The 54,492-nt window shown below is 66.3% G+C and carries 59 protein-coding genes and 3 pseudogenes; 34 read left to right on the forward strand and 28 right to left on the reverse strand.

All coding sequences use genetic code 11. The annotated features are described in order from the left end of the window. Window positions 1-93 (forward strand): annotated as a pseudogene (locus ACP694_RS18690) (IS5/IS1182 family transposase); the annotation flags it as partial. An 85-nt stretch (window positions 94-178) separates the two neighbouring features. On the opposite strand, the gene ACP694_RS18695 reads toward ACP694_RS18690, so the two are convergent. Further along, entirely contained in the window at window positions 179-352 is a 174-nt protein-coding gene (locus tag ACP694_RS18695; RefSeq protein WP_426014967.1) for a hypothetical protein, read from the reverse strand. A gap of 53 nt (window positions 353-405) precedes the next feature. Between ACP694_RS18695 and ACP694_RS18700 the strand changes: the two genes are divergently transcribed. The 8 genes from ACP694_RS18700 (at window position 406) to ACP694_RS18735 (ending at window position 8,074) form a co-directional block, all read left to right on the forward strand. Further along, window positions 406-591 carry a helix-turn-helix transcriptional regulator gene (locus tag ACP694_RS18700; protein WP_426014968.1) on the forward strand — a complete coding sequence of 62 codons (186 nt, stop codon included), beginning with the start codon at window positions 406-408 and terminating at the stop codon, window positions 589-591. 195 nt (window positions 592-786) lie between these two features. Further along, the gene (locus ACP694_RS18705) at window positions 787-2,619 is read left to right on the forward strand and encodes a copper resistance system multicopper oxidase (protein WP_426014970.1); all 1,833 of its coding nucleotides are present in this window, start codon (window positions 787-789) and stop codon (window positions 2,617-2,619) included. Further along, complete coding sequence (locus ACP694_RS18710; RefSeq protein ID WP_426014972.1) at window positions 2,616-3,812, forward strand: copper resistance protein B; 1,197 nt, start codon at window positions 2,616-2,618, stop codon at window positions 3,810-3,812. The genes ACP694_RS18705 and ACP694_RS18710 overlap by 4 nt, the downstream gene beginning before the upstream one ends. Before the next feature lie 341 nt (window positions 3,813-4,153). Next, entirely contained in the window at window positions 4,154-4,765 is a 612-nt protein-coding gene (locus ACP694_RS18715) for a c-type cytochrome (RefSeq protein WP_426014974.1), read from the forward strand. A gap of 140 nt (window positions 4,766-4,905) precedes the next feature. Further along, window positions 4,906-5,274 (forward strand): copper homeostasis periplasmic binding protein CopC, encoded by a 369-nt coding sequence (copC, locus tag ACP694_RS18720; RefSeq protein ID WP_426014976.1) that lies wholly within the window; start codon window positions 4,906-4,908, stop codon window positions 5,272-5,274. Between the two features lie 4 nt (window positions 5,275-5,278). Further along, window positions 5,279-6,196: a copper homeostasis membrane protein CopD gene (gene copD, locus ACP694_RS18725; RefSeq protein ID WP_426014978.1), complete on the forward strand. Its 918-nt coding sequence runs from the start codon at window positions 5,279-5,281 to the stop codon at window positions 6,194-6,196. Between the two features lie 119 nt (window positions 6,197-6,315). Continuing rightward, window positions 6,316-7,416, forward strand: a complete 1,101-nt coding sequence (locus tag ACP694_RS18730; protein ID WP_426014979.1) for an acyltransferase family protein — start codon at window positions 6,316-6,318, stop codon at window positions 7,414-7,416. Window positions 7,417-7,603: 187 nt separating this feature from the next. After that, entirely contained in the window at window positions 7,604-8,074 is a 471-nt protein-coding gene (locus ACP694_RS18735) for a hypothetical protein (RefSeq protein WP_426014980.1), read from the forward strand. Between the two features lie 39 nt (window positions 8,075-8,113). Here the strand turns inward: ACP694_RS18735 and ACP694_RS18740 are convergent, their stop codons facing one another. Then, a complete protein-coding gene (locus ACP694_RS18740; protein ID WP_426014982.1) occupies window positions 8,114-8,311 on the reverse strand; it encodes a heavy-metal-associated domain-containing protein in 198 nt (65 codons plus the stop codon). Between the two features lie 172 nt (window positions 8,312-8,483). Between ACP694_RS18740 and ACP694_RS18745 the strand changes: the two genes are divergently transcribed. After that, window positions 8,484-8,825, forward strand: a complete 342-nt coding sequence (locus ACP694_RS18745; protein WP_426014984.1) for a copper-binding protein — start codon at window positions 8,484-8,486, stop codon at window positions 8,823-8,825. A gap of 90 nt (window positions 8,826-8,915) precedes the next feature. Here ACP694_RS18745 and ACP694_RS18750 read toward each other — a convergent pair whose 3' ends face one another. From ACP694_RS18750 to ACP694_RS18760, 3 genes are read right to left on the reverse strand one after another with little or no spacing between them, the layout of a single operon-like run. Then, complete coding sequence (locus tag ACP694_RS18750) at window positions 8,916-9,281, reverse strand: hypothetical protein (RefSeq protein ID WP_426014986.1); 366 nt, start codon at window positions 9,279-9,281, stop codon at window positions 8,916-8,918. Next, window positions 9,278-9,709: a Cu(I)-responsive transcriptional regulator gene (gene cueR / locus ACP694_RS18755; protein WP_426014987.1), complete on the reverse strand. Its 432-nt coding sequence runs from the start codon at window positions 9,707-9,709 to the stop codon at window positions 9,278-9,280. The genes ACP694_RS18750 and cueR overlap by 4 nt, the downstream gene beginning before the upstream one ends. Beyond that, window positions 9,706-12,195, reverse strand: coding sequence for a heavy metal translocating P-type ATPase (locus tag ACP694_RS18760; protein ID WP_426014989.1), 2,490 nt, complete (start codon window positions 12,193-12,195; stop codon window positions 9,706-9,708). The genes cueR and ACP694_RS18760 overlap by 4 nt, the downstream gene beginning before the upstream one ends. A gap of 323 nt (window positions 12,196-12,518) precedes the next feature. On the opposite strand from ACP694_RS18760, the gene ACP694_RS18765 reads away from it, so the two are divergent. The 4 genes from ACP694_RS18765 to ACP694_RS18780 all read left to right on the forward strand — a co-directional run bounded on the left by ACP694_RS18765 (window position 12,519) and on the right by ACP694_RS18780 (window position 14,452). Next, window positions 12,519-12,911, forward strand: coding sequence for a DUF305 domain-containing protein (locus tag ACP694_RS18765; RefSeq protein ID WP_426014990.1), 393 nt, complete (start codon window positions 12,519-12,521; stop codon window positions 12,909-12,911). Between the two features lie 238 nt (window positions 12,912-13,149). After that, window positions 13,150-13,443: a hypothetical protein gene (locus ACP694_RS18770; protein ID WP_426014991.1), complete on the forward strand. Its 294-nt coding sequence runs from the start codon at window positions 13,150-13,152 to the stop codon at window positions 13,441-13,443. After that, window positions 13,440-13,880: a Spy/CpxP family protein refolding chaperone gene (locus tag ACP694_RS18775; protein WP_426014993.1), complete on the forward strand. Its 441-nt coding sequence runs from the start codon at window positions 13,440-13,442 to the stop codon at window positions 13,878-13,880. The genes ACP694_RS18770 and ACP694_RS18775 overlap by 4 nt, the downstream gene beginning before the upstream one ends. Continuing rightward, on the forward strand, window positions 13,877-14,452 hold the full coding sequence (locus ACP694_RS18780) for an RNA polymerase sigma factor (RefSeq protein WP_426014995.1): 576 nt from the start codon (window positions 13,877-13,879) through the stop codon (window positions 14,450-14,452). Before ACP694_RS18775 ends, ACP694_RS18780 begins: the two co-directional genes overlap by 4 nt. Window positions 14,453-14,856: 404 nt before the next feature. Here ACP694_RS18780 and ACP694_RS18785 read toward each other — a convergent pair whose 3' ends face one another. Next, a complete protein-coding gene (locus ACP694_RS18785) occupies window positions 14,857-15,798 on the reverse strand; it encodes a class I SAM-dependent methyltransferase (protein WP_426014997.1) in 942 nt (313 codons plus the stop codon). Between the two features lie 191 nt (window positions 15,799-15,989). On the opposite strand from ACP694_RS18785, the gene ACP694_RS18790 reads away from it, so the two are divergent. From ACP694_RS18790 to ACP694_RS18805, 4 genes and pseudogenes are all read left to right on the forward strand, one after another. Next, window positions 15,990-16,553, forward strand: coding sequence for a TetR/AcrR family transcriptional regulator (locus ACP694_RS18790; protein WP_426014998.1), 564 nt, complete (start codon window positions 15,990-15,992; stop codon window positions 16,551-16,553). Window positions 16,554-16,628: 75 nt separating this feature from the next. Further along, complete coding sequence (locus ACP694_RS18795) at window positions 16,629-16,904, forward strand: metal-sensing transcriptional repressor (RefSeq protein ID WP_426015000.1); 276 nt, start codon at window positions 16,629-16,631, stop codon at window positions 16,902-16,904. A 7-nt stretch (window positions 16,905-16,911) separates the two neighbouring features. Next, window positions 16,912-18,063, forward strand: coding sequence for a nickel/cobalt efflux transporter (locus ACP694_RS18800; RefSeq protein WP_426015002.1), 1,152 nt, complete (start codon window positions 16,912-16,914; stop codon window positions 18,061-18,063). 363 nt (window positions 18,064-18,426) lie between these two features. After that, window positions 18,427-18,897, forward strand: a pseudogene (locus tag ACP694_RS18805) (histidinol dehydrogenase); the annotation flags it as partial. Window positions 18,898-19,789: 892 nt separating this feature from the next. On the opposite strand, the gene ACP694_RS18810 reads toward ACP694_RS18805, so the two are convergent. Continuing rightward, a complete protein-coding gene (locus tag ACP694_RS18810; protein ID WP_426015003.1) occupies window positions 19,790-19,930 on the reverse strand; it encodes a hypothetical protein in 141 nt (46 codons plus the stop codon). Between the two features lie 185 nt (window positions 19,931-20,115). On the opposite strand from ACP694_RS18810, the gene ACP694_RS18815 reads away from it, so the two are divergent. The 3 genes and pseudogenes from ACP694_RS18815 to ACP694_RS18825 all read left to right on the forward strand — a co-directional run. Next, window positions 20,116-20,550: a hypothetical protein gene (locus tag ACP694_RS18815; RefSeq protein WP_426015005.1), complete on the forward strand. Its 435-nt coding sequence runs from the start codon at window positions 20,116-20,118 to the stop codon at window positions 20,548-20,550. Next, window positions 20,547-20,906 (forward strand): efflux RND transporter permease subunit, encoded by a 360-nt coding sequence (locus ACP694_RS18820; RefSeq protein ID WP_426015007.1) that lies wholly within the window; start codon window positions 20,547-20,549, stop codon window positions 20,904-20,906. Before ACP694_RS18815 ends, ACP694_RS18820 begins: the two co-directional genes overlap by 4 nt. Window positions 20,907-21,205: 299 nt before the next feature. Continuing rightward, window positions 21,206-22,573 (forward strand): annotated as a pseudogene (locus tag ACP694_RS18825) (efflux RND transporter permease subunit); the annotation flags it as partial. 52 nt (window positions 22,574-22,625) lie between these two features. Here the strand turns inward: ACP694_RS18825 and ACP694_RS18830 are convergent. From ACP694_RS18830 to ACP694_RS18855, 6 genes are all read right to left on the reverse strand, one after another. Continuing rightward, window positions 22,626-23,738: a sensor histidine kinase gene (locus tag ACP694_RS18830; RefSeq protein ID WP_426015009.1), complete on the reverse strand. Its 1,113-nt coding sequence runs from the start codon at window positions 23,736-23,738 to the stop codon at window positions 22,626-22,628. Window positions 23,739-24,219: 481 nt separating this feature from the next. Further along, window positions 24,220-24,879, reverse strand: coding sequence for a tetratricopeptide repeat protein (locus ACP694_RS18835; RefSeq protein WP_426015011.1), 660 nt, complete (start codon window positions 24,877-24,879; stop codon window positions 24,220-24,222). A gap of 18 nt (window positions 24,880-24,897) precedes the next feature. After that, window positions 24,898-25,650: an SDR family NAD(P)-dependent oxidoreductase gene (locus ACP694_RS18840; protein ID WP_426015014.1), complete on the reverse strand. Its 753-nt coding sequence runs from the start codon at window positions 25,648-25,650 to the stop codon at window positions 24,898-24,900. Beyond that, window positions 25,643-26,305, reverse strand: a complete 663-nt coding sequence (locus ACP694_RS18845) for a TenA family transcriptional regulator (RefSeq protein WP_426015015.1) — start codon at window positions 26,303-26,305, stop codon at window positions 25,643-25,645. Before ACP694_RS18845 ends, ACP694_RS18840 begins: the two co-directional genes overlap by 8 nt. A gap of 15 nt (window positions 26,306-26,320) precedes the next feature. After that, window positions 26,321-27,769 carry an AMP-binding protein gene (locus ACP694_RS18850; protein WP_426015016.1) on the reverse strand — a complete coding sequence of 483 codons (1,449 nt, stop codon included), beginning with the start codon at window positions 27,767-27,769 and terminating at the stop codon, window positions 26,321-26,323. Further along, the gene (locus ACP694_RS18855; protein ID WP_426015103.1) at window positions 27,766-28,479 is read right to left on the reverse strand and encodes a thermostable hemolysin; all 714 of its coding nucleotides are present in this window, start codon (window positions 28,477-28,479) and stop codon (window positions 27,766-27,768) included. The genes ACP694_RS18850 and ACP694_RS18855 overlap by 4 nt, the downstream gene beginning before the upstream one ends. 187 nt (window positions 28,480-28,666) lie before the next feature. On the opposite strand from ACP694_RS18855, the gene ACP694_RS18860 reads away from it, so the two are divergent. From ACP694_RS18860 to ACP694_RS18875, 4 genes are all read left to right on the forward strand, one after another. Further along, window positions 28,667-29,188 (forward strand): RNA polymerase sigma factor, encoded by a 522-nt coding sequence (locus tag ACP694_RS18860; protein ID WP_426015018.1) that lies wholly within the window; start codon window positions 28,667-28,669, stop codon window positions 29,186-29,188. 100 nt (window positions 29,189-29,288) lie between these two features. Further along, entirely contained in the window at window positions 29,289-30,263 is a 975-nt protein-coding gene (locus tag ACP694_RS18865) for a FecR family protein (protein ID WP_426015020.1), read from the forward strand. Window positions 30,264-30,292: 29 nt separating this feature from the next. Beyond that, window positions 30,293-32,707, forward strand: a complete 2,415-nt coding sequence (locus tag ACP694_RS18870) for a TonB-dependent receptor (RefSeq protein WP_426015022.1) — start codon at window positions 30,293-30,295, stop codon at window positions 32,705-32,707. A gap of 37 nt (window positions 32,708-32,744) precedes the next feature. Beyond that, window positions 32,745-33,446: a VIT1/CCC1 transporter family protein gene (locus tag ACP694_RS18875; RefSeq protein ID WP_426015024.1), complete on the forward strand. Its 702-nt coding sequence runs from the start codon at window positions 32,745-32,747 to the stop codon at window positions 33,444-33,446. A gap of 623 nt (window positions 33,447-34,069) precedes the next feature. On the opposite strand, the gene ACP694_RS18880 is transcribed toward ACP694_RS18875, so the two are convergent. Genes ACP694_RS18880 through ACP694_RS18905 form a run of 6 tightly spaced genes read right to left on the reverse strand, consistent with a single transcriptional unit; the run spans window position 34,070 to window position 38,173 of the window. Further along, the gene (locus tag ACP694_RS18880) at window positions 34,070-34,693 is read right to left on the reverse strand and encodes a class I SAM-dependent methyltransferase (RefSeq protein ID WP_426015026.1); all 624 of its coding nucleotides are present in this window, start codon (window positions 34,691-34,693) and stop codon (window positions 34,070-34,072) included. Then, complete coding sequence (locus ACP694_RS18885) at window positions 34,690-34,956, reverse strand: ArsR/SmtB family transcription factor (RefSeq protein WP_426015028.1); 267 nt, start codon at window positions 34,954-34,956, stop codon at window positions 34,690-34,692. Before ACP694_RS18885 ends, ACP694_RS18880 begins: the two co-directional genes overlap by 4 nt. After that, window positions 34,946-36,202, reverse strand: a complete 1,257-nt coding sequence (locus tag ACP694_RS18890; RefSeq protein ID WP_426015030.1) for a TolC family outer membrane protein — start codon at window positions 36,200-36,202, stop codon at window positions 34,946-34,948. Before ACP694_RS18890 ends, ACP694_RS18885 begins: the two co-directional genes overlap by 11 nt. A gap of 5 nt (window positions 36,203-36,207) precedes the next feature. After that, window positions 36,208-36,411 carry a YgaP family membrane protein gene (locus tag ACP694_RS18895; protein ID WP_426015031.1) on the reverse strand — a complete coding sequence of 68 codons (204 nt, stop codon included), beginning with the start codon at window positions 36,409-36,411 and terminating at the stop codon, window positions 36,208-36,210. A gap of 2 nt (window positions 36,412-36,413) precedes the next feature. Continuing rightward, the gene (locus tag ACP694_RS18900) at window positions 36,414-36,875 is read right to left on the reverse strand and encodes a thioredoxin domain-containing protein (protein WP_426015034.1); all 462 of its coding nucleotides are present in this window, start codon (window positions 36,873-36,875) and stop codon (window positions 36,414-36,416) included. After that, entirely contained in the window at window positions 36,875-38,173 is a 1,299-nt protein-coding gene (locus tag ACP694_RS18905; RefSeq protein ID WP_426015036.1) for an NAD(P)/FAD-dependent oxidoreductase, read from the reverse strand. The genes ACP694_RS18900 and ACP694_RS18905 overlap by 1 nt, the downstream gene beginning before the upstream one ends. Window positions 38,174-38,330: 157 nt before the next feature. Here ACP694_RS18905 and ACP694_RS18910 point away from each other — a divergent pair, with 157 nt between their 5' ends. From ACP694_RS18910 to ACP694_RS18935, 6 genes are all read left to right on the forward strand, one after another. Next, window positions 38,331-38,675, forward strand: coding sequence for an ArsR/SmtB family transcription factor (locus ACP694_RS18910; protein WP_426015038.1), 345 nt, complete (start codon window positions 38,331-38,333; stop codon window positions 38,673-38,675). Continuing rightward, window positions 38,675-39,001, forward strand: a complete 327-nt coding sequence (locus ACP694_RS18915; RefSeq protein ID WP_426015040.1) for a rhodanese-like domain-containing protein — start codon at window positions 38,675-38,677, stop codon at window positions 38,999-39,001. The genes ACP694_RS18910 and ACP694_RS18915 overlap by 1 nt, the downstream gene beginning before the upstream one ends. A 140-nt stretch (window positions 39,002-39,141) precedes the next feature. Then, window positions 39,142-40,176 (forward strand): efflux RND transporter periplasmic adaptor subunit, encoded by a 1,035-nt coding sequence (locus ACP694_RS18920; RefSeq protein WP_426015043.1) that lies wholly within the window; start codon window positions 39,142-39,144, stop codon window positions 40,174-40,176. Further along, window positions 40,173-43,394, forward strand: a complete 3,222-nt coding sequence (locus ACP694_RS18925; RefSeq protein WP_426015046.1) for an efflux RND transporter permease subunit — start codon at window positions 40,173-40,175, stop codon at window positions 43,392-43,394. Before ACP694_RS18920 ends, ACP694_RS18925 begins: the two co-directional genes overlap by 4 nt. Next, window positions 43,391-43,954 carry a Dps family protein gene (locus ACP694_RS18930; RefSeq protein ID WP_426015048.1) on the forward strand — a complete coding sequence of 188 codons (564 nt, stop codon included), beginning with the start codon at window positions 43,391-43,393 and terminating at the stop codon, window positions 43,952-43,954. The genes ACP694_RS18925 and ACP694_RS18930 overlap by 4 nt, the downstream gene beginning before the upstream one ends. After that, window positions 43,951-44,286 carry an ArsR/SmtB family transcription factor gene (locus ACP694_RS18935; RefSeq protein ID WP_426015050.1) on the forward strand — a complete coding sequence of 112 codons (336 nt, stop codon included), beginning with the start codon at window positions 43,951-43,953 and terminating at the stop codon, window positions 44,284-44,286. The genes ACP694_RS18930 and ACP694_RS18935 overlap by 4 nt, the downstream gene beginning before the upstream one ends. A 15-nt stretch (window positions 44,287-44,301) precedes the next feature. Here the strand turns inward: ACP694_RS18935 and ACP694_RS18940 are convergent, their stop codons facing one another. Next, window positions 44,302-45,075, reverse strand: a complete 774-nt coding sequence (locus ACP694_RS18940) for a sulfite exporter TauE/SafE family protein (RefSeq protein WP_426015052.1) — start codon at window positions 45,073-45,075, stop codon at window positions 44,302-44,304. A gap of 78 nt (window positions 45,076-45,153) precedes the next feature. On the opposite strand from ACP694_RS18940, the gene ACP694_RS18945 reads away from it, so the two are divergent. From ACP694_RS18945 to ACP694_RS18955, 3 genes are all read left to right on the forward strand, one after another. Next, window positions 45,154-46,098: an MBL fold metallo-hydrolase gene (locus tag ACP694_RS18945; RefSeq protein ID WP_426015054.1), complete on the forward strand. Its 945-nt coding sequence runs from the start codon at window positions 45,154-45,156 to the stop codon at window positions 46,096-46,098. Between the two features lie 82 nt (window positions 46,099-46,180). After that, entirely contained in the window at window positions 46,181-46,684 is a 504-nt protein-coding gene (locus ACP694_RS18950; RefSeq protein ID WP_426015056.1) for a hypothetical protein, read from the forward strand. Continuing rightward, window positions 46,681-46,947 carry a hypothetical protein gene (locus ACP694_RS18955; RefSeq protein WP_426015058.1) on the forward strand — a complete coding sequence of 89 codons (267 nt, stop codon included), beginning with the start codon at window positions 46,681-46,683 and terminating at the stop codon, window positions 46,945-46,947. Before ACP694_RS18950 ends, ACP694_RS18955 begins: the two co-directional genes overlap by 4 nt. A gap of 174 nt (window positions 46,948-47,121) precedes the next feature. On the opposite strand, the gene guaA is transcribed toward ACP694_RS18955, so the two are convergent. From guaA to ACP694_RS18995, 8 genes are all read right to left on the reverse strand, one after another. Then, window positions 47,122-48,681: a glutamine-hydrolyzing GMP synthase gene (guaA, locus tag ACP694_RS18960; protein WP_426015060.1), complete on the reverse strand. Its 1,560-nt coding sequence runs from the start codon at window positions 48,679-48,681 to the stop codon at window positions 47,122-47,124. Window positions 48,682-48,741: 60 nt separating this feature from the next. Beyond that, window positions 48,742-50,013 carry an RsmB/NOP family class I SAM-dependent RNA methyltransferase gene (locus tag ACP694_RS18965; protein WP_426015062.1) on the reverse strand — a complete coding sequence of 424 codons (1,272 nt, stop codon included), beginning with the start codon at window positions 50,011-50,013 and terminating at the stop codon, window positions 48,742-48,744. Between the two features lie 7 nt (window positions 50,014-50,020). Continuing rightward, window positions 50,021-50,416, reverse strand: coding sequence for an MAPEG family protein (locus tag ACP694_RS18970; protein ID WP_426015063.1), 396 nt, complete (start codon window positions 50,414-50,416; stop codon window positions 50,021-50,023). Between the two features lie 4 nt (window positions 50,417-50,420). Then, complete coding sequence (gene guaB, locus ACP694_RS18975; protein ID WP_426015065.1) at window positions 50,421-51,884, reverse strand: IMP dehydrogenase; 1,464 nt, start codon at window positions 51,882-51,884, stop codon at window positions 50,421-50,423. An 83-nt stretch (window positions 51,885-51,967) separates the two neighbouring features. Beyond that, window positions 51,968-52,339 carry a type II toxin-antitoxin system VapC family toxin gene (locus tag ACP694_RS18980; protein ID WP_426015067.1) on the reverse strand — a complete coding sequence of 124 codons (372 nt, stop codon included), beginning with the start codon at window positions 52,337-52,339 and terminating at the stop codon, window positions 51,968-51,970. After that, complete coding sequence (locus tag ACP694_RS18985; protein ID WP_426015105.1) at window positions 52,336-52,533, reverse strand: type II toxin-antitoxin system VapB family antitoxin; 198 nt, start codon at window positions 52,531-52,533, stop codon at window positions 52,336-52,338. Before ACP694_RS18985 ends, ACP694_RS18980 begins: the two co-directional genes overlap by 4 nt. 61 nt (window positions 52,534-52,594) lie before the next feature. Continuing rightward, entirely contained in the window at window positions 52,595-53,302 is a 708-nt protein-coding gene (locus ACP694_RS18990; protein ID WP_426015069.1) for an RlmE family RNA methyltransferase, read from the reverse strand. Continuing rightward, entirely contained in the window at window positions 53,299-54,423 is a 1,125-nt protein-coding gene (locus tag ACP694_RS18995) for a Ppx/GppA phosphatase family protein (protein WP_426015071.1), read from the reverse strand. The genes ACP694_RS18990 and ACP694_RS18995 overlap by 4 nt, the downstream gene beginning before the upstream one ends. Between the last annotated feature and the right edge of the window lie 69 nt (window positions 54,424-54,492).

Consider the following 54,492-nt stretch of genomic DNA (forward strand, 5'->3'; position numbering starts at 1 on the left):
CAGTTCCGCCGCATCGCAACCCGGTACGACAAGCTTGCAACCACCTTCATGGGCTTCGTAACCCTCGCCGCCATCATGCTATGGCTCAAATAGCTAAATCGTCACTACGGCCTAGAGCATTTCCCGACCTGACTGCGTCAGGCCGTGAGCTTAATCTTCTGTTTTGACGCATTTTTCTTCACGCGAACCGAAACCACTTCGCTCGAAAAATGCTGCAATTGGCGGTCGGTATGAGGGTGCCTTCCATGATGCGCCTGCGCCGGGTCGCGTTGGTCTGGCGCTCGAGCATGTCCAAGCCGCCCGAGATCACCACCAGCAGGTTGTTGAAGTCATGCGCGACGCCGCCCGTCAACTGGTCGATCGCCTCGATCTTCTGGGCTTGTCGAAGCGTCTCCTCAGACCGGTATGTCGCGCCACTTCAAATTTCCCCGCCGGTTTTCGCTGACCCGCCGCTGCGTCGTTTGGGGTCTTGGCGAGATCGAAGCCTGGCTGGCGCAGCGCAAGCACGCCGCCCAAGACCCGTCGGCCAACCCCGCCGAAGGTCCCGATGTCCGGATCCGGCGGACGCGGCCGGTGCGGCGGCCTCGATAGGCGATCCTGCCCTCGTCCCGAGCGCCCAAGTCGAACGATATTCGGCGTCGGCCCAGCGCCGCGCTGTCTCACGCGTTGTGCAATGAGACAAAAATTGGTCGGGGCGCCGAGGGCTAAGACAACCTCGGCACGTATTGCTCAGGACGAGATTGCTCTTGCAGCGTCTTGATCACCAATCGTGCAGGATCGTGAACGATGAAGCAGTTTGACCGCCGGCAGCTCCTGCGGGGCGTAGCCGTCATCGGAGGAGGCTTGGCGACGGCCAGCCTCCTCCCGACCTGGGCGCAGAGCGCGACGCCGGGCCTGGTCTCGACCCTGCCCACGGTGTCCGGGCAGGACATCAAACTGACCATCGGCCATTCCGAGGTAACGATCGATGGCAAGATGAGCCACGCGGTGACCATCAACGGCACGGTGCCCGGGCCCCTGATCCGCCTGAAGGAAGGCCAGACCGTCCGGCTCTCGGTGACCAACACCCTGGACGAGGAGACCTCGATCCACTGGCACGGGCTGCTCGTGCCGTTCCAGATGGACGGCGTGCCGGGGGTCAGCTTCCCCGGCATTCCGCCCGGCGAAACCTTCGTCTACCAATTCCCGGTCAAGCAGTCGGGCACTTACTGGTATCATAGCCATTCGGGCTTGCAGGAGGCCGAGGGCCACTACGGACCGCTCGTCATCGAGCCGGCCGAGCCCGATCCGATTGCCTATGATCGGGAGCATGTGATCGTGCTCTCCGATTTCAGCTTCATGCACCCCCATCTGATCTTTAAGCGCATGAAGCAGCAGGCCGGGGTGTTCAACTACCAGAAACAGACCCTCGCCAGCCTGATGGCCGGCAAGGACCAGACGCTCCGGGAACGGATGGACTGGGCCAAGATGCGGATGGACCCCACGGACATTTCCGACGTCACCGGCGCGGTCATGACCTTCCTGGTCAACGGCCATGGCCCGGCCGACAACTGGACCGGCCTGTTCACGCCGGGCGAGCGCGTGCGCCTGCGGTTCATCAACACCGCCGCCCAGATGATGTTCAACGTGCGGATTCCGGGGTTGAAGCTAACCGTGGTGGCGGCCGACGGCCAGACCGTGAAACCGGTCGAAGTCGACGAGTTCCAGATCGGCAACGCCGAGACCTACGACGTCATCGTCCAACCCACCGAAAACAAGGCCTTCACCTTGGTGGCCGAGGCGGTCGACCGCTCCGGCATGGCGCGCGCCACCCTGGCCCCACGGGCGGGCATGGTCGCGCCCGTTCCTCTGCTGCGCGAGCGGCCGCTGGCCACGATGAAGGACATGGGCATGGACATGGGAAACATGGACATGGGCGGCATGGACATGAGCAGCCCAGGCGCGATGCAGGGCATGGATCACGCCGCCATGGGTCACGACATGGCGGCCATGAGCCCGCCGCCTGGCATGGCCGCGCCCAAACCGCGCGGCTCGGACGCCATGGGCGACATGGGCGGCATGAAGATGTCGATGCGCGACGGCGCCAATGCGCCGCAGATCAAGCTGGGCCCAGGGGTTCAGACGATCGCGCCAATGCCGATGGATCGCACCGGGGAGCCGGGCCAGGGCCTGGAAAGCGTCGGCCATCGGGTGTTGGTTTATAAGGATCTCATCGCCCTGACGCCAAACCCGGACGTGCGCGCGCCAACCCGCGCCCTGGAAATCCGGCTGACCGGCAATATGGAACGCTTCATGTGGGGGTTCGATGGCCAGAAGTTCAGCGAAACCACCAAGCCCTACGCCTTCGAAAAGGGCGAACGGGTCAGGGTGACGCTGGTCAATGACACCATGATGGCCCACCCCATTCACCTGCACGGCCACTTCTTCGAACTGACCCACGCGCCGGTCGGCTTTGGCCCTCGAAAGCACACGGTCATCGTGCTGCCTGGAGGCAAGGTGTCCTGGGACTTCACCGCCGATCCGGGCGACTGGGCATTCCACTGCCACATGCTCTACCACATGCACGCGGGCATGTTTCAGGTGTTCAGCGTGCGGCCTCTCGAAGGAGCCGCAGCATGAAGCCCGCCGCTTTGATCAGTCTTTTGCCGTTGATGCTGGGCGCGCCCGTCCTGGCCCAAACCATGGACCATTCGATGATGCCGGGCATGCAGATGCCCGCGCCCTCGGCTAAGCCTGCAGCCAAGAACCCGCCAGCCACGAAGCCAGCCGTCAAAAAGAAAGCCGCCCGCAAGAAGGCGGCGGCGAAACCGATGACGGCCAACCCCGCCGCCAAGCCCGCCACGGACGTGATGGCAACGCCGTCGACGGCTAGCAGCGCAGCCGTGGACCCGCACGCAGGCCACGATATGGGCGCGATGACCATGCCCGCCACCTCGGCCGGCCAGGACATGGGCGCGATGCCGATGCCCGCAACCTCCGTCGACCCGCATGCGGGTCACGACATGGGCTCAATGGCCATGCCGGGGATGAGCAAGGACCAGGCCACGGGCTCGATGACTGACATGGGCGAAATTCCCGACACACCGGCGCCGCCCGCGCCCACCGACCATGCAGCCGACAAGGTTTTCGATCCCGCCGGCATGGCCAGGGCGCGCGCGCAGTTGCGCAAGGAACACGGCGGCGGCGTCACCTCCATGGTGATGGCCAACATCGCTGAATGGGCGCCGCGATCGGGCGGGGACAGCTACCGCTGGGAGGGCGAAGCCTGGTTCGGCGGCGACATCAACCGCCTGACGTTCAAATCGGAAGGTGAAGGCGTCAGTGGCGATGGGTTGGACCGCGCCGAGCTTCAAGCCCTCTATTCGCGCAGCGTCGGGCCGTACTTCAATCTCCAGGCCGGCGTACGCCATGATTTCGAGCCCAGGCCTTCGCGGACCTATGCGACGATCGGTTTCGAAGGCCTTGCGCCCTATTGGTTCGAGGTCAGCGGCGCGGCGTTCCTGTCCAACAAAGGCGACATCTCGGCGCGTTTCGAAGGCTATTACGATCAGCGCCTAACCCAGCGCCTGATCCTCCAGCCGCGCGCCGAACTCAATCTCGCCGCTTCGAACGATCGAGCGACGGGCGTCGGCTCTGGCTTGTCGGACGTCGAGCTTGGCCTGCGCCTGCGATACGAGATCCGTCGCGAGTTCGCGCCCTACATCGGCGTCACCTATGACCGCAAGTTCGGCAAGACCGCCGACTACGCGCGCGCCGGCGGCGAGGATGTCGAAGACGTCCGTCTGGTGCTCGGCCTCCGCGCCTGGTTCTAGGATTACCTCAAGGCCTCGTGGATTGGAGATTCCAATGAAACATTCCAGGTCGCTCTTGGCTGCGGCTTTGCTTCTCGCGGCCAGCGCACCGAGAGCAGCATGACCGGGACCTGTAACGGCAAGCCGGTGGACAGGCTGCCGGCTGAAACCATGGTGCTTCGGCATGGCCCCGGGGGATGGAAGATCGTTCACATCCATTGGTCCTCGCACGCCGCCAAGCCGAAATAGTTGGAAGCCGCCTCAGTGACGCCGAGGGATGGCCGGCAGCGGGCGCGTAGACGTACCGAGGATCAAATTCAAGATTGACGTCTTGGGCGTCGATCGGTTTGGGGCACCAAACAATGACCGAGAAAAAGCCTCTCGATTTCAAGCGGCACTTTCCGAGCCTGCCCTTTGTCGCGGTGGTGGCGCTGCTGGTCGGCGGAATCGTTGGGGCGGGTCTCTATGCCGGACTCTACAACATCGGCGCTGACATTCCGCACGCCAAGCCGACCTATTGGATGATCCAGAACCTTCGCGATCGCTCCATCGCCGTGCGCGCCGGAAACATCCAGGTCCCGGTCGATCTCAACGATCCCAAACGCATCGCCATCGGCGCGGGCCTCTACACCGGGATGTGCAGCGGCTGCCATCTGGGACCAGGGCTGGAAAAGACCGAGATCAGCCAGGGTCTCTACCCGCAAGCGCCCGAACTCTTCCGCACCTTGGGTCACACCCCGGCTCAGGAGTTCTGGATGATCAAGCATGGGGTGAAGATGACCGCCATGCCGGCATGGGGCCGCACGCACAGCGACGATCTGATGTGGGACATGGTGGCCTTCGTGCGGCAACTGCCCTCGATGTCTCCCGAGCAGTACCAGGCGGCCATCAAGAGCGCTCCGGAAGATCACGACGCGATGATGCGTGACATGCCTGGGATGGCGAACATGCCGATGCCGGCCGAAAAGCCATAGGTAAAGGGGCGACGCGCGGCTTCGCCCGCCGTGGCTAGCCGATTTTGCGTTCGAGAATTCTCGCGCCGCGGCGAGGGCTTCGACGACAGCGGCGCGTATCATCAGCAGCGACCGGGGCGTCGCTTCCCGGAGAACTCGTCATGACCACCAAGACCACCTCGGACCTGCTAGCGACCATCGCCGCCAGCGCCATGCTCCTGGGCGCATCCCAGGCGCTCGCCCACGCCAAGCTGGTGACCGCCAATCCCGCGCCGAACGCCACGGTCGCCGCCCCAAAGGCGCTGAACCTGAAGTTCAACGAGAAGCTGGAGCCGAAATTCTCCGGCTTCGAGGTCGCCAACGCCGCCGGCGCCGCTGTCTCCGTCAAAACCAAGGTCGCAGCGGACGGCAGGGGCCTGGACGGCGCCTTGGCCGGCCCTTTGGCGCCTGGCGCCTATAAGGTCACCTGGCACGCGGTCACGGCCGATGCGCACCGCATGAACGGCGCCTACACCTTCACGGTGCGCTAGAACCATGATCGAACTGGCCGTCGTTCTGTCGCGTCTGGTCCAGTACATCGGAGCGGCGGTTCTGTTCGGATCGCCGCTCTTTTGTCTCTATGGCCTGGCCAGCGGAGGGCTCGCGGGGACCTGGCAGCGGCGCCTCGCCCTGTTCGGCGGCGTGATCGTGGTGGTCGGATCGGCTCTGGCGCTGCTGGCCCAGACCGCGATGATGGCCGGAAGCGCGGCCGACGCCTTCGTCCCAGCCACCCTGACCATGGTCGCCACCGGCACGCAATTTGGCCTGTCGCTGGTAGTCCGCCTGGCCGCAGGTCTTGTCGCGGTCATCGTCGTCGTGACCACTCGGCCTTCACCGCCGCTCTGGTGGGCGGCTTCGGGCCTGGGCGCCGTCGCCCTTGGCAGTTTCGCCTGGAGCGGACATGGCGCCGACGGCGCCGGGGTCATTGGCGCCTTCAAGCTTCTCGCCGACATTGTTCACCTGTTGGCGGCCGGCCTCTGGCTTGGCGCCCTGGCGGCGCTGGCCGCCCTGGTCTTTGGCGCGCGGGCGACGACCGAGGCGCAGCTGCGTCAATTGCACCAAGCGCTTGAGGGGTTTTCCGGCGTTGGCTCCCTGGTGGTCGCCCTGCTGGTGCTGACCGGCTTGGTCAATGTCTGGTTTCTCGTCGGACCGAGCCGATTTGGCTCAGCGGCCTCGACGGTTTGGGGCGAGGCGCTCGTAGCCAAGATCGTCGTGTTCGGCTTGATGCTCAGCTTGGCCGCGCTCAACCGTTTCATGCTGACGCCGCGACTGCGGCGGGACATGGCGAGCGGCAGGACGAGTTCCGCGCTCGCCGCCCTGCAGCGCAGCCTGGCGCTGGAGTCCGCCGCAGGATTCACCGTGCTGGCGCTGGTGAGCTGGCTGGGTACGCTGGTCCCGCCCGCCGCGCTGTAGAAACCTTCCCATGATGGATAAGGTCTTGAAACCGAAGGCGATTTGCGAGCCGTTAGGATATCGCGCGCTAGTCTTTCGACGATCATCGGCCTTGGGCCGCGACACCGGGCGATAAGACCATGCCGCTGAACCTCAAATCCCTCACCAGTCTTAGGTTCTTCGCCGCCATGTGGGTTGTGGCCTATCATTTCTGGCCCAATCTTGGCTTGCCCATGCCCGCCGTGGTCGCCAAGGGCTATCTGGGCGTGGAGCTGTTCTTCGTGCTGTCCGGGTTCATCCTTTGCCACGTCTATCTGGAGGGCTTTGGCCAAGGCCGGTTTAACTATCGCGCGTTCCTCTGGGCGCGCTTGGCGCGGATCTATCCGGTTCACCTGGCGGTGCTGCTGGGCTTGATGCTGCTGATCGCGGCGGCCGCTCTGGTCGGGATTTCGGCCGGCGATAAAATGCTTGTCTGGTCCTCCCTGCCGGCCCAACTGACCCTCACCCAGGCTTGGGGCTTGTCGCCCCTGGGCGGTTGGAACCATCCCTCCTGGTCAATCTCGGCTGAATGGTTCGCCTATCTGACCTTCCCGATCTTCGCTTTCGTAGCCTGGCGTTTGGTCAATCGCCCAAGGATGGCCCTGGTCTTGGCGCTGGGCCTGGTCGTCGCGCTCAATATCGGTTTCCAGCACGCCGCTGGCTTCTCCCTGACGCAGGCGACCATCCTGTGGGGCGCCTTGCGGATCGTGCCTTGCTTCGCGCTCGGCTGCGCCGTCTGGCTGTCCTGGCGCGCCGATCTGATCGGCGGCAAGGTCGCGGGTCTGGGCCTTGCCCTCGTGGCACTGGTCGGCGTTGTGGCCGCAGCGCTTCTGCACGCCCCCGACTATGTCGCGGTGGCGCTGTTTGGCGCCCTGATCTTGGGCCTCGCGGCGATCTCCACCTCAGGGTCGTCCTTCCTGGCCCAGCCCCTGCTGGTCTATCTCGGCGAGGTCAGCTTCGCGGTCTACATGGTCTGCATCCCGTGGGAGTCGGTGTTCACCCAGGGACTGGGCAAGGTCTTGGCCCTAGAGGCGGAACACATGCCCATCACCCTGTGGCTGGCTCTCTATATCGGGGTCATTCCCGTGGCCATGGTGCTGCACCATGCTGTCGAGCGGCCGATGCGCACGTTGATGCGCCGCCATGGTCCGCCGTTTGGCCGCGTCGAGGCCGCGCCGGCCCCCGCACCGGCCAATGCCTGATGACGCCGATCCGCGATCAGCCTGGTTCGTTAGGGTGAGCCGCAGTGATCTGTAGCCTGCGCAAAGCGAAACCCCTTGCGTTGTAGGCTCGACATGAACAGCGGCTGACGGCCGCTCTCATCCCACGCTCAGGGGCAGGTGATCTACTGGTGACGCGCTTTAAGGCGTTTCAGCAATGGATAGGTAGATGAAAAAGCTCTTTGGTGTTCTGCTGATGGCAGCCGCAATCGGCGCTGTCTCCAGTCCCGCCCTGGCCCACCCCGACGACGATGACAACGACAACGACGCTTACAGCCAGTATCTTGGCGGCTACCAGAACTTCGACGCCCTCTATCGGCATGACATCGAAGGCATACAACACAGCTTGAGCGACGGCTCCTATAGCCGAAGCGAGGCCCGCGATTTCGTCGTGCAACTGCGCGGCATCCGCCAACGCGAAGCCTATTTCCGCTCCCGAGACGGCTGGCTGAGCCCTCAGGAGGGTCGCGACATCCAGTTACGCTTAAAACGCTTGCACGAGGTGATGCACGAGGCTCACGAGGACGGCCATATCGCGCAAGACGATTGGAACGAGAACGGTTCGGGGTATCGCCGCTACAATGGCTACAATGGCTACGATCAAGGCAGTGGCTATGGTGGCTACTATCGTCGGCACTAAGCCCGGCGGTGGGCGGACCGACGGGTCCGCCCACCGGCCCTAGGCCGGCGTCAACCGGTAACCCGCCGCCGCGACGGCGGCGCGGATGGCCTCGGAGCTCGCGTTGGTGTCGATCTCCAAGCCTTGGCCTGGCACGTCGGCGCGAACGACCGCGCCGGCGTCAACCCCCTGGACGGCTTTGGTGACGGTCGTGACGCAATGGCCGCAGGTCATGTTTTCGATGGTGTAGCGAAGCATTTGACTCTTCCTTGTTCGACTTCGCTGCAACAGATGGGGCTTCCCATCATGGCAAGGTCAAGGGGCCGCAAGCGGGAAATCACGGCTGAGGGATTGGCCTGGGCTGGCGCGTATCTTCGTGGTGCAGGACGGCCCTCCCCCGGCCGATCCGCTCCGCCAGGAGAAAAAATCAATGAAGATCTTCCTCGCCGCCGGCGCCTTGGCCCTGGCGCTCACCGGGCCTGCCCTGGCTCAAGCCGATATGAAAATGGGCGAGATGGCGGGCATGAAGCATGACGCTCCCGTCGCGGCCAAGACGGCCGATGGCCAAGGGGTAATCAAGGGCATCGACGCGGCTGGCGGCACGGTCACCCTGCAGCACCAGCCGATCCCGGCGCTGAAGTGGCCAGCCATGACCATGAAGTTCAAGGCCGCTCCCGCCCTTCTGAAGCCCTTCAAGGTCGGTCAGGCGGTCACCTTCAAGCTCAAGCCGATGGGCGCTTCGGCCGAAGTCGTGGCGATGTCTGCAAAGTAAGCTTCAAACCCGTTCGGCCGCTCATCATCGCGGCGGGCGAACGGGTCCGTTGACCTTCGCCGGCGACGAGGTCCGCGCGGGATCGACGACCTAGAGGTTGACGATTGCGGCCTTGGTCGGTTCACCGGCGGGCAGAAGGGTGAAGGCCAGGACCCAGTCGCCGGTGGTGGGCAAATCGGCTCTAAATCGCAGCAAGCCATAATCGAGCGACGGCTTGAAAAAGGCCGGAAGCCGCGCCGCGGCGCGCCCCGAGGCGGGGCTTAAGGTGGCGTTGCGCGCCGAGAGCGCGGGCATGATGCGTCCCGGCTCTACGGGGCTGACCTTCACCAGAATAGTTGTCGCCACCCAGCGAACCGGGCTCGGCGAAGCGGCCTCGAACCTGTAGTCGGCGGCCTGGACGGCGAGCGGCGCCGCGATCAGACAAACGCCCAACTGCAACACCGGCCGCCACCTCATCGAAAGCCCCGCGCCGGGGCCGGCTCGCGTCGGGGCGGTTGGCCGGAGCCAAGGTCGGCCAGGATCGGGCAGTCGGGCCGCTCGTCGCCCGCGCAGTCGCGCGACAACGCGCGCAATGTGTCGGCCATGGCCTGCATCTCCACGATCTTGGCCTCCAGGGTCTGGACATGCCCGTCCGCGATCGCTTTGACCTCGCGGCTGGGACGGACGCGGTCGCGCCACAGCGACAGCAGATGGGCGATCTCCTCGACCGAAAACCCGAGCGAACGCGCCCGACGGATAAACCGCAGCTCATTGACCTCGCGCTCGCTGAAGCTGCGATAGTTGCTGTCTGTGCGGCCAGCCGGCGTGATCAGTTTGATCTGCTCATAGTAGCGGATCATCTTGGCCGAGACCCCAGACGCCTTGGCCGCCTGCCCGATGTTCATGGGTGGGACATCCTTGGCTTGGCTGCGGGCAGAGGCGAGGTGAAGGCGCGCAGGCGCAGGGCGTTGAACAGCACGCTGACGCTGGACAAGGCCATCGCGCCGGCCGCCACCATCGGCGAGAGCGACAGGCCAAGGTCGGGCGCCAGCGCCCCCGCCGCCACCGGGATCAGGATCACATTGTAGCCAAAGGCCCAGACCAGATTCTGGCGGATGTTGCGCATGGTCGCGCGGCTGAGCGCCAGGGCGTTGACGACGCCGCGCAGGTCCCCGCCCATCAGCACGACGTCGGCGCTCTCGATGGCGATGTCGGTCCCTTGCCCCATGGCCAGGCCGACGTCGGCGCTGGCCAGGGCCGGCGCGTCGTTGACGCCATCGCCGACGAACGCCGTCGGGCCATACCGAGCGCGCAAGGCGGCGATCGCTTCGATCTTGCCCTGAGGCAGCACCTCGGCCACCACCTCGTCGATTCCCAGGATCCTGGCGACCGCGTCGGCGGTCCGCCGGTTGTCGCCGGTGATCATCGCCACCTTCAGGCCTTGGGCGTGCAGGGCGGCGATGGCGGCGGGCGCGGTGTCGCGAATGGGATCGGCCACCGCCAGGACCGCCGCCAGGCGCCCGTCGATCGCTACATAGAGCGGGCTCTCGCCGGCGTCGCCCAAACGGGCGGCTTCCTCGGCGAAGGGCTCGACGTCCAGCGCCAGGCGCAGCATGTAGCGATCCGCGCCGACCTCGACGCGGCGCCCCGCCACGATCCCTTGCGCGCCGAACCCCGGCGTCGAGGCAAAGTCACGCAACGCGCCAGGCGACACCCCTTCTGCCTTGGCCGCGCTGACGATGGCCTGAGCGATCGGATGCTCCGAGCGCGCCTCAACCGCCGCGGCCAGGCTCAAAACCTCGCCGCGGTCAAATCCGTCCGCGACGATCAGGTCGGTCAGTTCCGGACGCCCCTTGGTCAAGGTCCCGGTCTTGTCGAGCGCCACGACCTTCGCATCCTGCAGGGCCTGCAGGGCTTCGCCACGGCGGAACAGGACGCCCAGTTCGGCGGCCCTGCCGGTCCCGACCATGATCGAGGTCGGCGTGGCCAGGCCCATGGCGCACGGACAGGCGATGATCAGCACCGCCACCGCATGGACCAGCGCCAGGCCCAGGGCGGGCGGTGAGCCGAACGCCAGCCAGGCCAGGAAGGTCGCGACGGCCACGGCGATGACTGCGGGCACGAACCAGGCCGTGATCTTATCGACGAGGGCCTGGATCGGGAGTTTGGAGCCCTGCGCGGCCTGCACCATGCGCACGATCTGGGCCAGCAGGGTGTCGCCGCCGACCTTGGTGGCCTTGAACTGCAAGGCGCCGGTGGTGTTCACCGTGCCGCCGGCCACGCTCGCGCCGACCGTCTTTTCCACTGGGATCGGCTCGCCGGTAATCATCGCCTCATCGACGAACGAGATGCCTTCCTCGACGATCCCATCGACGGGGATCCGCTCGCCGGGACGGATCAGCACCAGGTCGCCGGGGACGACCTCGCCGATCGCGATCTCGACCGCCTGCCCGTCGCGTTCGACCCGCGCGGTCTTGGCTTGCAGGGTCATCAATCGCTTGATGGCCTGGCTCGTCGCGCCCTTGGCCCGGGCTTCGAACCAGCGCCCCACCAGGATCAAGGTGACGATGACGGCCGCGGCCTCGTAATAGACGCCGTCCGTGCCGGCCGGCAGCGCGCCGGGCGCGAAGGTGGCGACCAGCGAATAGGCGAAGGCGGCGCTCGCGCCGAGCACGACCAGGCTGTTCATGTCGGGTGTCAGGCGCAGCAGATTTGGAACGCCCTTGCGATAGAAGCGCAGGCCAGGCCCGAACAGGACGACGCCGGCCAGCATCAGGCTGATGAGCCTCCAGGCCTGTTCACCGAGCGTCGCGGCCAACAGATGGTGGGCCCCGGGAATGAAGTGACGGGCCATCTCGACCAGGAAGAGCGGCGAGGTGGTCACGGCGGCGATCACGACCGCACGCTTGAGGTAGGCGACCTCCGCCCCGCGCGCCTGGGCCTCCTCGTCGACGGCGTCGGCGCCGGCTTCTTGCGCCAGGCTTGCCGCGTACCCCGCCTCGGCGACCGCTCTGATCAGCGCGTCGGGATCAAGCGTTCCGCGCGCGCCGCTGACGCTGGCTCGCTCGGTGGCCAGATTGACCACGGCGCGCTCGACGCCAGCGACCTTGAGCATGGCTTTTTCGACACGCGAGACGCAGGACGCGCAGGTCATGCCGTCGATGCGAAGTTCGATCGTCTGCGGGGCGAGATCATAACCGGCCTGGCGGATCGCCGCGCCGATTGCGAGGGGATCGCCGCCTTCGACATGGACGCGTTGCGTCGCGAGATTGACGGTGGCGGCGCGCACGCCCGGCGTCGCCAAGACCGCCTGTTCGACCCGACGCACGCACGACGCGCAGGTCATTCCGAGCACGGGCAGGTCGAGTGTCTTGAGAATTTGGTCGGGCATCGGCGTTCTCCTCCTGTCGATGCCCGGCCTTTTGCGGCTTCCCATCATGGGAAGGTCAAGGCTTTGTCGGCGGTCTCGTCGGAAAATACGCGCGGACCCAAGCCTTCCCCTCATCGGAAGGTTTTCGCCTGACACAGAGACATTTCGCGAAACAAATGATGAGTCACGTCAATTTCAAGCCGTCATCGTTACAATGATTGGAACGTTGCTTGACCACACACCAATCTGAAAGACGCAACGAATACGCGTGACTGCTGTTCTAGTCGGGCGACGAGCGTCACTTCTGGCGCGCAAGGTCGTCAACAATCTGAAGGACAATAGAGATGCGCAAGATTTTGATCGCGGTGTGCGCAGTGAGCCTGATGAGCGCCGCCGGCGTCACGGGCGCTTCGGCTCAGTCCATGGCCGGGCACGACATGAAGGGCATGGACATGTCCAAGAGCGACATGAAGGGCCACGCCCAGATGGGCCGTGACGCCCTGAAGATGGACGAGATGCGAATGAGCAAGGCGATGATGGCGGCCAAGGCCTCCGACTTCGACGTGCTGTGGGCAAGGAAGATGATCGCACACCACCAAGGGGCCATCGATATGAGCCAATCGCTGCTCAAGCACGGCGGCGACGCAGACGCCAAACGCCTGGCGCAGATGACGATCGACGAGAACACCAAAGCCAAAGCCGATCTGGAGGCCTTTATTCGCAAGCACGGCGGCTAGAGCATTTCCCGACCTGACTGCGTCAGGCCGTGAGCTCTAATCTTCTGTTTTGACGCATTTTTCTTCACGCGAACCGGAACCACTTCGCTCGAAAAATGCTCTAGCGCCGCAGCTGGCGAAAACCGGCGTCGACGCGCTTGGCGTCGCGCGTCGTTTTCGCGCGCGGTCCATACTTGCGGGATAAAGGGGTTCTGCCGCGTATAGTCAGCGGGACACCTCCGGGGGCAAAGGACCGAACATGACTTTGAACATCGAGGATCTCATCGAGCGGCTGGCGGCCCAGCCGCTCGACCGTTCGTTGGAGGGTCTGGAATGGGACGTGGCGCGCGGCATCGCGCGCCGGAGCGCAGACCTGAAGACCGGAGCCGCCTTGGCGCCCGTCCGCGTCGCCTCGATCGGTCTGGCCCTGGCGATCGGCGTCACCGCCGGCGGCCTGGCGGCAGCCAGCACGGTGTCGGCTCCACAGCAGCTCAGCACCTTCTCGGTCTCGGCCCACCTCGCGCCATCGACGCTGATCGAGGGCTCCCGGTGAGCATCACTCGCGGCATCGTCCTGACGCTGGTGCTATCGACCCTGGCCGCCGCGATCGGCGCTTGGGGCGGTGGACAATATGTCGTTCGCCGTATGCAACACGCCACGCCACTGCACCAGATGGTGCACGAGAAGCTCGATCTGACCCCTGACCAGGAGCAGCGCATCGACCGGTTGGAGCGGCAGTACGCGGCAAGGCGCAAGGCGCTGGAAGCCGAGATGCGGGCCGCCAACGTCGAGTTGGCCCAAGCCATCCAGGAACAGCACAGCTATACGCCCAAGGTCCAGGCGGCGATCGATCGCTTCCACATGGCGATGGGCGCGTTGCAGAAGGAAAGCATCCAGCATGTGATCGCCATGCGCGCGTTGCTGACGCCGCAGCAAGCCGCGCGTTTCGACGATACGGTCGTCAAGAACCTCACCGAACAGGCGCAGTGACCGGAGGCGATCCAACCGATGAGGCGCTCGCGGCCCTTGCCGGGAGGGGGGACGAGCGCGCGTTCTCGCAACTGGTGGTTCGCCACAAGGAGAGCCTCTATCGACTGCTTCGCCGCTATACCGGTGACCGCGACGAGGCCTATGAGGCCGTCCATGAAACCTTCATCGCCGCCTGGGCCGCGCTAGGCCGATATGACGCGGCGAGGGCGTTCGGTCCCTGGCTTCGAACCATCGCCATCAACAAGGCCCGCGATCGCGGTCGGCGGATGGCCGTTCGCCGCTTCTTCTTCGGCGGCGGCGAGGACGATCTGGCCTCGGCGGTGGACCCGGGCTTGGCGGCCGACGATACACTGCAGCAACGCCAAGTGATGGAGCTGCTTGACCAGGCGGTGGCCCGGCTTCCCGAGGCCCTGAAGGCGCCGCTGCTGCTGACTGCCTTCGAGGGTCTGTCCCAACACGAGGCCGCCGCGATCCTCGGCGTCTCAGCCAAGTCGATCGAGACGCGGGTCTATCGCGCCCGCAAGGCGCTGGCCATGAGCCTCGACCCCGCTGTCCTCCGCATCGACGCCTAGTTTTTGAATGAGCACTGAGATGACCCGCGCCGAGGGGCCCAAGCTCATCGAAACCTGGTCTTCGCCTTCATCTACAATCAAGCGGGTGTCCCTATCGCGGCGGGCGCGCTCTATCCCATGTTCGGCTGGCTGCTTTCGCCGCAGATCGCCGCAGCGGCCACGGCCCTGTCGTCCGTCAGCGTGATCAGCAACGCCCTGCGGCTTCGAGTCGTGAAACTCTGAGCCGTCGTGGACAGGGTCAGGGCTCCGGGCGCAAACCCGCCAGGGTGACGGCGACGAGCCGTTGAACTGCGACTTTGGACGCAAGACGACTGGCGGCGGTCAGGGCGTGCAGGCAATAGATCGCTATTTAATCCGGCGCGACGTCGTCACGCAGCGCCGCTCCTCGCGCTTTCGATCCCCGACTACACCCGCGGCTTAGCCAACACGACGAACCAAGCGTGGTTGAGGACACCTTCGTCGAGAATCTCAAAGCCTGCGGCGGTCGCCAATCGCCGCCAGCCGGCCTTGGAGGTCAGAAGCAGCGACAGCACGTTGGCCACCGCGAACATTGACCAGCCTGGTGTCCAGACCGCCATCAAGAAACGGCCGCCCGGCTTGAGCACCCGGAGCGTTTCAGAGAGCGCGCGCGCCTTCTCGCGCCCCAAATGATCGTAGACGTGGGTGCTGACCGCGGCATCGAACGTAGCGTCGCCAAACGGCATCGCCGTCAGGTCGCCGATCTCAACCGCGACCTTGTCCAACAGGCCAGCCAAGCCCAGGTTCCTATCCAGCAAGGCACGACCCCCGTCGTCGATATAGGCCGCATCGAAACGATCCAGGCCGATCACCCGCCCAGCCTTCAATACGCGAGCCAGGGCGATGCTGGTGCGGCCGCTGCCGCAGCCGGCGTCCAGGACAAGGTCGTGGTCTCCCGAAAGAAGATCGACCATCGGCAGCACGACCTGATCGAGGCGCCGGAACCCTCTCATGATGGTGTTGCCCGCCACTAGCAGCACGGCCATCCCGACCAGCAAGAACGCGACCGGCCACAATCCCGGTAGGGTCAGGATCGCCAGGATCGCGCCAGCCAAGCAGACCAGGGCCGCGATGGCTAAGCCGTTCATCCAGCCCGGCCCCCAACCGAAATCAAAGGTCTCATCGCGCGGGGCGCTGGCCTTGCGGCGCGTCCAGCGACGCAGAAGGTCTCGCCCGCCGGACACGTAGAGCGAGGAGGCCAGCACCAGACCCCCGATCACGTGGAAGCCCGCCAGCAGAAGCAGGGAGCGGGAAATCACGGCAAGCGAGGGCGCGTAGAGAAAGAGGCCCGCGCCGGCGGCAACGCCTACCACGCCCATGATCCACATATGGCTATGGGCCGAGCGGCGGGAACGAGATGTATGGTGAGGCATGGCCTGGCTTTCCTGAGCTGCGATCGAAGGGGCGGTTGGCTGGGCCTTGCCGCGCCCGCCGCCGTCGCTAACCTCTAGCGGCCCGCGGCGAGCCTCCGCCCGGACAAGACCAGGGAGGCGTCCGGTTTCCGGACGAAGGGCCGCAGATGTCCGCCAACGCCAAAACTTCAATCGACCTGGCCGACAGCCGTCCCGTGCAGCGCACCAAAGCCGCGTTGTTCGACACCTTCCTTGGCCTGGTGCTGACCCGCCGCTACGACCGCATCACCGTGGCCGATATCATCGGCCCAGCCGGGATCGGCCGCTCGACCTTCTATGAACACTACCGATGCAAGGATGACCTGCTGAAGGAGGGCCTGGCGGGTCCGTTCGGCGTCCTAGCCGACACGGTTCTGGCCGGTCACGCCGACGATCCGCGCCTGGAGGAGACCCTGGCCCATTTCTGGGAGAACCGCCGGACTGGCAATGTCCTGTTCGCTGGCGCAACGAGGACCCTATTGACTCGCGCCTTGGCCGACCTGCTCGAACGGAGACTAGCGACGCGGCGCATTTTGTCATCGCTTCCGCCCGCCTTGCTGGCCGCCCAGATGGCGGGCGGCCAGATAGCGCTCCTCACCGCCTGGCTGTCGGGCTTGGCCCCTGCCAACCCGAAGTCGATCGCCGACGCGCTGCGCGCCTCCGCCAGAGCCGCTGTCCTAGACCTCCCTTGATCTCCCCTGGAGGCCACTCGGTCCGCAAAGCTGTCGATTGCCATATCCCCTCCTAGGGGATAGGACTCACCCGCCATGGCCCATGTCGTTCACGAAACCCATCCCGAGATCATCAATCGTCTCAAGCGCGCCGAAGGGCACCTGCGCAAGACGATCGCTATGATCGAGGCGGGCCGCACCTGCCTGGACCTGGCCCAGCAGCTGCACGCCATCGAAAAGGCCGTCGCCGCCGCCAAGAAGACCCTGATCCACGATCACATCGACCATTGTCTGGCTCACGCCGCCGTGGACGAGCCGCGCGACGCGGCCGCGGCGATGAACGAGCTCAAAACCATCACCAAATACCTCTGAGGCGCCGATGACTTCCCTCGCCGATCTTCTCGCTCAAGGCGCGGGGCACGCCTGGCTGTTCATTCCCTCGGCTCTGCTGTTGGGGGCGCTTCACGGCCTCGAGCCGGGCCACTCCAAGACGATGATGGCCGCCTTCATCGTCGCTGTACGGGGCACGGTGTGGCAGGCGATCCTGCTGGGCCTGTCGGCGACCGCCTCCCATACCCTGATCGTCTGGGTGATCGGTCTGGCGGGCCTCTATTTCGGGCGCAATCTGGATCTCGACACCGCCGAGCCCTGGTTCCAGCTGGCCTCGGCGGCGATCATTATCGCCGTGGCCCTATGGATGGTCTGGCGCACCTGGCGCGAAGGCCAGACGCAGGCCAACGAACATGACCATGACGACCACGACGATCACGGCGATGAGGACGAGGTCCGGCGGATCGACACCGGCCATGGTCTGGTCGCCTTGGCAATCTTCGAGGATGGCGCGCCACCCCGCTTCAGGGTCACCACCGAGCGCGGCCACGCACCGCGCGCCAGCGAACTGACCGTCACCACCACGCGCCCGGACGGCGCGGTGCAAACCTTCGCCTTCGTCGACAAGGGCGCCTTCCTGGAATCGTCCGATGCGATCCCCGAGCCGCATGCCTTCGAGGCGCGACTGTCGATCGCCCACGGCTCGCATGGCCACGACTTCGATGTCGTCTTCGCCGAGCATGACCACGGGCACGGGCACGGGCACGGGCACGACCATGGCCATGATCACGGCGGCCTGGACGTTTCGGACCCCGGTTACCAGGACGCCCACGAGCGTGCTCACGCCAACGACATCAAGAAGCGCTTCGCCGGCCGCGACGTGACCACGGGCCAGATCATCCTGTTCGGCCTCACCGGCGGCCTGATCCCCTGTCCGGCCGCGATCACGGTGCTGCTGCTGTGCCTGCAGCTCAAGCAGGTCGCTCTGGGGGCCACGCTGGTGCTGTGTTTCTCGATTGGCTTGGCCGTCACCATGGTCACCGTTGGGGTCGTGGCCGCCATCGGGGTGCGTCACGCCGAGAAGCGTTTCGCCGGATCGTTCGCGACCTTCGCCCGCCGGGCGCCCTACGCGTCAGGCGGGCTGATCACCATCGTCGGCCTGATCCTCGCCACTCAGGCGGTTCGCGCCATTTTCGCCTGACCCGGTGCCCTGCGGAACGATACGTCGGCCTGTGCTGCACAAGCCGACGCCGGGGCCGCGCACGAAAGTCGCGTGAGCGCGCGGGTGGGCGCCCTCGGCTGCGTAGAATCCAGCGTGAGGTTTAACGCTTGCCGCCTCGTGTGAAACGCACCGGGCCCGATCGTCGCCTTGGTTGCGGCGTGAGGTCGCCCGAACAATCCAGCGGGGATCGCCGCCTGGCGCGTTGAGCAAGCATCGACAGAGTGGAGATTTGCCGTGGTTCGACACTTGGCCCTCGATGACCCCGGTTTCCAGGCCGCTTTCGCCGCGCTGGTCGAGGAGCGTAGACAGACCTCACCGACCGTCGAAGCCAGGGTTTAAGAGATTCTCGGCCAGGTTCGGACCGAAGGCTTGCCGGCGCTGCTTCGCATCTCCCAACAACTCGACGGCGCGCGGATCGACGGCGCCGATCTTCGGGTCAGCGCCGAGGAAATCGCCGCCGGCGCGACCCAGTGCTCCCAGGAAGTCCGCGACGCCCTGGACCCGACCGCCCGCCGGATCGGCGACTATCACGCACGCCAGAGGCCGGCCGACGCCTGATTCAAGGACGAGGCCGGATTGGAACTGGGCTGGCGATGGACACCGCTTGACGCGGTCGGGATCTACGTACCCGGCGGGCGTGCGGCCTATCCGTCCAGCCTGCTGATGAACGCCGTCCCCGCCAAGATCGCCGGCGTTTCGCGCATCGCCATGACCACGCCGCCGGGCCACCTGTCGACGGCCGTGCTGGCGGCCGCGCAGATCGTCGGCGTTTCAGAGATCTGGCGCGTCGGCGGCGCCCAGGCCGTGGCCGCCTGTACGAGCCTGGGTGCCAGTCTCCTGACCGCGCCGCCTCCCCCGCCACGGCCGAAGGCGTGCCGCCGTCCGACATGCCCGCCCTGCAGGTCGCCCGCGCCGAACGCGAGGCCGCCAGCCGCCAGGCCAGCGTCGGGCGTCGCCGCGCCGGTCCCGACGTCACCGCCTCGTTCGGCGTCCGCCGTCTGAATGGCGACGACGCCACCACCGTGATGGCCAGCATGTCGGCGCCGTTCCCCTGTTCGACCAGAACCGCGACAATGTCGCCGCCGCTTCCGCCCGCGCCAACGCCGCCTCCGCCCGGTTCGAGGACACGCGCCTGCGGGCCGAAGCCGACTGGCGCTCGGCCCGCGCCCAGGCCGACGCCGCCGTCGGCCGCGTCGTCGCATAGAAACAGTCCGAGGCCGCCGCCCAGGAGGCCTATCGTCTCGGCCGCCTCGGCTACGAGTCCGGCAAGACCCCCCTCGTCGAGGTCCTGAGCGCCTAGCGCGCGCTGACCGACGCTCGCCGCACCACCCTTGATGCGCGTGTGGCGCGGGTTCGCGCCCAGGCCACCCTGGCCCGTCTGACCGGCCGCGCCTCCTTCGGAGAATAGGTCCATGGCAACCCCTTCCGCAGCCAGCCCGCGCGCCCTCATGCTTGGTGTCGCCGCCGTCGCCCTCCTCGGGGCCGGCTATGGTCTGGCCAAGCTGACCACCAAGCCGGCGCCAGCGCCGTAAGCCGCCGCCGCCGCCGCGCCCGAAGGCGCACCGTCCGAGGTCAAGGTCGAGGCGTCCTACCTCAAGGTCTCCAACATCAGCCTGCAGACCGTTACCGCCGGCGATTTCGGCGGCCAGGTCCAGGGCTCGGGCAGCGTGGTCGCCTCTCTCGGCGGCGAGGCGGTGTTGACCGCTCACGCCGCCGGCACGGTGGTGCGCGTCTTCAGGCGCTTGGGCGAACCGGCGCGGGCCGGCGAGACCCTGGCCCTGGTCGAGGGCCGCGAGACGGCGCTGGCCACGTCCATCCTCGCCCGCAGAAGCGCCTGTTCGAACAAGGCGTCACCGCCCGCCAGGATTACGAGACCGCCAAGGCCGAAGCCGAGGCGGCCGCAGCGTGGCGGTCGTCAGCCCGATCGGCGGCAAGATCACCGCAGCCACGGCCACCCTGGGCGCCTTCGTCTAGCTTGAAAGCGAGCTCTTCCGCGTCGCCGATGCGCGTGAGGTTCAGATCGAGGTGGCGGTGAGCCCGCAGGACGCCGCCCGCATCTTCCCAGGGGCAGTCGCCAGCGTGCGCAACGCCGCCGGTGTGGAGGTCGCCGCAACGGTCCGCTCCGTAACGCCGACCCTGAACCCCGAAACGCGCTCGGCAACGGTCGTGTTGTCAGGCGCCGGTGCGGGCTTGGTTCCTGGCGAAGCAGTACAGGCCCGGATCACCGCGAGAGGGTCTGGCCAGCCCGGCTTCATCCTGCCGGAAGAAGCCGTGCAATCACTCAAAGGCAGGGATGTGGTGTTCGTTCGCACCTCCACCGGCTTTGCGGTTCGTCCGGTCGTGGCGTCCACCCGCAGCGGTGGCCAGGCGCTGGTCGTCTCGGGCCTGAAGGTCGGCGAGCGCGTCGCCGCGCGCTACGCCTTCCTGCTGAAGGCCGAGATCGCCAAGGGCGATGAGGAAGAATGATCGACCGCATTCTCGCCTTTTCGGTCCGCGCACGATGGCTGGTCCTCGTGCTCGTCGCCATCATCTCGGCGTTCGGGGCCTGGCAGCTCTTCAAGCTGCCAATCGACGTCATCTCCGACATCACCAACAAGCAGGTGCAGATCAATACCGTCATTCCAAGGCTGGGACCGGTCGAGGTTGAAAAGCGCGTTACCTTCCAGATCAAGACCGCCTTGTCAGGCTTGGCCGGCGTGGAGAGCACCCGTTCGTTCTCGCGCAACGGCTTTAGTCAGGTGACAGCGGTCTTCAAGGAAAGCACCGACCTCTATTTCATGCACCAGCAGGCCTCCGAACGCCTAGAGCATTTCCCGACCTGACTGCGTCAGGCCGTGAGCTCTAATCTTCTGTTTTGACGAATTTTTTCTTCACGCGAACCGGAACCACTTCGCTCGAAAAATGCTCTAGCGCAGGCGCGGCCCAGCCTTCCGGATGGCGCCGAGCCGCGGATGGGCCCGGTCTCCACCGGCCTTGGCGAGATTGTCCACTACGCCGTCGACTTCAAGGACCCTGACGGCAAGGCTGGCAAAGCGACGGCGCGTTTCTAACCGAGGACGGCGAGCGTCTGACCGACGAGACCGCACGCCTGGCTTACCTGCGGACCGTGCAGGACTGGATCGTGCGTCCGCAGTTGCGCACCGTGCCCGGCGTCGCCGACGTCGACTCCCCGGGCGGCTACGTGAAGCAGTACGTGGTCGAGCCCGACCCGGCCAAGTTGACCGCCTATGGCATTTCCTACGGCGAGCTAGGCGAGGCGCTTGAAAAGGCCAACCTCTCGGTCGGCGCCGATTTCATCCAACGTTCGGGCGAGTCCTACATGGTGCGCGGCGACGCCCGCATCCGTTCGGCCGACGAGATCTTGCGCGCCGTCATCGCCACGGTGGCGCGCAACCTGACCGGGGGCGCGCTGTTGGTGATCGCCATTCTGTTCTTAATGCTAGGCAACTGGCGCGCGGCCCTGATCGCTACCCAGGTGATCCCGCTGTCGCTCCTCTTCAGCGCCAGCGGCATGAACGTCTTCAAGATCTCCGGCAACCTGATGAGCCTGGGGGCGCTGGACTTTGGCCTGATCATCGACGGCGCGGTCACCATCGTCGACAACACGCTGCGTCGCATGGCCGAGCGTCAGCAGCATGAGGGCAGGATCCTGAACCTGCAGGAGCGGTTGGAAGTTGCGCTGCGCTCGACCCAGGAAATGGTTTGTCCGACCGTCTACGGCCAGATCGTCATCCTCTTGGTCTTCCTGCCCTGCCTGACTTTCCAGGGCGTCGAGGGCAAGATGTTCTCGCCGATGGTCATTACCCTGATGCTGGCCCTGGCCTAGGCCTTCGTGCTGTCGCTGATCTTTGTGCCGGCGATGACGGCGCTGATGATCCACGGTCATATCTCGGAAAAGGAAGTTCCCGCCGTCGCCAAGACCAAGGAGGCCTACAACCCGTGGCTTTATCGCGCGGTCGCTCGTCCGTGGCCGTTCATCGGTGCGGCGGTCGGCGTCTTCGTTCTGTGCATGGTGGCGTTCAACTTCGTCGGACGCGAGTTCATGCCCATGCTCGACGAGCAGAACTTGAACCTGTCCTCGGTGCGCATTCTTTCAACCTCGATCGATAAGTCCGGAGAGCTGGACCTGCTGATCGAACGGGCGATGCTGACCCTGCCAGAGGTGAAGACCGTCTACTCGAAGGCCGGCACCGCCAGTCTCGCGGCCGACCCCATGCCCCCGAACGCCTCGGACAACTACGTCATTCTCAAGCCGAAAAAGGACTGGCCCGATGGCGTGAAGACCAAGGAGCAGGTGATCCAGCGGATTCGCAAGGCCACCGACCCGGTCGTCGGCAACTTCCATGACGCCACCCAGCCTATCGAGATGCGCTTCAATGAGCTGATCGGCGGGGTCCGTTCCGATGTGGCGGTCAAGCTCTATGGCGAGGACCTGGGGCAGATGACCGCGACGGCCGACCAGATCGTCAAGGTGCTGCGCTGCGTGCCGGGCGCTTCGGACGCCCGCGTGGCCCAAACCGAGGGCTTCCCAACCTTCGACATCAAGTTTCGATCGGGACGCCATCGGCCGCGGCGAGCGCCCGTAGCACAGCCAGGGGGCTGTCGAGTTGGTACACGATCCCGGCGGGCTCATATCGCACTTGAACCTCACCATGAAGTTGCCCGGCCAGGGCGCCGAGCAGACGCGTGCCAAAGCCTCGTCGGGTGGGCTCGATGACCACCGGTCCGCCGCTTTCCGTCCATCTCAGGCTGAAGAGCTGGGCGTGCTCATCGACCACGGACGTGATCTCAATGCGCCCCGTTGCGTTGGACAAGGCGCCATATTTGACCGCGTTCGTGCAGAGTTCGTTGAGGATCAAGGTGAGAGGCAGGACCGACGTGGGGCCGATTTCGACAAGCGTGGATCGGACCACAAAGCGCGGATGTTCCCTATTCTCGAAGGGTTCGACGGCCGAAGCGACGAGGTCGATCAATTTCGCTCCGGCTTCGTTAGCCTGGAGCATCAGATCCTGGGCTCGGCCCATCGCGGTCAGGCGGCTGGCGATGGCTTCGCCAGCCTCGTCCAGATTTCCCGCCGACCGCAAGCTTTGCGAGGTGATCGCCATGACCGTCGCCAGCATGTTCTTCATGCGGTGGTGCAATTCCTCAAACAGGAGGCGCTGCAGGCGCCTTGCGCCCTCCTGTTCGGTGGCGTCGATTCCGGCCGCCGCCACGAGGCGCGCTGAATCGCGTTTCGCGACCCGCAGCAATCCCCGCAGGTCGGAATTCTCCAACTCGAGCAGATCTCTGTTGGAGGTGTTTGTGATCTCCCGCATCGCGACGATCACAACGAGCCCGTCGGTGGATTGATACGGACTTAAGCTGATCTCCACCCGAATTTCAGTACCGTCCTTGCGTCGCGCGGCGAGGTCCAATCCCGCGCCCATCATCCGCGGACTCGGATCCCGCACGAACCGATCCATATGGCCCGAATGCAGGCTTCTGTAGCGATCCGGTACAAACACGTTCGCCGATTTGCCAAGGAGCTCACTGGAGCCGTAGCCCAACAGGGCTTCGACCCGACCATTGGCGAAGTTGATACGGCCAGCCTGGTCTACGACGACCACCGCATCCGGGTTGGACTCTGAGAACTCGCGATAGACACGCTGCGTCATGCGCGGCACAACAGGGCTTTAATGGGATTGGCAGCTAACTTGTGGCGCACGCGCGCGGCGTCCGACAAACAGCAGTCCAAGCGCCACGGGACGCTATCTTGGCATCGCCTGCCGTCACTCAGTGAAGCCGAACAGGTCAACCCGGGCACATCCTTACCTGGACTACACGCGTCCTCGTTCCACCCTGGCGCGTTATTCGATAAGTCTCGCCATCCTGAGTTCAGCCCGTGCGTTGCGCCAAGACGACCGACGGCGCCTCGCGTCAAGCCTCAGGCGCCGGCAATCGCTAAATCTTGGCCTGTCTGGAAGACGTTTGCGACGCATGGGCTTGTCGACGTCCAACAAGGGTAGCGGCGCCACGCCGATCGCCAGCCCGATCATCGGTTCCGACCACTCAAGCAAGTGGGCGCCGAGATAGACCCAGGACAGACCTATCGCGGCGCCCCTCGAAGCCGCCAATCGCTTACGAAGGCCATCAGGTCTAACCGTGAGCCTTTTTTCGCGCGGTCGCCAAAAGCTCCGCCGCCTGCGCCTTGCGCCCACGATCGGCCACCTCGCGCCCCGGACGGGCCGGCGCGTTGAGCGCCCGCTGCAAGGCGACCTCGGCGCCGACGTAGTCGCCCTGACGAATCAGGAAGTCGCCATAGAAGAAGTTGGAATCCACGCCGCTCGGATTGGCGGCCAGGGCCTTGGTCAGATAGGCGCGCGCCTTGCCCGCGTCGCCGAACCCGATCGGGAAGCCTGGCACTTGGGCATAGAGCGATCCCAAGCTGGTGTAGACCGAGCCGTCGCCCAGGGCGGCGGGATTGATCCTTTCAGCCCGCTCCAGCATGCCCCGCGCGCTCTTGGCCAGAGCCAGGCCGCCCATGCCGCCCTTGGCTCCAGCCTCGGTGGCCGTGGAGATCGCCTCCCAGACCAACGGCTCGGCGCGATTGGGATACTGCTTGGCCAGAGCGTCGGCGTCGGCCGCCAGCTTGGCTGCTTCAGTCGCTTGGGCCGACTTGTCGCGCACCTCGTAGTTCACATGGGCCCAGGTTCGGGCCAGGCCGTTGATGCGGCCGTCGAAAGCCGGGTCGGCGGCCAGAACAGGCGCGCCGACGAGCGAAACGGCCGCGATCACGGCCAACATGGAAAGTTTCATGGTCGAGGCTCCGAAAGATCAGTGGGAAAACAGCCGCGCGGCCTTGCGGTCGTTGGCCGAAAGGGCGTTGTCGACGAGGCGTGGGAAGAGGGCGTTGATCCGGACGAACAGGCTTTCGGGAAAGCCGAAATAGACGTCACGCTTGCGGCCCCGGATGGCCTCGACGATACGCGCGGCGATCTGCTCGGGCGGGTCCATGTTCATCTGGGTGAGCTTGGCGAACTCCATGACCGCGGGCGAGTTGAGCGCGGTCTTGACGGCGCGGGGCGCCACGTAGGTCACGTCGATCCCCGTACCCGAGAGCTCGCGGCGCAGCGCCTGACTGAAGCCGCGCAAGCCGGCCTTGGCGCTGGAATAGGTGACGAAGTGGGCGAAGTTGATCGAGCCGAAGATCGAGCCGACATTGACGATCTGTCCGCCCCCCGCCGCCTTCATCCTCGGCAACGCGGCCTGGGCCAGCCGCACCGGCGCGATCAGATTGACCAGGTAACTGGCCATCAGGTGCTCGGGCGTCTGGCGTTCGAACGGCCCAAAATGCTGAATTCCCGCCAGGTTGATGACGATGTCCCAGTCGCTGCGCGCCACCGCCGCGGCGGCGGCCTCGATCCCCTCGGGGGTCGAGATGTCGTGCTTGAGGAAGGCCACGCCATTGACGGGTTCGGCGCGATCCAGCACCACGACCTTCGCCCCCTCCGCCCTGAGCTGTGATGAGATCAGCGATCCCAAACCGCCGGCGCCGCCGGTCAGCAGAATGGTTTTGTCTCTAAACATAGACCACCCGATCATGAGGGATTGAGCGGAAGACGTCGGCGAAGCGGTCGAAGATCGCCTTGGCGACCTCGATGATCGCGGCCTGGTCGTCGGGGTCGGTTACCTCGTCCATCAACTTCTGGAAGAAAACGAGGTGCTCCATGTCCAGCGAGCCATGCGAGGTCAGGTAGCTGAAGCACTCCGGCCCCAGGTTCAGGTTCTTGGCCACCGCCTCAGCGCCCTGGGTCGCCAGGCGCACGCTGGTCCCCTCCAGCACGAAGACCATGCCGAAGAAGCCCATCGGGTTGACCTTGGCGATGTAGTCGTAGGCGAAGGCGACCATGCGACGGGTCGCCTCGCGGGGCTCGCCCAGCCGCACCGCCTCGGGATCGCCGCCGCAATGGCGAATGTCGTTGAGGATCCAGGCTTCGTGCCCCGTCTCCTCGGCGATGTATTCGTCGAGCGCATGGCGGAAACGGTCGCGGGCGTCATCCAACCCGGCCCGCGCCGCCTGCATCAGCGGCACGGTGTGCTTCACGTGGTGATAGGCCTCGGTCAGATAGGCGACATAGGTCTCGCGCGAGATGCGGCCGGTCAGACCGTCCTGGATCTGCGGCACGCTGGCCAGGGTCTGCTGACCCTCGGCGGTTTCGGCGACCAGTCTCTGGAAGAACATCAAGTCGGGCTCCTATTACGAGGCTTGGATGAAGTCGCTGTGACGCGACAGCAGGACCGCCCGACGCGGGCGGCCATTGTTGGTGAGTTCGCCGGCGGCCAGATTGAACGGTGCACGGATCTGCCAGCGCTTGATCTGGGCGTAGTCGGGCAAGGCCTGGTTAACGCGGGCCACCGCCCTGGCGATGGCCGCCTCGTCCATGTCCGGCAGCAGCGGCACGATCAGCGCGCCGAGCGCGGCCTGGGCCTCGCCGAACACCACCGCCTGGCGAATCTCGGGTTGGGCCAGCAGTTCGCTCTCGACCCATTCGGGCGCGACGTTGCGACCGAAGGCGGTGATGATGGTGTTACTGCGACGCCCCTCGATGCGCAGGAAGCCGTCGGCGTCCATGCCGCCCAGGTCCCCGGTGCGGACTTCGCCGGTGTTTAGCGCGCCGCCGGCGTAGCCGAGGAAGGGATGCGGCCCGACAACGATCTCGCCATCCGGGGCGATCTCGACTGTGAGGTGCGACAGGGGCCGCCCCACGGCGCCGGCCTTGCGGGCGGCGGGCGTGTTCAGCGCCACGACCGAAGCGCATTCGCTGAGGCCGTAGCCTTCGTAAACCGGCAGACCCAGGGCGTCGGCCTGGCTCAGCAGTTGCGACGACACCTTGGCCCCGCCGACCGCCACCAGGTTCAGCTGTGGAAAGCGCGCGCCGGAGAAGGTCATCACCATCAGCAGGGCCCGCAGCAGTTCAGGCACGACGATCAGGCTGGTCGCTTCCTCGGCGGCGATGGCGCCGGCCAGGGCCGGCAGATCGGGCCGGAATGGATTGTCCAGGCCCAACATCGCCGCCGGCAGCACATGGTAGCGCCCGCCGGCCAGCAGGGTCGTGTAGAGGCCCGCCACGTTCTCCAGCAGGATCGACAGCGGCAGCAGCGGCAGGTGACGTCCGGCATAGTCAGCGCCAATCGCCTCGACCAGCGAGCCGGCCACCATCTCCATCTGGGCTTGCGACAAACAGACGCCCTTCGGTTGGCCCGTCGAGCCGGAGGTGTAGGTGATCTTGGCCGTGCCCGTCGGCAAGGGAACCTGGGCCGTGCGACGCGGCTTCACGTCGATCGGCGCGCCCGCCACGACCATCTGGCCGCCCGCCTCGGCCGCCTCGATCAGCAGGGTCGCGCCGGCGTCGGCCAAGGCGTGATCGCGCTGGGCCAGGGTGAAGAACCCCGGCAGCGGCAGGCTGGGCCAACCCAGGCGGATCAAGGCCAGGTCCAGAATCACCCAGGCCGGCCCGTTGGCTAGCTGGATGGCGACCGGCGCGCCGGGGCGTACCAGCGGCGCGAAGGCGAACAAGGCCGTGGCCGCGTGGCGCACCGCCTCGCCCAGCTGGGCGTAGGTCCAGGTCGCCGATGGCGTGCTCAGCGCGATCGCATCGGGCGAGGCGCAAGCGTGGGCGTCGATCGCCCGCAGGACGCTGCTCATCGGCCGATCTCCGCGCAGGCCGGATGGAGGCGAGGCCGGATGTCTTGGATCTCGACGGGCTCGGCGACCAGCATCTGGCTCAGGGGCCGCAAGGCCGGACCGATCGCGCCGGCCAGCAGCTCCGGATCGCGCTCGTAATAGGCGCCCCACTCGGTGGCGGCCTCGCCCAGGCGGGAGGGCTCGGCGCGGGTCAGGACCTGGGTCTCGAAGCCGACACGGCCAAAACTGCGGCGCAGTTGGCGCGTGGCCGTGGCCACGGCGTGGGTGCAGCCGTGCTGATCGAGGTGGCGGGCCAGGGCCAGGAACAGGAACATCGAGGCGCCGACGCTGCCCGAGCCCAGATTGCCGATCTCGGCGACCCCGCAACGCGTCACCGGCTGGGCCAGCTTGCGGGTGATCGCGGCCTCGACGGGTTCGTCCAGATATTGCTCCAGGAACAGCGGTTCGGCAGCCGCAAACCGGAAGCCGACCGCGGCGTGGATACGCCCCTCGCCATCCTGGACGCTCATCAGCGTGGGATAGTGTCGGCTGATCACGCCATTGAACGCCGTGGCGTAGGCGGCCTCGAGATAGGCCTCCACGCGCAGCCGCTCGGGCCGCATCAGGTGATGGATCGAGATCACCTTCGGCGTCAGGCCGGTGAAGCGCCGCATGCGCGATTCGTCGAACCGCAAGCTGCCGCGCAGGGCGCCGTCGTCGATCATCATCACTTCCAACAAGGCCGGTCTCCACGTCCTGGCGGGCGTCGCGACGCCCTTCGATGAGCCATGACGACGTGCTGTCCAAACCGCCTCAAAGGGATTGCGATTGCGCCAGGAGGCGGCATCGGAAAGACTGGAGCGGTCGTCGGACTCCCGCCGACGCGCCGCGACCCCGGCCGGAGCTTGGATCGAGTCCTTGGACGACAGCGACGTCCATCCCCTGCTCGCCTGCTACCTCGAACGGCGGGAAGAGCTGGTGCGCTACTTTGGTGTACGGCTGCGGTCCGAGGAAGCCGCCCAGGACCTGGTGCAGGACATCTATCTGAAGATCACACCGCCGCCGGCCGCGCCGGTCGACAATCCCGCCGCCTATCTCTACCGGCTGGGCACGAACCTGATGCTGGACCGGATCAAGGTCCAACGACGAGCGGGCCAGCGCGACGCCCAGTGGCGCGGCGCGGGCGGTCCCAGCGCCACGGACTGGGAGACTGCCGACGAGCCCCGCGCCGACGACGCCCTGGCCGCCCGCCAGCGCCTGGCCCAGATTGTCGCGGTCGTGAACGGCCTGCCGCCCGCCGTGCAGGAGGCGTTCCGCCTGCACAAGCTGGAAGGCCTCAACCACGCCGAGACGGCGGCGGCCATGGGCGTATCGCGCTCCAGCGTCGAGAAGTACATCATGACCAGCCTCAAGCGCATCCTCGCCAAGGTCGGCCGATGATGTCCGGAAACCTTCTGAAGAAAGTTTGGAGGCGCCTGGGCGTTTGTGGCGTCATTGGGGCGAGCAACGAGGCTTGGGCCTCAGGGAATGGTGAGCACCGATGAGCGGCGCGGACGACATGACGGCGACCAACGCCCTGCGCGACGACGCCGTAGCGTGGCTGGTTCGCGTCCAGTCGGATCAGGCCGGCGCCGACGACTGGGCCGCGTTGACCGCCTGGTTGGAAGCCTCGGACGACCATCTCGTGGCCTTCGAACAGGTCGAAGCGGTCGCGGCGGAATTGTCCGAGCGCGCATACGAGATTTCTCCGGCCCTGAAGCCGGCGACGTCGCGGATCGTTCCTCTGCGGCGCCGCGCCGCCCTGCCCGTCTGGTCCGCTGCGGCGGCCGCCGCCGTGATCGCCCTCGTCGTCGGCCCGATGGCCTGGCGCGGTTATCAGGGGACGCCGACGGTCTACCAGACCCGCCCGGGCGAGACCCGCGAAGTGGCCTTGGCCGACGGCACCCACATCCGCATGGACGCCGCCTCGACCCTGACCGTCCGCCTCGGCTGGCGCGCGCGGCGCGTCGAGATGGCCGAGGCCCAAGCGACCTTCGACGTCGCCAAGGACCCCGGCCGCGCCTTCCTGATCTCGGTGGGCGACCAGCAGGTACGGGTCGTCGGCACCGAATTCAACATCCGCCACTACGACAAGTCCGTTCGGGTGACCGTGCGTCGTGGGATCGTCGAGGTGCGCCAGGCCGCCCTGGGCCAAACGCCCGTCGCGCGCCTGGTGGCCGGCCAGAGTTTGAGCCATGTCGAAGGCGCGCCGAGATCGGTCCAAACCGCGACCGACCCCAACCCCGCCTTCGCCTGGACGGAAGGCCGGATGGTCTGCGACGACGAGACCCTGGGCGACATGATCGCCTATCTGAACCGCCGCTATCCCGTGCCGATCAAGATTTCGCCCGCCCTCGCCGGCAAACGCTTCTCGGGCGTCCTGGAGCTGGGCGACGAGAATCTCGTGATCAAACGCCTCGCCAGCTACTTTTCGCTGTCCGTGCATCGCACCGACAGCACAATCGAACTACGGTAGCGCCGTCCTGAACATCGGAGGGTGTTTCGTTGCGAGCTGACGCATGGCGGCGCTGGGCGCTGGCTTCCAGCTTCGCGTGCGTGGCCGGATGGAGCAGCTATGCTTCGGCGGCCCAGCCCCGCTTGGCGTTCGACATCCCCGGCAAGCCCTTGAACGCCGCCCTGGTCGATTTCGCCATCCAGGCGAAGATCTCGATCAGCACGCAGGCCGCCGCCGGTTGCGCCCCGACCAGCCAGCCGCTTCGGGGTCGCTTCACCCTCCACGCCGGATTGACCAAGCTGCTGGCGGGAACCAACTGCGGCTTTCGGCTGATCGACGCTGGCGCCGTCGAGATCGTCCGCCTGCCACCCGCCAAGCCCGTCGCTCGAAAGGCCCTCCAAAGCGCGTCCGATCCTGCCACCTCACTCGGCGAGCTGGTCGTGGTGGCGACACGCCGCCTAACCCCCGCCGATCGCCTCGCCTACGCCGTCAGCGCGGTCGAGAGCTCGGCGATCATGGGGCAAGCCCTACGCGACGCCAACGACCTGGCGCTGGCCGTTCCGGCCATGACGGTCACCAATCTGGGTCCAGGGCGCGACAAGATCATGCTGCGGGGTTTGTCGGACGGACCGCTGACCGGCCGCACCCAGTCGATGGTCGGGCTCTATCTCGACGACACCCGGCTGACCTACAACGCCCCCGACCCCGACCTGCTGCTGATCGACATGGCCCAGGTCGAGGTCCTGCGCGGGCCGCAGGGCGCGCTCTATGGATCGGGGTCCCTGGGCGGCGTCCTGCACCTGGTCAGCGAGCAACCCCACGCGGATCGCTTCGAGGCCTGGGTCGCGACCAACCTCGGCGCCACGCACGGCGGCGACGCCTCCGACGGCCTGTCCGGCATGGTCAACCTGCCAATCCTCAACGGTCGCGGCGCGGTCCGCGTTGTGCTCTATCGCGATCAGCAGGGCGGCTATATCGACGACGCCGGGCTCGGCCTGAAGAACGTCAACCGCACGCTTCGCTCTGGGGGGCGGGTGAATGTGAAAGTCGACCTGGGCGACGGCTGGACCCTCACGGGCGGCGGCGGCGCCCAATTCATCAACTCGGACGACACTCAGTACGGGCTGGCGACCGAAGCGCCCTATACGCGTCGCAACCACGTGCGCGAGCCGCACGACAACGACTTCGCCGAGGCGCACCTGAATCTGAAGGGCCAGATCGGCGCCGTCCAGGCGCGTTGGACGATCTCGGCGGTCGATCACGACATCACCAGTCGCTATGACGCCACCGCCGCGCCGCCCATCTCCCCGGCTCCCGGCCCCGCGGCCTATGACGACGACGATCGCACCCACAGCCTGGTCACTGAGGGCTCGCTCGCGGCGGCCGATGACGCCCGCTTGCAATGGCTGGTCGGCGCCTTCCTGGCCCGCACTCAGCAGGACATCGATCTAGCGCTGACGCGTCTTGCCGACCTACCGGCCGAGGCCTTCGCGGAAAAGCGACGTGACACGCTTGACGAGGCGGCGCTCTACGGCGAGGCGACCTTGCCCATCGGCCGATCCCTGAGCGTGACGCTCGGCGGTCGGGTTTTCACCTCCAAGACCCGCGTGAACAGCCAAAGCACGGCCCTGACCGGAACGATCGCGCCGTTCTCGGGCAGCTTGGACCAGTCCGGATTCGCGCCCAAGGTAGTGCTATCCTATGCCCTTTCACCAAGCGCCTTGATCTATGTGCAAGCGACCGAGGGCTACCGAGCAGCCGGGTTCAACACGACCGGGCCGTCCGGCCAGGTCTTCTCCGCCAGCGGCCAGGCCGAGCCACGCCGCCTTTATGACAGCGACGAACTCTGGAACCTGGAGGCCGGCGGCAAGGTTTCCCTGCTCAACGGCCGCCTGCGCCTGCGGGCAACGGTCTTTCAGGCCAGTTGGAAGGACATCCAGAGCGACGAGTTGCTGCCCTCGGGCCTGCCCTACACCGCCAACATCGGCGACGGGCGCAACCTGGGTCTGGAGTTCGAAGGCGCCTACCGCGTGGCCGGACTGCGGTTGAACGCCAACCTGCTCTTCAACGCCCCCGAACTGGAGAAGGCCAACCCCGCCTTCCCCGCGCGTAAAGACGTCAGCTTGGCCGGCGTGCCCCATTCCGCCGGGGGGGTGACGGGCCACTATGACTGGTCGCTGGGTTCGGACCTGACCTTGGAGCTGGACGGTCGTTACGCCTATGTCGGCCATTCCCACCTGACGTTCGACGCGACGACCGCGCCCTTGATGGGCGGTTACGCGACCGGCCGCCTGGCCGTCGGTCTCGCCACCCGGCGCTGGCGAACGACCCTGGCCTTGGACAACCCGACCGACACGCGCGGCGACACCTTCGCCTATGGCAATCCGTTTTCTCTGCGATCGACCGATCAGATCACCCCGCTCCGCCCTCGCACCGTCTCTCTCAGCGTCCGCGTCGCCTATTAAGGCGCCAAGGTCGCGGCATTCATCAAGGAACGCCGCCATGCCCAGATCCTATCGCCACGCTGAAGCCCATCTGGTCTCTCGGATTGGATGGCTGCGCGCCGCCGTGTTGGGCGCCAACGACGGCTTGGTCTCCACCGCCAGCCTGATCGTCGGCGTCGCGGCCGCCTCGGCCAAGCCGAGCGAGGTGCTGGTCGCCGGCGCCGCCGCGCTGGCGGCGGGCGCCATGTCGATGGCGGCAGGGGAATATGTCTCGGTCAGCTCGCAAGCCGACACCGAAAAAGCCGACATCGCGCGCGAGACCCAGGAGCTGAAAAACGACGGCGAAGCCGAGCACGCCGAGCTGGCTCAAATCTACGTTGAACGCGGTCTTGAACCCGGGACGGCCAGGATCGTCGCCCAGCAATTGATGGCCAAGGACGCACTGGACGCTCACGCCCGCGATGAACTGGGCATCTCGTTGGCGACGGCGGCCCGCCCGGTGCAGGCCGCCCTCGCCTCGGCGGCGAGCTTCACGGTCGGCGCGGCCGCGCCTCTGATCGTCGTTGCGGTGGCGCCGGTGCCGATGATGGCGCCTGGCGTTGTGATGGTGACCCTAGCTTGCCTGGTGCTGCTCGGCGTGGCCGGCGCCAAAGCTGGCGGCGCGCCGCCTTGGCGCGCGGCGGCGCGGGTCACCTTCTGGGGAGCCCTCGCCATGATCGTGACGGCGGGTATCGGCCGGCTGGTCGGCACGGTCATCTAATGTGAGGGCGGCGCTTGGCGCCGCCCGCCGCAGCCGGTCCATCAAGTCGCCCAGCGTTTCGCAGCGGGCCAGGTCGCTGTCGGGCAAGACAGCGCCGCATTGGTCCTCCAAGGCGGCCACGAGGCCCAGGAATTCGTAGGCTGAGACATCGAGTTGGTCGAGCAAGTGCGATCGACCTAAGCGCCTCGGCATTTGACCGAGCGATCGGTTCGGCAAGGCCAGCAGAGCCGTTTCAGAAGCAGGATCGAAGAAAAGAGCCATGGTGACGTCCTCCTCCCGCAAGGACGACGGGCTTTCGCGCCTCCCTCGAAGGGTTCGTATGATCGCGACATTTTCCAAGTCCCGCGCGCTGAACTCACCTCAGAACTCGTCCCGCCAAGGTCGCGCGTGCTGCCGCAAGCAAACGGTCCGATGTCAAGAATGGCCCAGGTTCGGACGATTGGTTGAGGACCGAACACGCCGGCAGCATAGCGTTCGCAAAGGCGCGTCAAGGCTCGTGGCGCCAGGAGTCAAATTCGCCAATTGAAAGGGTCGCTTGTAGCGCTGGCGCGCACCCGCGGCACACCCTGCCTTACGATGCGCCCAATTGTCTGACGGCTACCGCTTGGGTGGAAGGGGTCGCCTCAGCCTCGCTGCGCAACGCCGAGCTCACACCAGCCCAACGGCTTGGGGGCCTTCGGGATATAGAACGCCTGATGGGTCTCGATCACGAACCCCGCCGCGATGATCGCCCCGCCGACCGGACGGGTCAGGCGGCAGCCGCCGGCCAGCGGCGTCCAGAACGGTTCGATGCGCCTCTGCCAGGCCACGACCTCCGGGTCGGGCGCCAGGCCATGCTCACAGAAGATAAATCGGCCGCCGGGCTTCAGAACCCGCCGCGCCTCGGCCAGCACGGCCCCTGGCGTATGAACCGAACACAGGGTGAAGGTGCAGACGACAGTGTCGAAGATTTGGTCATCAAACAGCAGTTGCTCGGCCGCCCCCGCCAGGACCTCGACCTTGAGGCCTTTGGGACGCGGCGCCGCCAGGGCCCGATCCCTCAGGCCCTCCGACGGATCAACCCCGGTGACGCTGCTAACCAGCATCGGATCATAAAAGGCCAGGTTCAGTCCGCCCCCGATCCCCAGTTCCAGAACCCGCCCTTGCGCCTGGGGAACGACCTTGGCGCGCAGCTTGGCTATCGCCCTCGCCCCGCAAGCGCAGCCAATAAGGCGCGGTAGGATATGGCGATCATAGAAGGACATCATGGCCGCTGCTCACCCTGCCGTTCCACTACTTTTAGGAGCGCCCTGGCCAGGGTCAAGGCCCCGTCGTCGACGATCCTGTAGGCGATCTCCGCATCGCGAAGGCGCGTCAGATGTTGCGACAGCGCCGATCGAGGGAGCGGCAGGTGGGCCTGCGGATCGCTGACCCGCAAGGCTCCGTCGCCTAGAGCCCGGAGAATTCGCAAGCGATGGATATTGGCCAACGCCCGCAGGATGTCGTCCGGCGGCGCCGGTTCATTGACCATGCAGCATCGCGTTGAGGCGGTAGGTCGAGACCGTAACGTCACCGCGTGCGGCGACCAGTGCGCTTGCGGCCGCCAGGGCCTCGCGTTGGGCGTCGAGAAGATCCAAGATAGGCTTTTGGCCGACCCGCACCTCGTTGCGCACGCTGTCCAGCGCGCTGGTCGCGGCTACGGCCTGGTCGGTGGCGGCGAGCATCACCGCGCGCGCGGTGGCGACATCGCCCCAGGCGCCGATCACCGTTTCGCGAACCTGGGCCCGCGCCGCATCGAGACGCGCCCGGGCGCCGCGAAGCTCCGCGCCGGCCTCCTCGATACGCCCGCTCGCCGCGCCCCCCGAAAACAGGGTCCAGCGCCCCTGGACGCCGACCGTCACGCCATCCGCGCTGTATCCGGGAAAGAACTGGTCGCGCGCCGTGCTGGCGGTGGCGGTGAGGGCCAAGCTCGGCAGACGCTCGGCCTTGGCATAGCGAACGCCGGCCCCAGCCGCGCGCTCGGTCGCCTGGGCGGCCAGCAGCATCGGGCTGGATTGGGAGGCCGTTGCGATCGCCTCATCGAGCGATGCGGGCGCCGCGGGAGGCGTGACCACCGTCTCCAAGTCGTCCGGCTCCGCCCCGACGACGGAGACGAAGTGGGCCCGACTGCGGGCCAGTTGACCCTCGGCCCGAGCCAGACCCGAGCGGCTCTCCGCCTGCCGGGCGGTGGCTTGGTCAAGGTCGGTGCGAGGAATTTCGCCGCCGTTGAAGCGTAACTTGGCTTGGCTTGTGATCGTCTCCATCTGCAGGACCTGGCTATGGCTCAGGACCAGCATGTCTTGAGCGCCGAGAACCCCGAGATAGGCCGCGGCCACGTCGGCGCTCAGCAGGGCCGTCGCGCCGCCGACCTGGGCCTGAGCCACGGCCCTGCCCTCCCCGGCTCGGGCGATGGCGGCGCTGACGCCGCCGCCTGAGAACAGCGGCTGGCGCAGTTGCAGCGAGGCCGCGCGGGGCGACACATCGCTCTGACCAAAGCCGAAGAAGCCGCCAAGGTCCGTCGTCCCGCTGGCGCTTTCGGCCGACAGGGTCAGACTGGGGAGGCGACCGGCGCGGGCCTGGGCCAAGCGCGCCGAGGCCGCCTCCGACTGGGCCTGGACCTGGGCCAAGCCAGGATTGGAGCGTCGCGCCAGGGCGATAGCCTCGGACAGGGTCATGGCCGCAGCGCCCTGAGACGCGGCGACGCAGGCCAGCAAGGTTAGGGCGAGCACGGCGCGCATCGGGCTCACCGGAACGCGACGCCCGGCTTGACGCCGAGCTTCTTGAACACCATCGCGGCGGGGCAAAAGCCAGTGAAGGCGGCCTGCATCATGTTGAGGCCAGCAAAGATCGGAAGGGCGATCCACCAGGGATGAACGAAGTGGGCCAAGGCGACGCCCACCAGAACGACCAAGCCGGCGAAGGCCAGAACCATACGGTCGATCGTCATGATCAACCTCCCTTTTCGGCCGAGGCGTTCGCCTGGGCCAGAGCCTGGTGCGTCCAGGCGACGATCTGGGCAGCGCTCATCAGGCCGGCGGACCGCGCGATGACGACCCCGTCTCGATAAAGCAGCAGGGCCGGAATGCCCGAGACGCCCAGCGCACCGGCGGCCTGCGGTTCGGCTTCGGAATTGAGCTTCAGCAATCGGACCTCCGGCTCGAGCCGAACGGCCGCAGCGGCGTACTGGGGCGCCATCGACCGGCAAGGTCCGCACCAAGGCGCCCAGACATCGACGAGCACTGCGCCGCCGCGGGTCTTGCCGGTGTGCGCGGCCAGTTGCGCGCCGCTCACCTCGACCGGAACGCCGGAGAACAGACGCTCGCCGCAGCGGCCGCACTTGGCCGCCAAGGCGTTTTTGTCTTCCGGGGCGCGATTGGTCGCGCCACAGGCGGGACACACAAGCTGGCGCATCACGACGCCCTTTGCGTCCCGGGCTTGATCTTCCGGATGCCCATCACGTCCAGGGCGAGCTTCTCATAGAACGGTTCGCTCTCGCCGCGCTTGACCTTGGCCAGGAAGTATTTCTCGAACCCGACCTTGGCCAAATGGACCCACTTGCCGCTGGCCGACCAGTTGACGTTGCGCGGCGGGATTTGGGGCTGGGCGACGAAAACCACGCCGCCGTCGCCGAAGTCCGCCAGGCAGATGGCGTTCCAGGTCGCCTCGTGCGTTGCGGGCTTGCCATCCAGGATCTCTTTGAAGTTGTGAGCGATGGCCGTGACCATGCTCTCGATCATGAAGCCGGTCTTGGGCACGCCGACCGGCACAGGGGTCTTGCCGGTCGGGGCGATGGCCACGCAGACACCCAGGGCCATAACGTTTTGGAACGTCGGATTGCGCTGGTGCTTGTCGACCAGAATAAAGCCACGCGGATTGGTCAGGCCCATGACGCCATGCACGGCGGCAACACCCCTGAAGGCCGGCAGCATCATCGAATAGGCAAACGGCAGGTCGTGGGTCGCCTTGACGGCGCCGTCATCGGCCACCTCTTCCACGTGCATCAGGCCCGCTTCGACCGAGGTCACGCGGGCGTTGGTGACCCATTTGATGTGCCGCTGGCGCATCTCGCTCTCCAGCAGGCCCTTCGTGTCGCCCACCCCGTCCAAGCCCAGGTGACCGACATAGGGCTCGGAGGTGACGAAGGTCATCGGCACCCTGTCGCGGATTTTGCGGCGCTTGAGCTCGGTGTCGAGGATCATCGCGAACTCGTAGGCCGGGCCAAAGCACGAAGCGCCCTGCACCGCGCCGACGATGATCGGACCGGGATTTTCCACGAAGCGGTCAAAGGCGGCGGCGGCGGTCTCGGCATGATCGACGTGACAGACCGACTGGGTGAAGCCGCCATGCGGCCCAAGGCCCGCAATCTCGTCGAAGGCCAGCTCCGGCCCGGTGGCGATCACCAGATAGTCGTAGTCGAGCAGCACGCCGTCGGTCAGTTCGAGTTGGTTACGCTCGGGCATGACCTTGGCGGCGCCGACGCCCCGGAAGGCGATGCCCTTTTTCTTGAACACCGGCGGCAATACGACCTCGATGGCTTCGCGCTTGCGCCAATGGACGGCGACCCACGGGTTGGACGGCACGAAGTGGAAGGTGTCGCCCTGCGAGACCACCTCGACTTCCGCCTTTTCGCCGACGGCCTGCTTGATCTCGAAGGCGGCGATGGCGCCGCCTAGTCCGGCTCCCAGAATGACGATGCGCGGCTTGGCCATGAGTTCATTCCTCCCTGAGCCGTTGGCTTGGAGCGGCAAGGTCCGCTCGATCCGATAGCCCGGCGTTGATTCAGATCACTTCGGACGGTGATGACCGGCCCTACGATAATCGCGACAATCCTTGACTGAATATTTGAATAGACGCATATGCGCAACTATGAAATTAGAGCCTCACGCCCTCAAGGCCTCTGCGGACGACGCCTGCGCCCTGCTCAAGGCGCTGGCCAATCCGCATCGGCTGATGATCGTCTGCGCGTTGATTGCCGGCGAGCAGTCGGTTGGCGCGCTGGCCCATCTCTTGGGGGTCCGCGAGACCCTGGCCTCGCAACATCTGGGTCTGCTGCGTCGCGATGGCGTTGTCGGCGCCCGGCGCGATGGCCAGACCATCTATTACGATCTTCGCGGCGGTCAGGCCCGCGCCCTGGTCGAGACCCTGTCGCGCCTGTTCTGCGCGGTACCCGAAGCCGCCGCCTACCCCGCCCCTCTCAAGGAGATGCATTGATGTTTGGATCGCCCAAGACCAAGGACCTCACCGCCCATCAGGTGAAGACCGCCCTCGACGCCCAGGAGATCCTGTTGGTCGATGTGCGCGAGCCGGCCGAGTTCGCCGCCGAGCGCATTCCTGGCGCGGTCAATATTCCGCTCTCGAGCTTTGATCCCAAGGCCCTGCCGGACGCCGGCGGCAAGTCCGTGGTGTTCAGTTGCGGTTCGGGCAAGCGCTCGGCCACTGCCGTGGAGTACTGCCAGAAGGCCGGCCATGCGCTGGACACCCACCTGACCGGCGGGATCACAGCCTGGAAGGCCGCCGGCCTCCCCACCGTCCGCTAGAGCATTTTTCGAGCGAAGTGGTTCCGGTTCGCGTGAAGAACAATGCGTCAAAACAAAAGATTGGAGCTCACGGCCTGACGCAGTCAGGTCGGGAAATGCTCTAGCCGACAATCACAAGACCAACCCCTGGAGCGGACGCCATGATGGCACGGCCCTATCTGATCAGCGCCTTGGGAGTCGCCTTGCTGCTCAGCGCCTGCGGCGTATCCAAGGAAGCTCCGGCGCCGGCCGCCAAGACAGCTCCAGCGGCCGACCGTCTGACCATCCGCGCCCAGACCGTAGCCGACCTCAAGCCGGTTCCCGCCACCCTGACCACACGCGACATGGCCGACGCCCGGGCGCGGATCGCCGGAACCTTGGTGGCGCTGAGCGTCAAGGAAGGCGATGTCGTCCGTCAGGGTCAATTGATTGGCCGGATCAAGGATGACCGGCTGGCGCTGCAGACCGGGGCGTTCGACGCCCAGGTCGCCGCCGCCGCCGCCGAAGCCGCCCGCGCCCGGGCCGACCTGGCCCGCACCCGTGATCTCTTTTCACATCGGGTCTATGCCCAGGCCCGCCTGGATCAGGTGGAGGCCCAAGCCAAGGCCGCCAGCGCCAACCTGACAGCCGCCCGCGCCCAGCGCGGGGCCAGCGCCGAACTTGGCGCCCAGGGCGCGATCCTGGCGCCGGCCTCGGGTCGGGTCCTGGTGGCCAATGTCCCGGTAGGCTCGGTGGTGATGCCCGGCCAATCGGTCGCCAGGATCACCGCGGGTCCTCTGGTCGTGCGCATCGAACTGCCGGAGGGCCAGGCGCGGGCCCTGAAGGTCGGCGACCCCGTGGACCTGGCCGCCGACGACCTCCGCGGCGTCGCCGCGCGCGGATCCATCACCCAGATCTATCCTTCGATCACCAGCGGCCAGGTTACCGCCGACGTCACCGCGCCCAACCTGCCCAGCGACCTGATCGGCCAGCGCGTGCGCGCTGCCGTCAAGATCGGCGAGCGTAAGGCGATCATCATTCCCCGGCGTTATGTCGCCACCCGTTTCGGCGTCGACTATGCGCGGCTGGTCGGGGCTGATGGCGTGATCTCGGAATCACCCATCCAGACCCGCGGTGCCGCCTCACCCGACGCCGTCGAGATCCTGTCGGGCCTGCGCCTCGGCGACATCCTGACCCCGGCAGAGGCCGCCCGATGAACCTGGGCCTCTCGGGTCGCCTGACCAAGGCGTCGATCAAGTCGCCGCTGACGCCGCTGATCCTGCTGGCGGCGATCGCCGTGGGCCTGCTGGCCCTGATTTCGATCCCCCGCGAGGAGGAGCCGCAGATCAGCGTGCCCATGGTCGACATCATGGTCGCCGCGCCCGGCCTGCGCGCCCCCGACGCCATCGAACTGGTTGGCAAGCCGCTGGAGACGATCGTCAAGAGCGTCGCCGAGGTCGAACACGTCTATACTTTTGCCGACGACAATCAGGTGATGGTCACAGCCCGCTTCAAGGTCGGGGTCGATCCTGACGCCGCAGCCGTGCGCATCCACGAGAAGATCCGCGCCAACTATGACCGCATTCCCGCTGGCATAGCAGAACCCCTGATCCAGACGCGCGGCATCAACGACGTGCCCAGCCTGGTGCTGACCCTGTCGCCCAAGCCCGGCGCCGCCGGCCAATGGACCGATCAGGCCCTGCATGAGCTGGCCGGCAAGCTGAGGACCGAGGTGGCCAAGGTCGACGACGTCGGCCTGACCTTCATCGTCGGCGGACGGCCCGAGGAGATCCGCATCGCGCCCGATCCGGCGCGCCTGGCCCAGCACGGCGTGTCGCTTGGCGCTTTGATGGACACCGTGCGTCAGGCCACCCGCGCCTTCCCAGCCGGCCAGATCCGGGGCGGCGGCCAGACGATCGACGTCACGGCCGGCCGCAGCATGACTAGCACGGTTGATATTGGCCTTCTGGCCCTGCCGTCCGCGAGCGGCCAGGCGGTCTTTGTCCGAGACGTCGCCGATGTCATCCAGGGTCCTCGCGAGGATCAGGCCCGCGCCTGGCGCTATGCCCGCGTCGATGGCGGCTGGAGCCAGGCGCCGGCGGTCAGCCTGGCCATCGCCAAGCGCAAGGGCGCCAACGCGGTCGTCGTTTCGCAGGCGGTGCTGGCGCGGGTCGAAGCCCTGAAGGGGTCTTTGCTCCCCGATAGCCTGGATGTCGCCGTGACCCGCGACTATGGCGCCACGGCAAACGAGAAGGCCAACGAGCTGCTGTTTCACCTGGGCTTGGCCACCCTGTCGATCGTGGTCTTGATCGGCCTGGCCATCGGCTGGCGCGAGGCGGCGGTGACCGCCGTGGTCATCCCGACCACCATCCTGCTGACCCTCTTCGCCTCCAACCTGATGGGCTACACCATCAATCGGGTCAGCCTGTTTGCCTTGATCTTCTCGATCGGCATCCTGGTCGACGACGCCATCGTCATGATCGAGAACATTGCGCGACATTGGGCGATGGCCGACGGCCGAAGCCGGATCGATGCGGCGGTCGACGCGGTGGCGGAGGTCGGCAATCCGACCGTGGTCGCCACCCTGACGGTGGTCTCGGCCCTGCTGCCGATGCTTTTCGTCTCGGGCCTCATGGGTCCCTACATGGCTCCGATCCCGGTCAACGCCTCGGCGGCCATGGTGTTCTCATTCTTCGTCGCCGTGGTCATCGCGCCCTGGCTGATGGTGCGTTTCGCCCGCAAGACGCTAAACGCCGACGGCCATGGCGCCAAGGGCGGCCACGACGGTGGCGGCAAGCTTGGCGGACTCTATCGCCAGGTCGCGGGCCGGGTCATCGCCACGCGCAAGAGCGCCTGGACCTTCCTGATCGGCGTGGGCCTAGCCACCCTGCTGGCCTGCGCCATGTTCGCCACCAAGACCGTGACGGTGAAACTGCTGCCGTTCGACAACAAGTCGGAGCTGCAGGTGGTGTTGGACATGCCGGAGGGAACCTCGCTGGAGGCCACGGCCCGAGCCTTGTCCGACGCGGCGGTGATCACCCGCGCCCTGCCCGAGGTCACGGCGATCGACGCCTATGCGGGCACGGCCTCGCCTTTCAATTTCAACGGCCTGGTGCGCCACTACTATCTGCGCAATCGCCCCGACCAGGGCGATCTATCGGTCGCCTTGGCCGAAAAGGGCGGGCGCAAGCGCTCCAGCCACGCCGTGGCGCTGGACCTGCGCGAGCGGCTGGCCAAGGTTGTGCTGCCGGGCGGGGCCTCGATCAAGGTGGTCGAGGCCCCGCCCGGACCGCCGGTGATGGCCACCCTGCTGGCCGAGATCTATGGTCCCGACGCCAAGACGCGGCGCGCCGTGGCCGAACGCGTCAAGGCCGCCTTCAAGTCCGTGCCCTACATCGTCGATATCGACGACAGCTACGGCCAGCCTCGGCCCGGCCTGCGCCTGATTCCCGACCGCGATCGCCTGGAGGCCCTGAAGGTCAATGACCGCGAGGTCCTGGACTCGATCAGCGCGGCTTTTGGCGGTCAGGTGGTCGGCTACGCCCATCGCGGCGAGGGGCGCGATCCCCTGGAGATTTCGGTGCGCCTGCCGCAGTCGGCGCGCAGCTGGGGCGAAGGTCTGGCATCCCTGCCCGTGGCCCAGAGCCAGGGTGGCCGGCTCGTGGCGCTGGGCGAGGTGGTCACCGCCACCCAGGAGGCCGGATCGACCCACATCTTCCGCCGCGACGGCCGCGACGTCGATATGATCATGGCCGAACTGGCCGGCGCCTACGAGGCGCCGATCTACGGGATGATGGCGGTCGATAAGGCGATCAAGACCGCCGACTGGGGCAATCTGCAAAGGCCCGACATTCGCATGAACGGCCAGCCGACCGACGAGAGCAAGCCGACCGTGCTCTGGGACGGTGAGTGGGAAATCACCTGGGTGACTTTCCGCGACATGGGCGCGGCCTTCGGGGTGGCGATCCTTGGCATCTATGTGCTGGTCGTCGCCCAGTTCAAGAGCTTCCGCCTGCCGCTGGTGATCCTGACGCCGATCCCCCTGACCCTGGTCGGCATCGTCATCGGCCACATCCTGTTCAAGGCGCCCTTCACCGCCACCTCGATGATCGGCTTCATCGCCCTGGCGGGGATCATCGTGCGCAATTCGATCCTGCTGGTGGACTTCATCCGCCACAGCCAGACCGGCGATCGGCCGCTGCGCGAGGTGTTGCTAGAAGCTGGAGCGATCCGCTTCAAGCCGATCGTTCTGACCGCCCTGGCGGCCATGATCGGCGCGGCGGTGATCCTGTTCGACCCGATCTTCCAGGGCTTGGCGATCTCGCTGCTGTTTGGCTTGGCCTCATCGACGGTGCTGACCGTGCTGGTGATTCCCGCCCTCTACATCGTCCTGCGCGATGACGACCGCCCGCAGGTTCCCAAGGAGTCGACATGACGAGCTTGGACATCGATATCGGCATCGCCTCGCCGGAACGCCAGGCCATCACCGAGGGGCTCTCGCACCTGCTGGCCGACAGCTACACACTGTACCTGAAGACCCACAACTATCATTGGAACGTCACGGGTCCGATGTTCCAGACCCTGCACACCATGTTCATGACCCAGTACACCGAGCTGGGCTTGGCGGTCGATGACATCGCCGAACGGATCCGCACCCTCGGCCATCCCGCCCCGGGCAGCTACGCGGCCTTCGCCAGGCTCTCCAGCATCGCCGAGGAGGACGCCGTCCCGCCGTCGCGCGAGATGATCATCAATCTGGCCAAGGGACACGAAACCGTGACGCGCACGGCCCGAGGGATCTTCCCGATCGCCAAGGCGGCTAGCGACGAGCCGACCTGTGACCTGCTGACACAGCGCATGCAGGTCTCGGAAAGACCGCCTGGATGCTGCGCAGCCTTCTCGACCCGGCCTAGACGACAGGCAGGGCGGTCACCGTCGGCGTCCGCCCAACGCCCTCTTGAACCTCTCTGCGTATCTTCTAAATTAAGCACATGAGCAAGCTCGCCCTCTCTTCGCCGGTCGATGATGTCCAGGATCTCGCCGCCAGCGCCCATGCCGCCGCGCGTTTGCTCAAGCTCCTGGCCAGCGAGCAGCGCCTGCTCATCCTCTGTCGTCTGATCGATGGGGAGGCCTCGGTCGGCGATCTGGCGGTCCATGTTGGAATGGCCCAGTCGGCGACCTCCCAGCACCTTGCCAAGATGCGCGCCGAGGGCTTGGTTGCCACCCGGCGGGAAGCCCAGAACATCTTCTATCGACTGGCCGATCCCGCCGCGATGCGCGTGCTTGAGACGCTGTGCGAGGTCTATCGCGGGGTTGGGACGCGCTGAGCCTCGATCACGACCTCATGCCGTCGTGGTCTTCCAGGCCACATAGGCCGCGACCATCAGCACAAGGGCGGCGAACAACCTGCGCGCCAGCAACGCGCGCCCAGCCAGAAGTCCCGCGCCGCGCACGCCTAGGGCGCCTCCGCCCAGTCCGCCCAGGACAAAGAGACCCGCGACGGGCCAGTCGATCAGTCCGGAGGCGGCATAGTTCAGCGAGGTGGCCGCGCCAAACAGCGAGACCGACAGCAGCGATGAGGCCGTGGCGCTGGCCAGGGTCATGCCTGTAGCCGCTATCAATCCGGGTACAATCAGAAACCCGCCGCCGATCCCGAAAAATCCGGCGGCAAGGCCCGTCAGCACGCCCAGCGGCGCCAGCTTTAGCATCAGGCTCACGCTGATATGGACCAGCGGATCGCCCTCGGACTTGGGGCGACGCATCATCGATAGGGCAATCGCCGCCATCGCGACGGCGAACCACAGTAACAGGCGCTGTCCATCGACAGCCTTGGCCAGGGTCGAGCCCAGGAAGGAGCCGATCAGTCCGGCTCCGGCGAAGACGCTCGCACACGGCCATTTGACGCGCCCTCCCCGGCCATGGCCCACCAGATTAAGCCCGGCATTGACCGCAACCGCCGCGGCCGATGTTCCAATCGCCACGTGGGGATCGTGGACACCAACGACATAGAGCAGCAATGGGGTGGCGAGCACCGACCCGCCGCCGCCGAACAGACCCAGCAGCGCGCCGACGACGACGCCGCTCATCAGGGCCGAAACGATCATGAACAAGGACATACGGCCAACTCGACGGGACTTGTATATTCATATATTCGCATATAAGTACTCTGTCGATAGGAAACCCGAGAGTATGTGATGCGCGAGCCGCCCCCTTCGCCCGACGCTGCCGTGAGCAAGGCGAGATCGATTATCGAACAGGCGCTGGCCGCACCCGTCTCGCGACCGCTGGTGCAAGCCTTCTTCGACGAGGCGACCTCCACGGTCAGCTATGTCGTGCGTGACCCCACCTCATCGGCTTGCGCCATCATCGACAGCGTCCTGGACTATGACGCGGCTTCAGGTAGGACCGCCGAGCGGTCGGCCGACGCACTCATCGCCCATGTCAAGAATCAGGGGCTCACGGTCGTCTGGCAGTTGGAGACCCACGCCCACGCCGACCACCTGTCGGCCGCGCCCTATCTGCAAGGCGCTCTGGGCGGTCGCCTGGCGATCGGCGAGCATATCGTCGACGTTCAAAGCACGTTCGGAAAACTGTTCAATGCGGGACCCGACTTTGCTCGCGATGGCCGGCAGTTCGATCATCTGCTCAAGGACGGTGAGACGTTTTCGATTGGCGAGTTACGGGCCATCGCCCTGCATGTGCCCGGCCACACCCCGGCCTGCATGGCCTATGTGATCGGCGATGCGATCTTCGTCGGCGACACCCTGTTCATGCCCGACTACGGCACCGCCCGCTGCGACTTCCCGGGCGGCGATGCGGCGACGCTGTTCGCCTCGATCTTGCGTCTGCTGGCGCTTCCCGACAAAGCCCGCGTCTTCTTGTGTCACGACTACAAGGCGCCGGGCCGTGACGTCTTTGCCTGGGAGACCACGATCGGCGCTCAACGCCGAGACAACATCCATGTTCACGCGGGCGTTAGCCAGGCTGAGTTCGTGGCGCTGCGCGAGGCGCGCGACCGAACCATGGACATGCCCAGGCTGATCCTGCCTTCCGTCCAGGTGAACATGCGCGGCGGCCATCTTCCAGAGCCGGAAGACAACGGCGTGCGTTACCTAAAGATCCCCCTCAACGCCGTTTGATGAGCGCCATGACCAAACTTCTCGCCATCGTGGCCCCCTGACCGCCGGGCCCATCGCCGCCCATGCCGATCCGACCCGCGTCATGGTCCGGGTCCAGGCGCTCGACGCCAAATTCATCGGCGATCACATGGGCGGGGTTGCGGTCACGCTGAAGGACGCGCGCACCGGGGCGGGTCTGGCCAATGGCTTGACCAAGGGCGGAACGGGCGACAACCAACGGATCATCCGGGCGCCCAGAACGCGCGGCGGCGGCGTGACCGACAGCGCGACCGCCGGCTTCGAAGCCGTCTTGGATCTGAAAGAGCCGACCCTTGTGCGGGCCGAGGCGGCGGGTCCGATGGGCAAACCGCGCGCCTCCATCCGTGTGACGTCCGAACTCTGGGTCATACCTGGGCGTGACATCCTGGGCGACGGCTGGATCCTCACCCTGCCGGGCCTGGTTGTCGAACCGGCGGCGTCATCGACACCGGAGGGCGCCGTGACCATCACGGCGAAAGTCGCCTTGATGTACGGCTGTCCCATCGAGAAGGGCGGCCGTGGGACGCGGCCAATTAGTCCTGGGTCTGCTGAGCCTGAGGCTTCATGAACATCTCCGAGGTGGGGGTGAACTCCACCATCCGGCCCAGATACATGAGGCCGGTATTGTCGGAGATGCGCGCGGCCTGGCCCAGGTTGTGGGTGACGATGACGATGCATCTCGTCTTGGAACCAGACCTCGACAGGCGTGCCGGACGTCAGGCCAGATTGAATACGCGCCAGCGCCCCTGCGAAGCCTTCAACAGCCTCATCGACGAGCCAGACCGCATCAAATCCATCGGACATCGCCAATGGGCCAAAGGTTCACGCTAGGGGCGATTGGTATAAGATCAATTGGGTAACCCTCGGCCCGATGCCGTCAGCCATGCCGACAAATGAAAAGAGCGCCGGCGATAAACAGCGCTCTTTATGGAACGAAAAACCTTTTATTTCAGAGACCTATGCTGACTTTCTGATAGTCTGCGATAGCCCTAAAACGATGCCCCGTCATTCCCATTCAATCGTCCCGGGCGGCTTTGACGTAACGTCATAGACGACCCGATTGACCCCCCGGACTTCGTTGATGATCCGAGTGGCGGTCTTGCCCAACACATCCCACGGGAACTCGAAAAAGTCGGCGGTCATGCCGTCGGTCGAGGTCACGGCGCGCAGGGCCAGCACGTTCTCGTAGGTGCGGGCGTCGCCCATGACCCCTACCGTTTTCACGGGGAGGAGAACGGCGAAGGCCTGCCAGATCTGGTCATAGAGGCCTGCCTTGCGGATCTCGTCGAGATAGATGGCGTCGGCCTGCTGGAGCACATCGACCTTCTCGGGGGTAATGTCGCCCGGGATGCGGATCGCCAGACCTGGACCGGGGAACGGATGACGGCCGACGAAGGCCGGCGCCAGACCCAGCTCGACGCCCAGGGCGCGCACCTCGTCCTTGAACAGCTCGCGCAGCGGCTCGACCAGCTTCAGCTTCATGAAATCCGGCAGGCCGCCGACATTGTGGTGGCTCTTGATCACCGCCGAGGGGCCGCCGCGCGCCGAGACGCTCTCGACCACGTCGGGATAGAGGGTGCCCTGGGCCAAGAAGTCGGCGCCGTCGATCTTGGCGGCCTCGCGATCGAAGATGTCGATGAACTTGCCGCCGATGATCTTGCGCTTGGTCTCCGGATCGCTGACCCCGGCCAAGGCGCCCAGGAACTCGTCGCCGGCGTCCACATGGACCAGCGGGATATTGTAGTGGTCGCGGAACAGGGTCACCACCTGCTCGGCCTCGTTGTGACGCAGCAGGCCCGTGTCGACGAACACGCAGGTCAGCTGGTCGCCGATCGCCTCGTGGATCAGCACGGCGGCCACCGAGCTGTCGACGCCGCCCGACAGGCCGCATATCACCTTGCCGGTCCCGACCTGTTCGCGGATCTTGCCGACCATCTCCTGGCGGAAGGCGGCCATGGTCCAGTCGCCCTTCAGGCCGGCCAGCTTGAGGAAGTTGCGATAGATCTGGGCCCCGTTGACGGTGTGCACCACCTCGGGGTGGAACTGGACGCCGTAGATCTTGCGGGCGTCATTGGCGATGGCGGCGAACGGCGCGCCGGTCGAGGTGGCTATCACCTCGAAGCCTTCGGGAATGGCGGTGACGCGGTCGCCGTGGCTCATCCAGACGGTTTCCAGTTGACCCACACCGGCCAGACCCTCGAACAGCGGGCTGTCCTTGCCCACGGTCAGTTCCGCGCGCCCGAATTCGCCGGCATGGCCGCCCTCGACTTGGCCGCCCAGCACGTCGCACAGCAATTGTTCGCCATAGCAGACCGCTAACAGCGGCACGCCAATCTCGAACAGCTTCTTGCCGATGCGGGGGCTGTCGGCCTCCAGCACGCTGGCGGGACCACCCGACAGAATGATGGCCGAGGGGGCGTAGTCGTCGACCAGGGCCTCGGCCTTGTCGAACGGGTGGATTTCGCAATAGACGCCCGCCTCGCGCACCCGACGGGCGATCAGCTGGGTCACCTGGCTGCCGAAATCGACGATCAGGACGCGCTGGTGGTGGGTTTCAGTGGTCATGCGCGGGTCCTTTTCAGTGTCGTCATTCGGTGTCGGATCCCCTGCCCCGGCGGGAGAAGACTAGGCCGTGCGTTCCATTACCGCAGTGAAGAAGCCGTCGGTGCCGGCGCCCTTGGGCGTCAGGCGCAGATGGCCCTGCGGAGTGAGGTATTGCTGCACGCCGTCCAGCGTAATCGGCACGGTGGAGAAGCCCGGATGGCGTTCGAGGAAAGCCGCGACGCGGTCCTCGTTCTCCTCGACCAGCAGCGAACACGTCACATAGATCAGTCGACCGCCCACCTTCACGAAGTCGGCCGCATCGGTCAGCACCGCGTCCTGCTCGATCTGGCGCTTGGCCAGCTGATCGGGCGACAGCCGCCACTTGGCGTCCGGGTGACGGCGCCACGTGCCCGAGCCCGTGCAGGGCGCGTCGACAAATACCAGGTCCAGCTTGCTCTCCAGACCTTTCAGCGGCTCGCCCTCGATCGGCGAGCGGATTTGCAGATTGCGCACCCCGGCCCGTTGCGAGCGGCGGATGGTGTCGGCCAGCCGGCGGGGGTCGCTGTCGTGAGCGTAGATCTGGCCGCTGTTGCCCATGGCGGCTGCCAGGGCCAGGGTCTTTCCCCCGCCCCCGGCGCAGAAATCAAGCACCTGCTTGCCCTTGATCGGACCTGCCGTGGCGGCGGCGATCTGCGAGCCCAGGTCCTGGACCTCGAACCAGCCCCTGGAGAAGGCCGGCACGGCCTCGACAGACGGAGTACGGTCAGCGGCTTGCGGCGCAGGAATGCGGAAGGCCGCCTCAAGCACGCCAGCGGGCTCGGCGCCGATGGCGGCTACGGCCTTGGCGCCGCGCGGCACGTCGGTCTTAAGAAAGTTGATGCGGAGGTCGACCGGCGCGCGTTGCGACAGCGCCGCCATCTCGGCCGCCCGGTCTTCGCCCAGGGCGCGGTTCAGGAAGGGCTCCAGCCAGTCAGCATAGTCGCCGGCGATGGCGGCGGGCGCCTCGGCGATCGACCGCGGCGACGCGATGGCGGCCAGTTCGACCTCGGTCAGGACGCCGGGTCCATGCTCTTCGCCGACCGCCTCGGCGATGCGCTCGACGGACCAGGCCCAGTCGTGGGCCAGCACGCCCAGCACCACGCCGCGAACACTGTCGTCGCCCATCATCCAGCCCAGCGAGCGCTTGCGGCGCAGGGCGTCCAGCGCCAGGCCGGAGACGAAGGCCCGATCCTTCGAACCGGCATAGCGGGCGCTCTCGCCCCAGCGCTTCAGCGCCATCCGTACAGGGAAATGGCGCGTCTCGATCTCGGTGAGAACCTCGATCGCCGCTGTCAGTCTACCGCCGTCACGCATGTTGTTTTCAGATCACCAAGGCCGCCAGGATCAGGCCAATGCCGACCAGGGAAGCAAGCCAGACCAGCGAGCGGATGACCGGCACGCCGAAGGCATAGAGAAAGACATAGACTACCCGCGCGCCGACATAGAGCGCGGCGCCGCCGCAGGTCAGCGTTCCGAGCCGGCCGCCCAGATAGGCGACGAGCACGGCCACAGCGAAAAACGGAAAGGTTTCGCGGAAATTGGCGAAGGCGCGTTGCAGGCGCCCAGCCATTCCCGTGAGCTCCACCGGCGTATCGCGGGGACCGACATTCCACTTGAGACCGCGCTGCGGCTGGGCCGCGGCGCTCGCCCACAACAGGTGGACGAGGCCGATCACCACGGCTGCCGCCAGCATCTGGAGTTCGAAGGCCATCCGCACGGCTCTAAACCGCGCTCGGATAGTTGGGCGCTTCCCGCGTGATCATCACGTCGTGGACGTGGCTTTCACGCAGGCCGGCGCCGGTGATCCGCACGAAGCGAGCCCGCTTCTGGAACTCGGCGATGTCAGGCGCGCCGACATAGCCCATGGCCGCCCGCAGACCGCCCACCAGCTGGTGAAGCACCGGAGCGATGGCGCCCTTGAACGGCGTCTGGCCTTCAATACCTTCGGGAACCAGCTTGAAGCTGTCGGTGACTTCCTTCTGGAAGTAGCGGTCGGCCGAGCCGCGCGCCATGGCCCCCACCGAGCCCATGCCGCGATAGCTCTTGTACGAGCGGCCCTGGTAGAGGAACACCTCGCCGGGAGCCTCCTCGGTGCCGGCGAACATTGACCCCAGCATGGCGGTCGAGGCCCCGGCCGCGATGGCCTTGGCCAGGTCGCCCGAATATTTGATGCCGCCGTCGGCGATGACGGGCGTTCCGCTCTCTCTGGCGGCGCGGACGGCCTCCATGATCGCGGTCAATTGCGGTACGCCCACGCCAGCGACGATGCGAGTGGTGCAGATGCTGCCTGGACCAATGCCGACCTTGACCGCGTCGGCGCCGGCGTCGATCAGGGCGCGCGCAGCGTCGTAGGTGGCGATATTGCCGGCCACGATCTGCACGCGGTTGGCTTCGCGCTTAAGTCGGGAGACCGCCGCCGTCACCTGGCTTGAGTGGCCGTGGGCCGTGTCGATGACGACCACATCGACGCCAGCGTCGACGAGACCCATCGAACGCTCAAAGCCGACGTCGCCGACCGTGGAAGCCGCGCCAACCAGCAGGCGGCCCTTGTCGTCCTTGGCGGCCAGCGGGTGGGCCTGGGCCTTCTCGATATCCTTGACGGTGATCAGGCCGACGGCATGGAAGCCGTCGTCGACGACGATCAGGCGCTCGATCTTGTGCTTGCGCAGCAGCTCGCGCGCCTCGCGCGGATCGACGCCTTCACGCACCGTGATCAGGTTCTCGCGGGTCATGATCGCCGAGGCCGGGACCTTGTCGTCGCCTTCGAAACGCATGTCGCGGTTGGTCAGGATGCCGACCAGCTTGCCCGAGCCACGCTCGACCACCGGGAAACCCGAGATCTTGCGGCGGGCCGTGATCTCGCGGACCTCGGCCAGGGTGGTGTCTGGGTGGATGGTCAGCGGATTGATGACCATGCCGCTTTCATAGCGTTTCACTTCGCGCACGTGGTCGGCCTGTTCATCGACCGTCATGTTGCGGTGCAGGATGCCCATGCCGCCGGCCTGAGCCATGGCGATGGCGAGGCGGCTTTCGGTCACGGTGTCCATCGCGGCGGACACGAGCGGGATGTTCAGACTGATTTCACGCGTGAATTTGGTCTCGGTCGTCACCTGGGTGGGCATGACGTCGGACGGACCGGGTTCGAGCAAAACGTCGTCGAAGGTGAGCCCTTCGCGAATCTCCATTGGAGTCTCCATTTTGCGAGCCGCGTATAGCTACGGGAGGCGGCCGTGTCGACCCGCTTGGCCGTGAAGGACGCGAATTCCGCTCACCCTTCGGGGTGAAAGGCGACGGAAAGTCGCTCCGCGAGCTCCCGCAGCCGCCGATCACCTGTCCATAGCCTCGCGTCAGTCGTCAGCCTTACGGCCGCCAGGAGGTGAGCGTCCACATAGCCTACGCCCTCGCCGTGGAGGCTATGGGCTTCGATGAAACCCAACACCTCTTCGTCTCGCGCTTGGGCGGCCTGCGGCAACTGCGTGAGGGCTTCCAGAACCTCGCGCCGATTCCGCAGGTTGCCGAGCGCCAGCTCACCGACCACGAAGGGATGCGAGATCACCCGTCCGTCTTCAAGCAACCGCGTCAGCATGAGGTTCGATGTTCGGAGATGATCGATCCAGACCGACGTGTCGACGAGGATCACGCCGGTTCGGGCCGCCGACGAGGAACGCTTGCGACATCGGGCTCGCTTCCGCCAAGGCGAGCGAGGCGACGCGCGCTTTCACGTTCCACCAAGGCTTTCAGGGCCTCGCGGACCAGCGCGGTCTTTTCTTCGATGCCTGTGAGCGCGGTCGCTCGCGCCAAGAGATCGTCATCGAGCGCTAGGGTGGTTCGCATCGTCAGTTCCACGTTCGCATGAAATATGACATCAAACGATGCGAAAATCCATGCTTAACGATCAGCGCCCCTTGAACCCCGTCGCGACCAGAAAGACCTCGGAGCTGTCGCTGCGGCTGGCCTTGGGCTTGAAGTGCACGACCTTGGTGAAGTTCTTCTTCAACTGGGCGATCACCGCCGCCGTCTCGCCGCCTTGAAAGGCCTTGGCGACGAAGGCGCCGCCTGGTTTGAGCACCTCGATCGCGAAATCGGCGCCGATCTCGATCAGGCCGACAATGCGCAAGTGATCGGTCTCGCGATGGCCGACGGTATTGGGCGCCATGTCGGACATAACCAAGTCCGGCGCGCCACCCAACAACTCCAGCATCTTGGGCGGACAGGCCGGGTCGGTGAAGTCCATTTCCAGGATATGCGCGGGCGCGACGGGATCGACCGGCAGCAGATCGACGCCGACGATGTCGGTAACCCCGCGCTCCGTGGCCATCTGCAGCCACCCACCCGGCGCGCAGCCCAGGTCGATGACGCGGGCGCCCTTCTTGAAGAAGTGGTGCTTGTCGTCGATCTCGCTGATCTTGAAGGCCGCGCGGCTGCGATACCCTAGGGCCCGGGCCTTGGCCGAGAACGGGTCGTTGATCTGCCGCTCCAGCCAGGCCTGCTGCGAAGGCGTACGACCAAAGGCGGTCTTCAGGCGCGCCGGCTTGGCCCGGCCGCCGTCATTGCCGCCGGCGGGCGGCTTGACCATGCGCTTGCGGGGGGGCTCGTCGTTCATGGGTTCACCGTCTCGGGCCTGGAGCGACCCGCGCCGCCGCGCCGACGCCGGCGCGGCTTCTTCTGCTGGTCGGACATCAGGGACATCAGAAGCCCCTCTCTAAGCCCCCGATCGGCGACACGCACGCGAGAACACGGCCAAAGCTCTTGAACAGCCTGCAAAATCGCCGCGCCAGCCAGGACGAGGTCGGCGCGGTCGGCGCCGATACAGGGCTCCAAGGCGCGTTCCTTGGCTGTCAGAGTCAGCAGCCGATCGGCCGCCGCCTCGCATTCGTGACGGTGCATCCACAGGCCGTCGACCACGTTGCGATCATAACGCGGCAGACCCAAATGCAGGCCCGCCAGGCTGGTGATGGCGCCGGACGTGCCGACCATGTGGGCCCGGCCACTTTCGAACAGGGCGCGCATCGGTTCGGCGTGCGGGAAGGCTTCGATCCTGCCCTTGACCTCATCGACCATGGCCCGGAACCAGCCCTCCTCCACTCGCTCGCCCTCGGGAAAGCGCTCGGCCAGGGTGACCACGCCGATCGGAATCGACAGCCAGGCCTTGATCGGCAGCCTCCAGGCGGCGAATTGCCGAGGCTTGGCGTCGAGCCCGCCTCCTTTGAGATCAACCCAGGACAGCTCGGTCGATCCGCCGCCGACATCGACGACCAACGCCGCCTCGGCCTCGCGGTCGAACAGGCTCATGCAGCCGGCCACCGACAGTTGGGCTTCTTCCTTCGGCGTGATGATCTCCAGGCGCAAGCCGGTCTCCTCGGCCACGCGGCGCACGAAATCGGGACCATTGGTCGCGCCCCGACAGGCCTGTGTCGCGACGGCCTTGATCCGAAGAACCTTGCGACGGCGAATCTTCTCGGCGCAGACCTTCAAGGCCGCCATCGAGCGGTCCATCGCCTCCTCGGACAGGCGGCCGCTCCGTGAAAGCCCCTCACCTAGCCGGACGATCCGGGAATAGGCCTCGACGACGCGAAATCCTCGTGGGGACGGGGTCGCCACCAGCAGGCGGCAATTGTTCGTTCCGAGGTCGAGCGCCGCATAGCACGACTGCTCGCCTGGCGGCCGGCGCCTGCCCGAGCCTTGAGGCTGAGGCGCGCCGGGCGCTACCTGCGCCTCCGACATGGTTGTTCCACCTTGTCTCGCAGACGATTCGAACCGAACCGCCTCACTTCAAGAGCCAGCATAGCAACG

It is taken from the genome of Caulobacter sp. DWR2-3-1b2, assembly GCF_049896345.1.
In the GTDB taxonomy this organism is placed as follows: Bacteria; Pseudomonadota; Alphaproteobacteria; order Caulobacterales; family Caulobacteraceae; genus Caulobacter.

Coding starts and splice junctions, on each gene's coding strand:
- ACP694_RS18700 (WP_426014968.1), top strand. CDS start 406: ATGTCGCGCCACTTCAAATTTCCCCGCCGGTTTTCGCTGACCCGCCGC.
- ACP694_RS18705 (WP_426014970.1), top strand. CDS start 787: ATGAAGCAGTTTGACCGCCGGCAGCTCCTGCGGGGCGTAGCCGTCATC.
- ACP694_RS18710 (WP_426014972.1), top strand. CDS start 2,616: ATGAAGCCCGCCGCTTTGATCAGTCTTTTGCCGTTGATGCTGGGCGCG.
- ACP694_RS18715 (WP_426014974.1), top strand. CDS start 4,154: ATGACCGAGAAAAAGCCTCTCGATTTCAAGCGGCACTTTCCGAGCCTG.
- copC (WP_426014976.1), top strand. CDS start 4,906: ATGACCACCAAGACCACCTCGGACCTGCTAGCGACCATCGCCGCCAGC.
- copD (WP_426014978.1), top strand. CDS start 5,279: ATGATCGAACTGGCCGTCGTTCTGTCGCGTCTGGTCCAGTACATCGGA.
- ACP694_RS18730 (WP_426014979.1), top strand. CDS start 6,316: ATGCCGCTGAACCTCAAATCCCTCACCAGTCTTAGGTTCTTCGCCGCC.
- ACP694_RS18735 (WP_426014980.1), top strand. CDS start 7,604: ATGAAAAAGCTCTTTGGTGTTCTGCTGATGGCAGCCGCAATCGGCGCT.
- ACP694_RS18740 (WP_426014982.1), bottom strand. CDS start 8,311: ATGCTTCGCTACACCATCGAAAACATGACCTGCGGCCATTGCGTCACG.
- ACP694_RS18745 (WP_426014984.1), top strand. CDS start 8,484: ATGAAGATCTTCCTCGCCGCCGGCGCCTTGGCCCTGGCGCTCACCGGG.
- ACP694_RS18750 (WP_426014986.1), bottom strand. CDS start 9,281: ATGAGGTGGCGGCCGGTGTTGCAGTTGGGCGTTTGTCTGATCGCGGCG.
- cueR (WP_426014987.1), bottom strand. CDS start 9,709: ATGAACATCGGGCAGGCGGCCAAGGCGTCTGGGGTCTCGGCCAAGATG.
- ACP694_RS18760 (WP_426014989.1), bottom strand. CDS start 12,195: ATGCCCGACCAAATTCTCAAGACACTCGACCTGCCCGTGCTCGGAATG.
- ACP694_RS18765 (WP_426014990.1), top strand. CDS start 12,519: ATGCGCAAGATTTTGATCGCGGTGTGCGCAGTGAGCCTGATGAGCGCC.
- ACP694_RS18770 (WP_426014991.1), top strand. CDS start 13,150: ATGACTTTGAACATCGAGGATCTCATCGAGCGGCTGGCGGCCCAGCCG.
- ACP694_RS18785 (WP_426014997.1), bottom strand. CDS start 15,798: ATGTGGATCATGGGCGTGGTAGGCGTTGCCGCCGGCGCGGGCCTCTTT.
- ACP694_RS18790 (WP_426014998.1), top strand. CDS start 15,990: ATGTCCGCCAACGCCAAAACTTCAATCGACCTGGCCGACAGCCGTCCC.
- ACP694_RS18795 (WP_426015000.1), top strand. CDS start 16,629: ATGGCCCATGTCGTTCACGAAACCCATCCCGAGATCATCAATCGTCTC.
- ACP694_RS18800 (WP_426015002.1), top strand. CDS start 16,912: ATGACTTCCCTCGCCGATCTTCTCGCTCAAGGCGCGGGGCACGCCTGG.
- ACP694_RS18820 (WP_426015007.1), top strand. CDS start 20,547: ATGATCGACCGCATTCTCGCCTTTTCGGTCCGCGCACGATGGCTGGTC.
- ACP694_RS18830 (WP_426015009.1), bottom strand. CDS start 23,738: ATGACGCAGCGTGTCTATCGCGAGTTCTCAGAGTCCAACCCGGATGCG.
- ACP694_RS18835 (WP_426015011.1), bottom strand. CDS start 24,879: ATGAAACTTTCCATGTTGGCCGTGATCGCGGCCGTTTCGCTCGTCGGC.
- ACP694_RS18840 (WP_426015014.1), bottom strand. CDS start 25,650: ATGTTTAGAGACAAAACCATTCTGCTGACCGGCGGCGCCGGCGGTTTG.
- ACP694_RS18845 (WP_426015015.1), bottom strand. CDS start 26,305: ATGTTCTTCCAGAGACTGGTCGCCGAAACCGCCGAGGGTCAGCAGACC.
- ACP694_RS18850 (WP_426015016.1), bottom strand. CDS start 27,769: ATGAGCAGCGTCCTGCGGGCGATCGACGCCCACGCTTGCGCCTCGCCC.
- ACP694_RS18865 (WP_426015020.1), top strand. CDS start 29,289: ATGAGCGGCGCGGACGACATGACGGCGACCAACGCCCTGCGCGACGAC.
- ACP694_RS18875 (WP_426015024.1), top strand. CDS start 32,745: ATGCCCAGATCCTATCGCCACGCTGAAGCCCATCTGGTCTCTCGGATT.
- ACP694_RS18880 (WP_426015026.1), bottom strand. CDS start 34,693: ATGATGTCCTTCTATGATCGCCATATCCTACCGCGCCTTATTGGCTGC.
- ACP694_RS18885 (WP_426015028.1), bottom strand. CDS start 34,956: ATGGTCAATGAACCGGCGCCGCCGGACGACATCCTGCGGGCGTTGGCC.
- ACP694_RS18890 (WP_426015030.1), bottom strand. CDS start 36,202: ATGCGCGCCGTGCTCGCCCTAACCTTGCTGGCCTGCGTCGCCGCGTCT.
- ACP694_RS18895 (WP_426015031.1), bottom strand. CDS start 36,411: ATGACGATCGACCGTATGGTTCTGGCCTTCGCCGGCTTGGTCGTTCTG.
- ACP694_RS18900 (WP_426015034.1), bottom strand. CDS start 36,875: ATGCGCCAGCTTGTGTGTCCCGCCTGTGGCGCGACCAATCGCGCCCCG.
- ACP694_RS18905 (WP_426015036.1), bottom strand. CDS start 38,173: ATGGCCAAGCCGCGCATCGTCATTCTGGGAGCCGGACTAGGCGGCGCC.
- ACP694_RS18910 (WP_426015038.1), top strand. CDS start 38,331: ATGAAATTAGAGCCTCACGCCCTCAAGGCCTCTGCGGACGACGCCTGC.
- ACP694_RS18915 (WP_426015040.1), top strand. CDS start 38,675: ATGTTTGGATCGCCCAAGACCAAGGACCTCACCGCCCATCAGGTGAAG.
- ACP694_RS18920 (WP_426015043.1), top strand. CDS start 39,142: ATGATGGCACGGCCCTATCTGATCAGCGCCTTGGGAGTCGCCTTGCTG.
- ACP694_RS18925 (WP_426015046.1), top strand. CDS start 40,173: ATGAACCTGGGCCTCTCGGGTCGCCTGACCAAGGCGTCGATCAAGTCG.
- ACP694_RS18930 (WP_426015048.1), top strand. CDS start 43,391: ATGACGAGCTTGGACATCGATATCGGCATCGCCTCGCCGGAACGCCAG.
- ACP694_RS18935 (WP_426015050.1), top strand. CDS start 43,951: ATGAGCAAGCTCGCCCTCTCTTCGCCGGTCGATGATGTCCAGGATCTC.
- ACP694_RS18940 (WP_426015052.1), bottom strand. CDS start 45,075: ATGTCCTTGTTCATGATCGTTTCGGCCCTGATGAGCGGCGTCGTCGTC.
- ACP694_RS18945 (WP_426015054.1), top strand. CDS start 45,154: ATGCGCGAGCCGCCCCCTTCGCCCGACGCTGCCGTGAGCAAGGCGAGA.
- ACP694_RS18950 (WP_426015056.1), top strand. CDS start 46,181: ATGGTCCGGGTCCAGGCGCTCGACGCCAAATTCATCGGCGATCACATG.
- ACP694_RS18955 (WP_426015058.1), top strand. CDS start 46,681: ATGAACATCTCCGAGGTGGGGGTGAACTCCACCATCCGGCCCAGATAC.
- guaA (WP_426015060.1), bottom strand. CDS start 48,681: ATGACCACTGAAACCCACCACCAGCGCGTCCTGATCGTCGATTTCGGC.
- ACP694_RS18965 (WP_426015062.1), bottom strand. CDS start 50,013: ATGCGTGACGGCGGTAGACTGACAGCGGCGATCGAGGTTCTCACCGAG.
- guaB (WP_426015065.1), bottom strand. CDS start 51,884: ATGGAGATTCGCGAAGGGCTCACCTTCGACGACGTTTTGCTCGAACCC.
- ACP694_RS18985 (WP_426015105.1), bottom strand. CDS start 52,533: ATGCGAACCACCCTAGCGCTCGATGACGATCTCTTGGCGCGAGCGACC.
- ACP694_RS18990 (WP_426015069.1), bottom strand. CDS start 53,302: ATGAACGACGAGCCCCCCCGCAAGCGCATGGTCAAGCCGCCCGCCGGC.
- ACP694_RS18995 (WP_426015071.1), bottom strand. CDS start 54,423: ATGTCGGAGGCGCAGGTAGCGCCCGGCGCGCCTCAGCCTCAAGGCTCG.